The following is a 57,671-nucleotide window of genomic DNA, read 5'->3' as shown; positions in this document are numbered from 1 at the left end:
CATGAAGCAAACTACACTCATGATTGATGCTGACCAGTTGCGTGAGATTGTTGTTCGTCTGGCAAATGATGTGGTGCGCGAACTAACCCGGAACCGGAAAGAAAAGATGGGGAATAAGCTTGAATTTCATGGTGCGCTGCAAAACAAGCTTCTAGAACTGGCACCGGATTTCTGCTGCTATAGGGAGAAAGAGTATCCTATTCCTAATGTACAATCCAACGGTCGAAGTGGACGAATTGATATCGCCTGGTGGACGCTAGCTGATAGGGATTTGTTGCCCGTGTTTGAATTTGATTCAACAGTTCGCACAGTTTCATGCTCCAATCGTGGTGTTGCCCCCTAGGACGGAAGACGATCCGATCTTGAATTTCGGCAACCGGGTGGCTCTAGAGTTATAGGAGATGGACTGGGAAACATTCACACGTACGCCATCGAGGCTTACGGGAGAACCGATGGTGCGAGAGGATCGGGCTAAATTCATGAAGTCCGTTAGTGAAAATGGCTACGTCGGTAATTACACGGGAATTCGGATTTCCAGTACTGGTCGAAGATTTTACATCATACAGGCGACAGTGTGGAATCTTACGGACGAGAACGGTACGATTCGGGGACAGGCCGCTGCATTCCAGAAGCATCGCTTTATTTGACAGTCTATCGGTTCCGGAACGTAAGTCCCAAGCGCTCGTTTGGTTACACCATCATCTTCAGCGTGCAAAAGTTCGGTTATAGAGAAGAAGCGAATATTCGTGATAACATGAGGTGAATTTTATGTTTATTTTTAAAAAAAAGGCAGTAATCTCAGAAGAGGATTTGCGAAATTTTATTCAGCTTTTAGAGCAAACTTATGTAGGAAAAGATGAACTTGGATTAAGTAAACTTTTCCATCCCGAAAATAGAAATGTATCATTCTTAAATCATTTTCAAATGCAAATGCTTTTTCAAATTTATAATATAAAATCCGAAATCTTACATTTTAAAACACTTGATGTTTCGGAAAATGAAGCTACTTTAACTTACACTCGTAAACATATTTATACGTGCATAAATAGTGAAGATGAAAGAGAAGAATCACCAAATAACATAACAAGTTACTATGTTAAATTAGTTCCAAGAAAAAAATCTTTTTTGATTACTAAGTTTTCCCCATTTAGTGTATTTTATTTAGACAATAACGGAGAGATATTGGCTCAAGAAAAGGCTGTGGTTCCTAAAGATGCGCAATTTTTCGGAAACATCAAACGATTCATTAAATGCTTTCAGTTGGAAAAATATAAGCCTGCTACTTATAAAATTTATAGCGATAGTGAATTTATTGGCTATTATCCAAAAGATGAAGTTTATGACTTTGAAACCTCTGAGAAATTTACTATTGATTACTTTGAAGAAATGGATGCCTCAACTATTGAAGAACATACAAAAGCTTATCTCGACCAAGAACTATTATTGGGTGAAGTTATAGAGCAAAAGGAAACTTACTCAATTATTGAGACTCAATTTGCGGATAATTCTGGTTTAAATCATGAATTAGTTCTAAGTATGTTAGCACCAGACGGATTCTTTATGGTACGTTATCAAAAAAGCTGCAACCAGATCATTAATAATGAAATTCGCGAATTTTGGATTCAGCAAATGAAAGAAGCAATAGCGGAAATTAACAATGTTCCAAAAAAGTAGCTAGTTTTTTAGTATTTTAGCAGCTTAACTAACGGGAGCGATATATAGCAGCATTCCAGAATGTGACCATCTAACATGATGGTGAAGGAACTTCCAATGCCAAAGTAATCTTTTAATCAGGAAACAACGAATCATGACACGGCGAGGAATCCCAGGTCTTCCGACAACACTATAGAGAATATCGATTGTATCTGTTAGTTGAAATAGCCAGCGCAAATTTTGGTCTTCAATTTGATTCCATGCATCTTTTTTAATCATTTGGGCAATCATTGAGAGTATCCACCTCATTTGAATAGTTTGGTAGCACTCTCCATTCTGCCCAACGAGATGGTTTTTTTATGACCAATTTATGCATAAATTATACATTTTGCACCCCTCTCAAATACAATATAAATAAAATATGTATACTTTAAAACAATCTCAGTAAACCCAATTCAAAAAGCTACCCGGTTACTTACCTGGTAGCTTTTCATATACTTATTTCAGATTTTGCATCTCTTCCTGGCAATTTTGACAAATCATTTGTATCAAATTCATTTTCCTTTAACCCATGTTTGGAGAAACTAAACCAATATAAATAATTTATATTAACCTTTCTCAACTTGTTCGATTTTTAGACCGAAAATCTGAGGTGGTTCTATTCCATTCATCTGAAGGTATGTTGATAATTGACCACGATGATGCATTTCATGTTCCGCCAATGCCATCATGATCCTCCAGGAGCTTACCTCATGTCCATGTAGGGTTGGAACCTTTTTTGCCAATAGATCATTTCCTAAAGTTAATAAACCCTCCGTTAACCTTGCATGACACACTTCTAGGTAATGAACAATTTCCTCTATATTTTCCCCTTCACTACTTTCATGACCTGGATAGATCCACTTTCCATGCTCAAATACATTTAAGAACATGAGTTGAGAGGAACCTAGATGTCGAAGTAAATCTCCCGTTGAAAATTTATCTTCAGCTGGTTTCCATTCTAAAATAGAATTCGGTACAACTTTAACATACTGCATGGTACGCTTTCGTAATCCATCTAAAAACTTTACAAATTCCTCCACATCACGAATCATAAATACCACCCTTTTTTAAAATTTTTGCTTACAAGTACATCCATATTTCATGATTCATGTTGTGAAATCCTTTTTTTAAAACGGTTTTGTTAAAGATAACTGCACGTTAGTTCAACAAAAGGAATAAGCTTCCCAAAGCCTACTCCCTTTTCTCACGAAATCATTACAAAAAATTCAACCTGGACGTTATCTTTCGCAATTGAGATACCGCTAATTTTAGGGATACAAAAAAGGGGAGACTCCTTGAAATCCACCCTTTTTATTACCGAAACACTACAACAGGCTCCGCAAGCATTGTTTTTGCTCCGCAGAAACCTTTCTATTCCTACTCTGGTTTACGATTTACTCATTATTTTTTTCTATCCACTCTTCCACGATTTCATACGTTCCGTCTTTTGTCGCTTTCTGCTTCAAATACTTCATGTCGATCCGCTCTCTATGGGCATAATACAAACGGAATGCCCACTCGCAATCACTCTGGGAACGCCAAAACTTACAAGCACGCAACCGATCACTAATAATATCTTCAATCCCGATTACTTTAACATAGCGTCCATTCCCGATATTGAGCTTTATAACCCGGCTGTAATCACCGTCTAACCGGTTATCCGGTATCTCTACAATCAACCCAACTTCCTTGTGATACCAGTCTTTTCCCTGCTTTTCAAATCCAAGATCTAATAATACCTGGTTCGCTTTATCTCGACCGTTCAATACAAAATCAATGTCCTCTGTTAAATTCAATCGACAAAATAATCCATCTCCCTGTCATTAATATAGCGAACCTTTCCTTCTTCAACAGCTCGCATCCATTTTTCCCGGCATATTATATCCAAACAGCGCTTTTCATCTTCGTCTCGTGGTCGAACTCGTGCCTTACGCCCCTTCCCGCGAAATAATTTATAGGCCCGTTCATTTACTTCTTGTTGTTTTTCATCGATTTCTTTAAAGAACTCGTCTATGTTGAATTCACGCATACTCTTCCTCTTATTCTGTTCCTGTACCCCCCTGGTTTCATTGTACCTTTCTCTAAAAAAATTTACCCTCCTTCTATTTCAATGTAACGACAATGTCTTCTGCAAAAGAGTACGTCTGGGCCAACTTCTCCATAATCGCCTCTTTAATTTCCTCCTCCATATCCTTATGGAACATGCGAGGAATCGGGGCGATCAGCTGCGTCATTTCCTCGGAATAGTTGACTTCAATCCCAACATAACAAAGCTCGTCTTTTTCATCCATATCCAGTACAACACTGGCCAGCATCACTTCCTGTAACACCTGCTTCTTGTACGTAATATCCGCCTCCAGCTTAAACAGAAAATCGTTTTCCCTCTCCTCTACTTCTTTTACCTCGAAACTAAATGTAAATGGCTCGTAGATGAACAGTTCCCCTGGTGACACTTTGAGGAATTCACACAGGGTATTAAACGTATCGTACTGAATTCCCTTCGCATTGTGGTTCACTAGGGAGCTGATTGTTGTCCGTGACATCCCCGTTCCACTGGCAATATCGGCGATTTTTAGTCCTCTCTCTGCCATTAAAACAGCTAAATTACACTTTATCATACACAACACCTCATATTTAAAATATCATATCGACTTCATAATAAACAATATATTGTTTACTTAGATATTGACCGAATTTTTATCATTATGTACAATATAAAACAAAAGTAAACAGACTATTGTTTATTAATATGATATTTTGTTTATTGAGGTGATTCAAGTGATTACATCGAACTTACCAGTTCTGATGGCGAAACATGGGGTGAGAACGTTAGCTGAAGTTGTGAGACAAACAGGTTTGTCCAGGACAACGTTGACCACGGTCTACTACAGCAGGGGAAAAGGGATTCAGTTCGATACGATGGATGCCCTGTGTGAGATGTTCGGGGTTGGCGTTGGGGAACTGCTGGTATATACGAAAGAGGAAACATCAGAAGAAATTTATAGAAACGATACTCACCGCTGTTGAAGTGGTCAACAGCGAAATGATAAATGTGTTGACTCCTTCTTTAAAACAGGTTGATGATATTGACCTGTTTTATAAGCAAAGGTAATTGTAATCCAGATATTGTTATCCATAAAAAAGATGTCCATTTATGGTTACTTTCTATTATTCAATACGATTCGGAGGAAAAAGAGTTTTTTAAACACTTCAAAGGTATTAGCGTTATAATAACACCCGGTGGTTTTCGGGAACTCCTTTACCTGTCCTGTGAAGGTATAGAATTTTAACTTTTCAGCCAAGAAGTCTCCCGCTTCTAAACGTGAAGGTGCGACAGCACCAGTGAAAGTGGGAGATGAATTGGCTTCGGACAAGGACAGGCTTTGCCTGTTCAATTGTCCGACATTTTGATAAAATCAACCTATGATGTTCTTTGATAACTGGATATATAGGGTTGCATGGAGAAATAAAAATGCGAAAACCAAGCTAATCCTTCCATGCGTAAAATATCCAAGGTAAGAAAGAACCCCGAATCGTCGGACATCTAGGGCAGGAACTGTCCGAAGTAACGCTCAAGGAGACGAAAGAGTACTTTCGTCGAGGAGTTGAGAAGCTCCCACTTCAAGCGTTAGCTAAGTGGCGAGTAGTTCACTTAAAAATCAGAGTTAATTCTCTCCATGGTTATCATAACCATGGATACCCTAATCAGAAAAGGGGAGGTCATTACGCCCCCACCTTTTTATTACTCCCTGTCTCATACCTCATTTCCAGTGTGACCACTTCAGATGTTTACTCATGAAACTTGGTCGTTGTGTCACATCTTACATGCAGAAAGAGACAACGCTCTTTTTCCCCATTATTCATCTTACGGATCTTGTATGATAACGAAAAAGGAAGATTAAAAAAGCCTGAACTCCTTGATATAACAAGGCTTTCAGGCTCGTGTTTTCGATATTCAATTACACTTCCATAATAATCGGAAGGATCATCGGTCGGCGGCGCGTCTGCTCATACAGGAAACGTCCAAGCGCATCACGCACATTCGTCTTCAGCGATGACCATTCGTTTACATTCTCTTCCATGCAGCGATTCAGTGTCTGGCTTACAATGCGGTTCGCTTCTTCAAGCAGCGCTTCCGATTCACGTACATACACAAAACCGCGGGAAATAATGTCCGGTCCTGACAAGATTGTTCCGTTTTGTTTGCTCAATGTAACTACAACAACTAAAATACCATCCTGCGATAATAGCTTTCTGTCGCGCAATACGATGTTTCCGACATCGCCTACGCCAAGTCCGTCGATGAGCACAATGCCTGCATGCACTTTCGGACCGTATCGGGCTTTGCCCCCGCTAATCTCAACGGTATCTCCGTTGTCAATCAAGAAAATGTTTTCCGGCTGAACGCCGCATTGTTCAGCCAGCAGGGCGTGTTGGCGAAGCATTCTAAATTCCCCGTGGATAGGAATGAAGTACTTCGGTTTCATTAGATTCAGCATTAACTTCAGTTCTTCCGCACTGCCATGTCCAGATACGTGAATGTGGTTGCCGTATACGACGTCTGCGCCGATGCGGAACAGCTGGTCAACCGTACGCGCCACATACTTCTCATTTCCCGGAATTGGCGTAGCCGCAATCAGAACGGTATCACCCGGCAGGATGTCAGCCTTGCGGTGTGCGGAGCGTGCCATGCGCGTCAGCGCCGACATCGGCTCTCCCTGACTTCCGGTAGACAAGATTACAACCCGTTCAGCGGGAAGCTTGTTAATCTCTTCCGGCTCCACCAGCATGCCTTCCGGGACGTTCAAATATCCGAGGTCCATGGCAATATTTACTACATTCACCATCGAACGACCGATGACCGTTACTTTGCGATCATACATTGCAGCCGCGTCAATAACCTGTTGGACACGGTGAATGTTGGAAGCGAACGTGGCAACTACTATCCGTCCCTTACACTTGTGGAACTGTTCTTTGATTGCTTCGCCAACTTCGCGTTCCGATCCGGTGAATCCGGGACGTTCTGCGTTCGTACTGTCTGAGAGCAACGCCAAAACACCGCGCTCACCGATTTGCGCCATCTTCGCCAGGTCAGCCATCTGATTGTTAACCGGCGTCTGATCGAACTTAAAGTCTCCGGTGTGCACCACATAGCCTTCCGGCGTATCAAGGCAGACGCCGACAGAGTCCGGAATACTGTGATTTGTTTTAAAGAACGTTGCTGTGAAGATGCCGAGCCTGACTTCCGACTTGTTGTCGATCAAGTTCAGCTTAGCATCTCCAAGCAGTCCCGCTTCTTTCAACTTGCCCTCGATCAGTCCGAGCGTCAGCTTGGTCGCGTACACCGGAACGTTCAGATGCCGCAGCACGTACGAAAGTCCGCCGATGTGATCTTCATGACCGTGCGTAATGAGGATACCGCGGACTTTGTCCTTGTTCTCCTGCAGGTACGTAATATCAGGGATAACAATATCGATGCCCAGCATCTCTTCCTCGGGGAATTTTAGGCCCGCATCGATTACCACGATGTCATCCGCGTACTGTACTACGTACATGTTTTTGCCAATCTCGCCCACGCCGCCCAAAGCGAAGATCGACAAAGCTTTCTGGTTAAGTTTCGACAAATTCATTCCTCCTAAATATTCAGTTGTAGTTACATTTAATCAAACAAAATATTCATTTTTATAAAAACCGAACCAGTCACTTGTTAATATTATACATGATGCGTCAAAGGAAAAACAAGTGCTATCACTTGTTACTATCTCCGCAAGTAGCCCTTGTTATGTAATCGTACGACAAAAGGGCAGGAAATAATTTCCCTGCCCTTTTCTTACCCAGTACGGCTATGCAAATAAACTATTTACGTATTCATGCTCTTTTTCAGTAAGCTCCACCAGCGGAAGACGCACGCCGCCCACATCGATCCCTTTTAAGGTCAATGCTGCCTTGATCGGCGTCGGGTTCGCGGTAATAAACAATCCCTCAAATATCGGAAGCAGCTTGCGGTGTAACGCACTCGCCTTCCCGATGTCACCCCCGACGAATGCTTCAATCATTTCGGTCATCTCGTTGCCGATAACGTGGCTTGCCACGCTCACGATGCCCTTGCCACCCACGGACATGCACGGCAGCGTCATTTTATCATCGCCGCTATATAACACGAAATCATCCGCCGTCTGCTCGATAATAACAGACATCTGGCTCAAATCATCGCTCGCCTCTTTTATTGCTACAATATTGGTTACATCATTCGCGAGACGAACGGTCGTCTCCGCTTTCATATTGATAACAGAGCGGCCCGGGATGTTGTACAGCATCACCGGCAGTTTCGTGCTTTCGGCAATCGTTTTGAAATGCTGGTATAAGCCTTCTTGAGATGGCTTGTTGTAATACGGCACGACCAGCATAATCGCGTCCACACCGGTTTCTGCCGCTTTTTGCGTAAGTTCAATGGAAGCGGCTGTGTTATTGCTGCCCGTGCCTGCAATAACCGGAATACGACCATCCACAATCTCGGCTACATGGCGGTATAAGTCTACTTTCTCCTGTCCGCTCAGCGCTGGCGATTCTCCGGTCGTTCCCGCGACGACCAGCGCGGTGGAACCTGTGGCAATCAGATGCTCTACCAGGGCTTCCGTCTTCTGCTTATCTACGTTAAGCTGTCCGTCGAACGGCGTCACCATTGCCGTTACCAATCGTCCAAAATCGATCACGGTTATCCTCCTTAAAATTGCACCTTGTCAAGATCAAACGTTTTGTGCAGCGCCCGAACCGCACGAACCATATCAACTTCCCGTACCAACACCCAGATGGTCGTATGCGAGTCGGCAGACTGGAGAATCTGGATATCCTCCCTCGTCAGCGTTTCAACGATACGCGCCATTACACCGGGAACACCGGCCATACCGGCCCCGATGATAGACACTTTGGCGCAGTGGCGGGCCAGCAGCGGTTCATACCCCATTCCATGCAGAATATCGACCGCTTTCTCTACCACCTCATCATGTACGGTATACGCAACCCCAATCGGATTTACGTTGATAAAGTCGACGCTGATTTCATTCTCGGCCATTGCTTTGAACACCTGCATCTGCAAATCGTATTCGCCCTCTTTGGCCATTACTTTAATCTGCGTCAGATTCGATACATGAGCGATACCCGTAATCAGGCGATCATTTACTTCACCCGCTATCCGATTCGCTTCGGCCACGCTCGTCACCAGCGTACCCTCATCGTCTGAGAACGTGGATCGCACACGGATGGGCGTATTTGTCTGCATGGCGATCTCCACCGCACGGGGGTGAAGTACCTTCGCGCCCTGGTAGGCCATATTGCAAATTTCGGTATACGTAATGGTGGACAGCGAACGAGCTTCTTCGACAATGCGCGGATCCGCAGTCATAATACCGTTCACATCGGTAAAAATGTCGACCATTTCTGCTCTTAGCGCAACGCCGAGCGCCGTTGCCGACGTGTCGCTGCCGCCTCTTCCCAGCGTAGTCGTATCCCACTCAGTCGTCCGACCCTGAAAACCGGTTACAATGACCACTTTCCCCTGCTCAAGCTCACGAAGAATCCGTTGCGGATTGATAGTCACAATCTGAGCGTTCGTGTAGTCATCATTTGTCAAGATACCGGCCTGACCCCCCGTTAACACAATGGTATTCAGGCCTTTGGCGTTCAGCATGCTCGCCATTGTCGCGGCGGAAATTACTTCCCCGCATGACATCAGCATATCGGTCTCCCGTTTGCCGAGTGCATTTCCGTTCTCTTTAATTAGGTCAAGCAACGTATCGGTGGCGTACGGATCTCCTTTTCGCCCCATCGCGGATACGACGACGCAAACGCTGTATCCCTGCTCCAGCGCTTTTTGGATATGCTGAGCCGCACGCTCTCTCTTTTCGGCGGTCGTCAGAGACGATCCGCCGAATTTTTGAACAAGTATTCTCATGCTGCTCTCATAGCTCCTTACATTAAGACTCCTTAATCAAGTTGCGTTTTACAAGCTCCTCAGCGATTTGTACCGCGTTCCATGCGGCGCCCTTTAACAGGTTATCGGATACAATCCACATGTGCAAGCCCTTCGGATTGTCGAGATCGCGGCGCAGACGTCCGACGAATGTCTCAATTTTGTCTGCCGCATCGATCGCCATCGGGTACTCCTGCTCTTCCGGATTATCCTGCACCACAATGCCCGGCGCATTTTCAAGCAAAGAGCGAACCTCAGCTAAATCGTACTCATTTTTCAGCTCTACATATACAGACTCCGAGTGACCTTTGACGACTGGAATGCGCACGCACGTTGCCGCCACAGCAATGGTCTCGTCGGAGAAAATTTTCTTCGTTTCACGCACCATCTTCATTTCTTCATTTGTAAAGCCATTTTCTAAGAATACATCAATTTGCGGAATGGCATTGAATGCAATCTGGTGCTTTTTCGGAAGTGAACCGACCGGCAGCACTTCTTTCTTTACTTCGTTGCCACGAATAATGGCTTCTGTCTGATCATGCAGTTCCTGAATCGCTTTGGCACCTGCGCCGGATACCGCCTGATACGTAGAGACGATAATGCGCTCGATTCCGTATTTTTCACGCAGCGGATTAAGCGCCGCTACCATCTGAATCGTAGAGCAGTTCGGATTGGCGATAATGCCGTTATGCTCAGCCATCGCTTCCGGATTGACTTCCGGTACAACCAGCGGTGTATTCGGGTCCATGCGAAATGCACTCGTGTTATCAATACAAATCGCACCGCGTTTCGCCGCTTCAGGCGCCAGTGCTTTGCTTACGCTTCCCCCTGCACTGAACAGAGCAATCTGTACACCTTCAAACGCTTCCGGTGTGGCTTCTTCAATCACAATCTCTTGGCCCCTAAATTGTACGGTCTTACCCGCCGAACGAGCGGACGCCAATACTTTCAACGATTGAAGTGGGAACTGCCTCTCTTCCAACATCTTTAACATTTGCTCCCCTACTGCGCCGGTAGCGCCGACGACTGCTACATGATATCCCTTGTTATTATCCATGTTTCCCACTCCTTTGTGCTCACCGAATCTTACGGTGTGACTATATTTTTTATTATGAAAATAGCAAAAAGCGCTATTGCATATAGCGAAACTTCTCTACCAGCATAGGCTGTAACTGTCTTCCTTCCAGTGCTGCTTCACACGTCTCTTTAATGAGCTCCATACGGGCAACGAGAGAATTCGGCTTCTTATCCGGGGCGTCCTGGCCATACGGTACCATGTAAATGTTCTTGGTCACCATCAATTTTGCTACGTTAGCGGCGTTAAGTCCCAATCCATCATTTGTAGAAATGGCGAGAACAACCGGACGCAAATTACGTAATGTCGCTTTTGTCGCCATCATCACCGCACTGTCAGTGACCGCATTGGCAAGCTTGCTGAGCGATGTGCCCGTGCAGGGCGCAATGACCATTACATCGAAACGCTTGCTCGGACCGAGCGGCTCGGCGTCTACGATCGTTGAGATGATGTCATTTCCGGTAATGGTATGCAGTTGTGCATGCCAGTCGCTTGAGTTGCCGAAGCGGGTGTCTGTTGTCGCGACCGTATGACTGATAACCGGCACCACCTCGGCGCCCGCATCAACCAGTCTCTGAATCTCCGGCATTACTTCTGCAAACGTGCAATGCGACCCTGTCAATCCGAAGCCAATTGTTTTACCCTTGAGATCCATCTCGATCCCTCCTGTTTCCCGTTTGTTCGAAAACAAGACGCGACAGTGTGTTCGCAATAATTTGTCCCGCAGTTTTCGGTGCAACGATTCCGGGTAAACCTGGAGCAAGGATCGCTTTAATCCCCCGCTTCTCCGCATACCGGAAATCGGTGCCGCCCGGTTTGGAGGCAAGATCGATAACCAGGGCATGGTGCTGCATATTTGCAATCACCTTGGCGGTAATAATAGGGTGGGGGATTGTATTAAAAATTAAATCCGCGTCGTCCACATGATCGCTCAGCGTATCGATATGGAACGGGGTCAGTCCCATCTCGAAAATGCGGGCCAGATCAGCCGACTTTCGGGCGCCCACCCGCACATGCGCACCTAATGCATGCAGAGCACGTGCCATGGACACACCAACCCGGCCTAACCCTAAAACCAGGCTGGTTGAGTTATGAATCGTGAAATCGGTATTTTGGATAGCCATCATCAGCGCGCCTTCCACTGTGGGAATCGAGTTATAGATAGCGACATCATCGCGATCCATCAACTCCACAAGACCAAGACCCCGCTTCCCCGCAACTCTCGTTAAGAAATTGCGGGCGATCCCGGTATAAATGCAGCAGTTGTCAGGCAACGCGGCAAGGAGTTCTTCCGTCAGTTGCAGGGGTTTGGAACAGAAAACGCTCTCGACGTACCCCTTATCATCCGATCCTACAATCGGCAGAATTAAGGTGTCCACATCGTGCAAGACATCAGCAGAAAGCGGTCGCTTCACCGCGCCGGTAAAGTTGCTCTCCAAATTATCAAAGCCGATGAGGGTTACTACGGCATCCAATTCAATGAATTTCTTGATGACTTCAAGCTGACGGGCATCCCCGCCGATGAAGGCAGCATGAATTCCTGTTAGCATAAGATAACCCCTTTCAAACCATTTTACTGCAAACCTTCGTTAAGATAAAGCACAAAACGAACGCAGCTACCATGGTTTCCCGGAATTCGTTGCATTTCTATCCTCATCGTATTCGATGTCACCCGGTATGGTGACAGACGCCCATCGCTCATTTTCTCTTATCCTTTTGCCGATTTCTCTTTCATTTCGATGATGATCATTTCGCTTCCGATTTTACGGACCGCTTTCCACGGAATCATAATCTCTTCCTTTTTCCGTCCAAGGCTAAGCAGACTGCCTGTTGGAAGTATGATAGACTCGATTTTTCCTGAAGCCGGATCAATAATAAGATCCGATTGCCCTACTACACCCATTCGTTCGCCGTTATCCAGATCAATGATTTCTTTGCCGCCCAGTTCGCTGTACCGCATTAGATCGCCCCCTTGTATACGATAAATTTACTTTTGTACATTATAGATGTATACGCTTGATAGGCCGTTATCATTAGCGTGCGGACAACAAAAGTCTTTTGAACTTGCCTATTACCTAACCGGGGGAATGATTATGCGCACACTTTGCATTTCCGACATTCATGGACACTACGATGCATTTTGCCGTCTGCTTGAACGTGTCAGTTATAACCCGGCTTCCGATCGGCTCGTACTTATGGGAGATTTCATCGACGGAGGTGCTGGACACAATCGTCAGCTCAACTGCCTTGCCATTACGGAACACGGTTACGAAACGTACAGCGTCTCTATTTCCTCGTAAAAGAAACAAGAAAAAGAGACGGCAACGCTTGCAGGTTCATTTTTCCTAAAAAGTAGTTTATGTCCGCGTGTAATTCGAAGATGGAGACAGTGATAGGTCTCTTTTCCGTTCGGACGAAAACACGCGAAGCGGGAAAAATGAAAGGCAATGCTTATGCCGTCTCTTTTTCTTGTTTTCCTTTTTATACTCCTGTATGCCCAAAGCCCCCGCTGCCCCGCTCCGTATCATCCAATGATTCTACTTGCACGAACTGTACACGTGGCACCCACTGGAATACAAGCTGGGCGATCCGGTCACCTCGCTCGACTATGAAAGGCTCTGTCCCATGGTTAATCAGGATGACACCTACTTCGCCGCGGTAATCCGCATCGATCGTTCCGGGCGCATTCAGTGTGGTGATCCCTTTTTTATAGGCCAGGCCACTGCGCGGACGCACCTGCGCCTCTAAATTATCCGGCATCGCCATGGCAAAGCCCGTTGGAACTAAAACCCGCTCTCCGGGCTGAAGCGTCACCCGCTCCGTAACAGCAGCCCGTAAATCAAAGCCGCTCGCTAAATCCGTCATTTTCTGCGGAATACCAATGTCTTCGTTTCCTGGCAAAATAGTAATCTTTACGCTAGCTTCGTACAAGAATATCGCTCCTCATATAGTCTGGAATCATCTCAAGCGGGCTGACGAGCGCTATCGCCACCGGGTTTGTGAAAATTTCTTCAGCCACCTTTTTTACACTTTCGACGGTGACGGCCTCGACACGCTGGATAATTTCATCTAAATCCAGATGGCGCGAAAGCAGTAACTCGTTCTTGCCCAGGCGGCTCATGCGGCTGCTGGTGCTCTCCAGGCTCAACATCAGGCTGCCTTTAAGCTGCTCTTTGCCTTTTTTTAATTCTTCGGTGCTAATACCGCCATCACGCAGGGCAGCTACTGTATTCATCATAACGTTGTATACTTCCTCAAGCTGCTTGGTCGCCGTGCCGGTATACAGCGTAAATGTACCTGAGTTTTTGAATGCCGAGTGATACGAATACACAGAGTACGCAAGACCACGCTCTTCCCGCACTTCCTGGAACAGACGCGAACTCATGCTGCCACCAAGCACGTTGTTCATTAAAATAAGCGAGTAGATGTCTTCATGTCCTACGTCATAGCCCGGGAAAGAGAGGCAAAGATGCGCTTGCTCCGTATCTTTCTTTCTCCAAATGGAGCCTGCGGTAAAGTTCGGTTTCACATCCGGTGTCAGCTCTTTCGTCGTGCGTTTGTAACCGGAGAAATAACGGGTAATCTCACCGAGCAATTTGTCGGTTACGTTGCCTGCCACCGTAATGACCGTTTGCTCCGGCGTGTAGCGTGCTTCAATATAGCGGTGTATATCCTCCCGTGTGATTTGATTCAGCACATCCTCCGTGCCAAGAATGCTGTAGCCAAGCGGATGCGTTTCGTAGCATGCCTTGGCGACGAGATCGTGCACCAGATCATCCGGTGTATCGTCATACATACGGATTTCCTCAATGACGACATTTTTCTCTTTCTGCAGTTCCTGCTCATCAAATACCGAATTGAAGTACATATCCGATAAAATATCAAGTGCAACCGGCGCATGTTCATCCAGCACCCGCGCATAATAACAGGTGTATTCTTTTGAAGTAAACGCGTTCACATGCCCGCCGATTTGGTCGAACGATTCGGCAATTTGCTTCGCCGAGCGGGCCGTGGTCCCTTTAAACAGCATGTGTTCAATAAAGTGAGAGATGCCGTTCACTTCTGCATTTTCATATTTCGAACCCGTGCCGATCCATATGCCTAAAGCAACAGAACGGACTGTCGGTATTTTCTCGATAATGACGCGCACGCCATTGTCCAGCGTATATTTTTCTATCACTACGCCTGCCTCCTCCAAATGACAAGAATGTCACATATTTTTCTACTATAACAAACTTAAGAAGTGCACTCAATAGGGGGGCACACGACGCGTGGAGAGGGTATCACTGACCGTGCCAAGCGTAAGTTTTTTCTCTTTGACATATCGAATGAGCCTTGGCAGTGCTTCTGCCGTGGGCGCCGTCGGGTGCATAAGCACAAGCACACCGTTATTGATTTTCGGAGCGACCGTACGAAACCATTGGTCCGGAGAAGGTTTACGCCAATCGACGGTATCGGCTGTCCACAGAATCGTCCTCAGATGATAACGGGCGGCCATATCGACAACCCGCTGATCGAAATCACCGGACGGTGGGGCAAATAGTGTCGGTGTAATGCCTGTAGCTTCAGTAATGGCGGTGTTGGTCTTTGTAATTTCCTGTTCCATGCGTGTTAACGAAAGCCGGCTCATGTTCGGATGCGAATAGGCATGACTGCCAATCTCATGACCAGCTTCGGCTATTTTCTTCGCTTCGTCAGGATATTTCTTCGTCCAGCTTCCATCAAGAAAAAAGGTAGCTTTCACTTTTTCTTTCTTCAATGTCTCGAGGATGGCTGGCAAATATTCATTGCCCCAGGCGACATTAATCATGAGGGACACCATAGGTTTATCGGAATTCCCCCGATAAATCGGGGCGGCGGCCAGCTGGTCCAGTCCAATAGTCGGCTTTACTTCCCGATACACGATGAGTGACTCATCCCACCTCCCGGCCTGCTGCATCCGCTGCAGGCTCGCCTCTTCATCAATGGAAAGCCCATTATAGCCGGGAATCGCTTTCCAGATCGGATCGATACGCGCGTTTACCGGGGGAATATTTTTTGTTTTGGCCGCTTCCTTCAATTGCTGCTCCCATTGTGCCACCTGGTTTGTCAGCGCTGCCCGATCCATCTTCTTCGATGCGATATATAAATTCACCGACTCCGATGTCATTACACTATATAAAAAGAACAGAAAGCACAGCAGAGCCAACAATCGATTCATACCTCTTCACCCCTCCCGCACATGGATAAGTTTGTACAATCTTATGCGGAAAGGGATGCAAGCATGCAGCCTGCTTCATTTTTTTGAAAATAGTATATACATACAAAAAATAGCGACTGACTTGAAGTCGTGTGTCGCTATCTTTCTACTTATTGATTCTTATTTTCCGCTGCTTCTTTCTCTTTTTGCTTCTGCTCTTTCAGCACCGCTTTATGAGAAAGGTTCACACGGCCTTGGTTGTCGATTTCAGTAACTTTGACCAGCAGCTTGTCCCCGATGGACACGACGTCTTCGACTTTGCTGACACGCTCTTCCGCCAGCTGGGAAATATGAACAAGTCCGTCTTTGCCCGAGAACAGCTCTACGAAGGCACCGAACTTCTCGATACGCTTAACGGTACCGTTGTAGACCTGCCCCACTTCGACTTCACGCACAATGTCTTCAATAATCTGCTTCGCCCGTTCGTTCGCATCTGCGTCCGGCGAAGCGATATATACGCGGCCATCCTGCTCAATGTCAATCTTTACGCCTGTTTCTTCGATAATCTTGTTAATGACACGGCCGCTTGGTCCGATAACATCACGGATTTTGTCCGGATTAATGCGAAGAATCGTGATCTTCGGCGCAAACCGTGACAATTCCTTACGCGGCTCCCGGATCGTTTCTTCCATTTTATCCAAAATGAATAAACGGCCTTCACGTGCCTGGTTCAGCGCCTGCTCAAGAATTTGGCGATCGATCCCCTCGATTTTGATGTCCATTTGCAGCGCAGTAACCCCTTTACGCGTACCGGCTACTTTGAAGTCCATATCACCAAGATGGTCTTCCATACCTTGAATGTCGGTTAGAATCGTGACATGCTCTCCATCTTTAACAAGACCCATGGCAATACCGGCTACCGGCGCCTTAATCGGTACACCTGCATGCATCATCGCCAGCGTACTCGCACAGATGCTTGCCTGAGAGCTGGATCCGTTTGATTCAAGAACTTCGGATACGAGACGAATGGTGTACGGGAATACGTCTTCGCTCGGGATAACCGGCTCAAGCGCACGCTCACCAAGCGCACCGTGTCCAATTTCACGGCGTCCCGGTGCACGCAGCGGACGGGCTTCCCCTACGCTGTACGGTGGGAAATTATAATGGTGCATAAAACGCTTGGACTCTTCCAGGCCAAGTCCGTCAAGAATCTGTACGTCACCGAGCGCACCAAGCGTACATACACTGAGCACCTGAGTTTGTCCGCGCGTAAACAGGCCGGAGCCGTGCGTGCGCGGCAGCAGATCGATTTCGCAGGAAATCGGGCGAATCTCATCTAATGCACGACCGTCCGGACGCACTTTATCATGTGTAATGAGGCGGCGAACTTCGCTTTTCACGATGTCATGCAGAATTTCGCTAATCTGCTTTTCTTGTTCCGGATACGTTTCCGCAAAATGTTCCAGCGTTTCCTCATTGATGGCATCAATCGCATCATAACGCGCCTGTTTCTCCTCGATGCGTACGGCCTCAATTAAGCGTGCTTCCGCATAGTCCCTTACAGCCGCTTCAATCTCCGAATCGAAGGAAATCAGCTCGACTTCCATTTTTTCTTTGCCGACTTCGGCCGCGATTGTACGGATTTGCTCAACGATTTTGCGAATTTCTTCATGGCCGCGCATAATCGCCTCTAGCATAACTTCTTCCGGCACTTCATCGGCACCCGCTTCAACCATGTTGATCGCGTCATATGTACCGGCTACGGTCAGATTCAAGTCGCTCTTCTCCAACTGCTCTACAGTCGGATTGATGATAAATTGTCCGTCGACCCGTCCTACGATAACGCCGCCGATCGGTCCGTTGAACGGTACATCGGAAATGCTCAGGGCGGCGGACGTTCCGATAATCGCTGCCACTTCCGTTGAACAATCCTGATCCACCGACAGCACCGTGTTTACGATCTGCACTTCATTACGGAAGCCTTCCGGGAATAGCGGACGAATCGGACGGTCAATCAGTCGGCTGGTTAATGTAGCCTTCTCGCTTGGACGTCCCTCGCGTTTAATGAAGCCACCCGGAATTTTACCTACCGCATACAGTTTTTCTTCATAGTTTACTGTCAGCGGAAAAAAATCAAGGGGAGATGGTTTCTTGGACGCGGTTACCGTGCTCAGTACCGCGGAATCGCCGTAGCGTACCAGCACCGCCGCATTGGCCTGCTTGGCGAGCTTGCCGTATTCAATCGACATTTTTCGCCCGGCAAGGTCAAACTCATACACTTTTACATCTACATCCATAAAAAATGATGCCTCCTCTCTTGCCTCAACAAAAGATATTTCGTCATTTTTCTAGTATTTCCTGCATTGACAGGAAATAAAAAAGATAAGTTGGAGTCGGAAAACGATCATGGCCGATAAGCCACAAGCCCCGACATGAAAATGAAGGGAAGGGTGACTGCCTTTTATGGTAGGAGGGCTACAGGCATGAAAAAAGCGGGGAATCCCCGCTTTCGCTTATCGACGTAAGCCTAATTTGTTGATTAACTCACGGTAACGAGTTACATCTTTGTCCTTCAAGTAAGCCAGCAGATTGCGGCGTTGACCAACCATTTTCAGCAGTCCACGGCGGGAGTGGTGGTCTTTCTTGTGCGTACGAAGATGATCGTTCAGGTAGTTAATTTTTTCAGTAAGGATAGCGATTTGTACCTCCGGAGAGCCTGTATCAGACTCGTGTGTACGGTACTCTTCAATCAGCTGTTGCTTGCGTTCTTGTGTCAAAGCCATCCTATTCACCTCCTCATTGATATCCCCAATGCCCTAGAAAACCGTTGGTGACTCGGCTTTCCAAGCCATGGTTATTAAACTAACAAAATACATTATATCATAATCGGAAAACAGAGTAAAGCCCTGTCCTTATACAATTGAATGTTTGGCGAACTGTTCTTTTGCAGTCACCACATCAGCGTTAATCTGAGCAATGAGCGCATCCACTCCGGCAAACTTTTGTTCTTCACGGATAAAGAACAAGAATTCTACTTCTAGGGTCTTATCATAAATATCGCCCGCAAAATCGAACAAATGGACTTCCAGCGATTTTTCTTTATGCTCATTTTCGAACGTTGGCTTAATGCCTACGTTCATTACACCGTAGTAGGAGCGGCCTTCCAATCCTGCTCGTACGCCGTATACGCCATTCTTCGGAACAATATAAGGGGCGTAAAGACGGAGATTGGCTGTTGGAAATCCAATTGTGCGTCCGCGCTTCTCTCCATGCACAACTTTTCCGCGCACACGATATGGCCGACCAAGAAACTGTGTAGCTTCTTTGATTTTGCCGCTGTACAAATATTCACGAATCAGGGTACTGCTGACTTTCTCACCGAATCGGTTGACCGGAGCTACCACATCCACGTCATATCGTCTATTTGCATGTTCTTTAAGTGTGAATACTGTTCCCTTTCCTCTGTGCCCGAATGTATAGTCAAATCCAGCCACCACATGTTTCGGACATAACTGCATGAGGAATTCATCGATGAAGTCTTCTGGATAAATGGCGGCAAATGAGATATCGAAATGGACAACGTAAGCGATGTCCACTCCCATCTTTTTCAGCTGTTCCAGTTTTTCGTCTGTGGGCGTTAAATACTGAGTATATCCGCTTTGACCAAGCACCTCGCGCGGATGCGGGTCAAATGTCATCACGGCGGATTTTACGCCTAACGATTTCGCCACGTCTATCGCTTTCTGGATAACCCGGCGGTGACCGACGTGAACGCCGTCAAAATAGCCCAGCGCAAGCACGCACGATTCGCCTTCAAAATCAGGCGACAGCGGATAATGCAAACGTTGAATTTCCATTTATGTCTCTCCCTCCGGAAACACTCTTACCGGTTTGGATTCCACACCGTTCTCTTTATCTATATATACCACTTCATGCAGTGCAAGAAAAGCGCCGTCCGGACTGTACAGACGAATCTTGTCCCCAACTCTCCAATTGCCCGGTTTACGATGACGCTGGCTAAGTCCGTTGCGCATTGCCTGGATACGGCCGGCCGGAACGATGACAGCCGGATATTGAAGAAGCCCTCTATCGAGCGGATACAGCAGTTCCTGCAGCCGCTCTTCTGCGGCTGCTTCTTCTAGCTGGTCAAATGTCACACACTGTTCGAGTGTAAACGGGCCGCTTTTAATCCGCTGCAAGTACGACATATGAGCCGGATAGCCAAGAGCCTGTCCGATATCCACACACAACGTCCGGACGTAAGTGCCTTTCGAGCAGGTAACGGTAAACGTAACGGTTGGATGCTCTGTATCCAGATCCATTTGTTCGATGTTCATTTCATAAATCGTAATCCGGCGGGCTTTCCGTTCTGCTGTTTTTCCCTGCCGCGCCAGCTCATGCAGCCGCTTGCCATCCACTTTTACCGCCGAGTACATCGGAGGCAGCTGTTCAATATCGCCAACAAAACGATCGAAAGCCTCGCGCACCTGCGTATCGGTAAGCGGCGGTTTGACTATTTTCTCTTCAAGAATCTTGCCGCTTGCATCCTGCGTATCGGTGGATGTGCCGATCGTCATGGTGGCCCGATATACTTTCGGCGTTTCATGCAGATAATCGGCCACTTTAGTCGCCGGACCGATGCAGATTGGCAGCACACCGGTTACATCCGGATCCAGTGTACCGGTGTGCCCCACCTTTTTTGTGCGGGCAATGCGCCGCACTTTCATTACACAATCATGCGAAGTCATGCCCTCTGGCTTGTACAGCGGGACGATGCCGGATAGTCCGCTCATCATTCATTGCCACACTCCCGTAACGCGGCGCTGACTTTTTGCGAAACCGCCTTCTTCACTTCAACAATCGTTCCCGATACCGTACAACCTGCGGCACGTACGTGGCCACCACCACCAAACGATTTGGCAATCGCCGCCACGTCGACTTCACTGCGTGAACGGAAACTGACTTTCACTTTGCCATCCGCCACCTCTTTGAACAAAACGCCGACTTCGACACCTTCGATATTGCGGCCATAATTAACAAGCCCTTCCGTATCTTCATTATTCGCGCCCGTCTCTATCAGATCCGTCAGCGTAACGGTCAGATACGCAGCTTTATCATTATCGGTAAGCTCCAGTGTCTGCAGCGAACGCTGCAAAAGGCTGACATGCGCCTTTGTAATCGATTCAAGCACCCGTTCGGCGATCGCGGCAGGCTCTACCCTGTGGGCAAGCAACTCGGACGCGGCCTCCATAACATACGGAGTCGTATTGGAATAACGAAATCCACCGGTGTCCGTCAGCAGCCCGGTATACAGACAGGTAGCAAGCTCTTTTCCCAGCGGAAGGCCCATATGTTTCACCAGATCGAAAATAATTTCTGCCGTAGCTGCCGCATCGGTCCGCACAAGATTTACCGTTCCGAACAAATCATTTGTCGGATGGTGGTCAATATTGAGCAGTTCGCGCTCCTGCGTAAACCATGCCGCCACTTCCCCGACGCGGGCAAAATCAGCGCAGTCGCATGTAATTATCGTCCCGTATGTAGGATGCTCCGCCCGTTCGGAAGCGTTCAAAATATCATCCGCTCCGGGCAGGAACATGAATTTGGCCGGGGTTTTCCCTTCGTTGACAAGCGTCACCTGCTTGTCGAGCTGGCGTAGAAGCCATCCCATCGCCAGCAAGGAGCCGGTAGCATCCCCGTCAGGATTGACGTGATTCACAACAAGAAAGTGCTGATGCTGCTTTAGAAAACGCGCAGCGGCTTCCAGGGATGCTTTGTACGAGCTCATTGTTTGTCTTCCCCTTTTTCTTCATTAATCTTGTTCAGCAGCGATTCAATGCGACTGCCGTATTCGACGGATTCGTCGAATTTGAACAGTAAATCCGGGGTATGGCGCAGGCGGACGCGACGTCCGATCTCCGAGCGCATAAAGCCCTTCGCTTTTTCCAGCGCTTTTAGCGTATCGGCCTTCTGGTCTTCACCGCCAAGTACGCTAATGAATACTTTTGCCTGGGACAGGTCACCGGACACTTCAACGCCGGTTACCGTTACGAAGCCAATGCGGGGATCTTTAATCTCCCGCTGGATGATTTGGCTCAGCTCTTTTTTAATCTGCTCACCTACACGATTGGTACGAATGTTGCCCATCGTCGTTTCACCTCATTCTGGTTGAACGTGCGTGTTTTAAAATTACTGGGCGACTTCCTCCATGATGAACGCTTCAAGGATGTCCCCTTCTTTAATGTCGTTATATTTCTCGATTGTAATACCGCACTCGTATCCTTGAGCCACTTCCCTTGCGTCATCTTTAAAACGTTTGAGCGCGTCAATTTTACCTTCGTATATGACAATACCGTCGCGAATCACGCGGATACCGGCATCACGCTGAATCTTGCCGTCGGTAACATAACAACCTGCAATCGTGCCGACGCGGGATACTTTGAATGTCTGGCGTACTTCCGCCTGGCCGATAATCTTTTCTTCGTACACCGGCTCAAGCATTCCTTTCATCGCCGCCTCGATTTCTTCTATTACTTTGTAAATGATGCGGTGCAGACGAATGTCCACTTTTTCCGCTTCCGCCGTCGTGCGGGCATTTGGCTCAGGACGAACATTGAAACCGATGATAATCGCGTTAGATGCAGACGCAAGAATAACATCGGATTCAGTAATGGCACCTACCCCGGTATGAATAATATTCACGCGCACGCCTTCGACATCAATCTTCTCAAGCGAACCCCGCAGCGCTTCAACCGAGCCCTGTACGTCCCCTTTGATGATAACATTGATGTCTTTCATTTCGCCTTCCTTGATTTGATTGAATAAATCGTCCAGCGATACGCGTGCCGATGCGCGGAGTTCTTTCTCGCGTCGGCTCGTCGAACGGCGTTCCCCAATCTGGCGCGCCATTTTCTCATCTTCAAATACCATAAATTGATCGCCGGCCTGCGGCACATCGTTCAAACCGGTAATCTCGACTGGCGTGGACGGCGGTGCTTCCTTGATGCGACGGCCTTTGTCGTTGACCATGGCGCGAACGCGACCAAAAGCTGTACCGACAACGATCGGATCTCCAACCTTCAAGGTTCCAGATTGCACAAGAATCGTCGCCACCGGTCCGCGGCCGCGGTCAAGCTCAGCCTCGATAACCGTACCGCGGGCCCGTTTATTCGGGTTGGCTTTCAGTTCCTGCACTTCAGCCACAAGCAGGATCATTTCGAGGATGTCGTCGAGACCTTCCCGTTTCAACGCCGAGACATGGACGAAGATTGTATCGCCGCCCCAGTCTTCCGGTACAAGACCGTGCTCTGTAAGCTCTTGCTTCACCCGATCCGGGTTGGCCGAAGGTTTATCCATTTTATTCACCGCAACGATAATCGGCACGTTCGCCGCTTTCGCGTGGCTAATGGCTTCCACCGTTTGTGGCATCACTCCGTCATCGGCTGCTACTACGATGATAGCGATATCGGTTACTTTGGCTCCGCGCGCGCGCATGGTGGTAAATGCGGCATGGCCTGGCGTATCCAGGAAAGTAATCTTCTTCCCGTGCTTGACTACTTGATAGGCTCCGATATGCTGTGTAATACCACCCGCTTCCGTTGACGTAACATTTGTTTCACGGATTGCATCAAGAAGCGTTGTCTTTCCGTGGTCAACGTGACCCATAATGGTAACGACCGGCGGACGCTCTTCCAGCGTATCCGGCTCATCGATTTCTTCAATATTTTCAAAATCGCTGTAGTCGAGTTCAATCTTCTCTTCCACTTCGATTTCATAGTCAGCGGCGATCAGGTGAATGGTGTCCAGATCTAATTCCTGGTTAATGGTCGCCATTACACCGAGTCCGAAAAGTTTCTTGATGATTTCAGACGGCTGCTTCTTCATTTTTTTAGCAAGCTCGGCTACCGTCATCGAGCCTGAAACCGTAATTTTCTCCACTTTCACTTCCTGCTTCGGTGCTTGCTGCTGCCGGCTGTTCGGGCGTTTCATCGTTTTATTCGGCTCAGACGACTTTTTGTTATCGTCGAAACGCTTCGGACGTGCGTTTAATTTCTGCGTAGTTTTGCCGCGGCTTTGATTGGTGCGGTCTTCACGCGGCGGTTTGCCAGCGGCCGCCTTCGGCTTATTGCCGCCCTGACCCTGCGGTCTGCCGCCTTGACCTTGTGCTCTTCCACCGCCCTGGCCCTGCGGTCTGCTGCTCTGACCTTGCTTTCTTCCGCCACCCTGGCCCTGAGAGTTGCCTCTTCCGGCCTGGTTGCCATTTCTTTGCTCTTGACCAGTACTACTTTGTGCTTTACTGTTCACGTTTCGATTATTTTGTTGTTGGTTTTTTTCCATCTTCCCACTCTTTTCCGTATCACGCTTTTGTTGTTCTTGACCGTTTGCGCGTTGTTTTACCTGCTTCAGGTGCTCTTCTACCTTTTGAATCGTGCTGTCTTCCAATGTGCTCATGTGGTTGTTTACTGATAAATTGAGTTTAGTAAGCAAATTAATCATTTGCTTACTGCTAATCCCAAGCTCTTTAGCATATTCATAGACTCTCAATTTACTCATCTATCCACCCCCGACAGTTATTGGTTAATCAGCTGCGTCAATCGTGCTGCGAAGCCGGCATCGGTCACGCCAATGACAACTCGTTGCTCCTTTCCAAGCGCGGCGCCAAGTGTCAGGCGATCACCATACGTTGTACAAGAAACCTCGTAGCTGCCGCACTTATCTATTACTTTTTTGCGAGTGTTGGGGGATGCATCGCCCGCCAGGATGACCAGATGCACCTGTCCCTGACGAACGGCCTTGATGACCAATTCTTCTCCCGTAATAAGCTTGCGGGCCCGCTGCGCCAGGCCAAGCATCTGCTCCACCTGGTTCATTTGCGTACATACCTCGCAAACTCTCGTTCCAGCTCCTCGTACTTTTCATCCGTTACTTCCGTTTTTAAGGCACGGTTCAGGAGCTTTTTCTTTTTTACAATATCAAATGCCTCCCGGGAGCGGGACACATACGCACCGCGTCCCGACGCTTTGCCGGTAGGATCGATTTTGATCTCACCTTCCGGCGTACGCACGATGCGCAGCAAATCGCGTTTTTCAAACATCTCCCGGGTAGCCAGACATTTGCGCTGCGGAGTTTTTCTCAGTTTCACGAAAACCTACTCCTTTTCATCCGCTGCGTCTACAGCAGCTGCATCGGTTTCAGCTTCGTACGCTTCATCCTGTACAAATGTGTCCTGCTGCTCTTCAGATGCACCATCGGCCGGAATAACAGAAACCGGTTCGCTGTATACGAATCCTTCCTCGGCAGCCTGTGTTTCGCTCTTGATGTCAATTTTCCAACCCGTCAGCTTGGCGGCCAGGCGGGCGTTTTGTCCACGCTTGCCAATCGCAAGTGACAGTTGATAATCAGGTACAATGACGCGCGTTACCTTTTCCCCTTCATATACGGTTACATGCACCACTTTGGAAGGGCTAAGCGCATTTGCGACATATTCAGCCGGATCTTCCGACCACTTCATGATGTCGATCTTTTCTCCTCTTAGCTCCTGTACAATCGTCTGTACACGCATCCCCTTAGGACCTACGCAGGCACCTACAGGATCTACGTTCGGATCTGCAGAGTAGACGGCAATTTTGGAACGGTCACCCGCTTCGCGCGCCACAGATTTAATCTCCACGACACCATCGAAAATCTCCGGCACTTCCAGCTCAAACAAGCGTTTCAACAGTCCCGGATGCGTACGGGACACAAAGATTTGCGGTCCCTTCGTCGTTTTCTCCACTTTGGTGATGAACGCTTTGACCCGATCACCCTGCTTAAATGATTCGTTCGGCATTTTCTCGTTCAGCGGCATCAGCGCTTCGACTTTGCCGAGATCAATATAATAAAATCGGCTGTCTTGACGCTGCACGATGCCGGTTACGATGTCCTGCTCACGATCGATAAACTCGCTGTAAATAATGCCGCGCTCCGCTTCACGGATGCGCTGTGTAACGACCTGCTTAGCGGTCTGCGCCGCGATGCGTCCGAAATCGCGCGGCGTGACTTCCATGTCGATAATGTCATCAACCATGTAGTTCGGGTCGATTTCCTGCGCTTCATCAATTGAAATCTGCGAACGAGGGTCCGTTACCTCTTCTACCACGGTTTTGCGGGCGAATACGCGTACGTTGCCCAGTTCGCGGTTAATATCTACGCGCACGTTCTGCGCGGAATTGAAATTACGCTTATAGCCGGAAACAAGCGCCGCTTCGATCGCTTCAATCAGCACTTCCTTGCTGATGCCTTTCTCTCTCTCTATCTCATTTAATGCTTCAATAAACTCGGCATTCATGATTATCCCTAATCCTCCTTTCAAGTCCTAAAAAACAATCGCGAGACGGGCGCTGGCCACTTTATCGCGCGGAATGACAGCAGTCGTTCTCGCTTCTTTAATCTCCAAATTTTGTCCGTCATAAGAAACGAGTTCGCCTTCAAACACTTTAGCGCCGTTAATCGGCTCATATGTCGTCACGTGTACGTGCTTGCCGACGGCGCGCTCGAAATCTCGCTCTTTTTTCAACGGACGTTCGGCGCCAGGCGAAGATACTTCGAGAAAGTATGCGCCCGGAATCGGATCGATCTCGTCCAGCTTCTTGCTCAGCTTCTCACTGACACGTCCGCAATCTTCAATATCTACGCCGTCTTCTTTATCGATATACACGCGAAGGAACCAGTTGCTTCCTTCTTTCTTGTATTCGATTTCGACGAGCTCCAAATTTTCTTCTTCCAGAATCGGTGCGACCAGTTCTTCGGTCACGGCGATTACATGTTGATTCAAGAACATAGACCCCCTAAGCAAAGTTCAATAGAATCGGCAAGCAAATAAGACGCTTATTTGGCTAAAAGGAAAGAGTGGGTTTCCCCACTCTTTGCGTCATAGCATTACGTATACTTAGTATTACCAAAAAGTATTATAGCATAATCACGAAACCGAGGCAACAACGGCCAAGACTGGAATGAACCCGGTAAATCGGATGTAAGAATCTTCCTTGCTATCCTTTATCTCTCCTGACTCTAAAACAGCGATAGCTGGTTCGTCTCAGGCAGGCTGCTCAGACACCCCTGCTGCTGGAGAAGCTCGATTACGGAACGGGAACAGCGCGCACGCTGCTGCAGGTCTTCGACGGACAGGAATTCCCCTGCCTCACGCGCTTTAACAATGTTGAGCGCGGCGCTCGTACCGACCCCTGCCATTGCATTGAACGGAGGAATAAGGCTGTTCCCGTCGATAACGAACTGTGTAGCATCAGAGCGGTAAAGATCGACATTTTGGAATCGGAAGCCCCGTTCGCACATTTCAAGACACATCTCAAGCACCGTAAGCAGCGCTTTTTCTTTCGGCTGCGCGTCGTTGCCTTTCTCTACAATTTCTTTAATCCGGGCGCGAATCGCGCTCGCTCCCTGTACCGCAAGCTCCACATCGAAGTCGTCCGCCCGCACCGTAAAGTAGGTAGCATAGAAATGGATCGGATAATACACCTTAAAGTACGCAATCCGTACGGCCATCAATACGTAGGCTGTAGCGTGCGCCTTCGGGAACATATACTTAATTTGCTTACACGACCAGATATACCAATCCGGTACGTTGTTTTTCTTCATTTCCTCTTCCATTTCGGGCGTGAGGCCTTTTCCTTTCCGCACCGACTCCATAATCTTAAATGCAAAAGACGGTTCAAGCCCTTTGTGCATCAGATAGACCATGATGTCATCGCGGCAACCAATTACGTCTTTTAACTCGCATGTGCCGTTGCGCACGAGTTCCTGCGCATTGTTCAGCCACACGTCCGTACCGTGTGAAAGCCCGGAAATCTGAACCAGCTCGGCAAAAGTGGACGGACGGGTATCCTCAAGCATCTGACGAACGAATTTTGTACCAAACTCCGGTACGCCAAGCGTTCCAACATTACTGTCAATCTGTTCCGGCGTTACACCCAGCACCTCTGTACCGCTAAAAATCTTCATGACTTCCGGGTCGCCAACCGGGATCTTCTTCGGATCGATCCCGGTCAAATCCTGCAGCATCCGAATGACCGTCGGATCGTCGTGCCCCAGAATATCAAGCTTCAGCAAATTGTCATGAATGGAATGGAAATCATAATGAGTCGTGCGCCATTCCGCTTCCTTATCGTCCGCGGGATACTGAATGGGGCAGAAATCATAAATTTCCATATAATCAGGCACAACGATAATGCCACCCGGATGCTGCCCCGTCGTTCGCTTAACGCCTGAACATCCGGCGGCGAGGCGGCTCATTTCCGCACTGCGCCAAACTTTTCCTTTTTCTTCGGCGTACTTGCGAACGAAACCATAAGCCGTTTTCTCTGCCACCGTACCGATGGTACCGGCACGGTAAACATAATCTTCTCCGAACAGCACTTTCGTATAGTTATGTGCGTGCGGCTGGTACTCCCCGGAGAAGTTCAGATCGATGTCGGGAACCTTGTCCCCTTTGAAGCCAAGGAATGTTTCGAAGGGGATATCATGCCCATCGCCCGTCATCGGAATGTTGCAGGTCGGACAGTCTTTCGGAGGCAGGTCGAATCCGGACCCGTATTCCCCTTTCGTAAACCATTCACTGTGTTTGCATTTCGGACAGCGGTAATGCGGCGGCAGCGGATTCACCTCAGTAATCTCTGTCATCGTGGCAACGAACGATGAACCGACCGAGCCCCGGCTCCCGACCAGATAACCGTCATCGATTGATTTCTTTACCAGCTTGTGTGAAATCAGATAAATAACCGCAAAACCGTGTGTAATGATGCTGTTTAATTCTTTCTCCAGACGCTTCTCAACAATTTCCGGAAGCGGTTCTCCATACAATTCTTTCGCTTTGTTGTAGCTCATCGAACGAATTTCTTCGTCCGCGCCTTCAATTTTCGGCGTATACAAATCTTTCGGAATAATTTCAAGCTCTTCGAACCGGTCCGCAAGCATATTCGGATTTATTACGACGACTTCTTTCGCTTTTTCCTCGCCCAAGTATTTAAACTCTTCAAGCATCTCCTCCGTCGTGCGGAAGTGGGCATCCGGCTTATATTGGTCTTTAAGCGGACTAAAGCCGGTGATGCCATGGATGAGGATTGTGCGGTAATCCTTCTCGTACGGATGCACATAATGTACGTTGCCTGTCGCAATGACCGGAATATTCAGCTTCTCACCGATTTCGACAATCTTGCGGTTGGCCTCCATCAGTGCGGCTTCGTTTGGCACAAGCTGCTTTTCAATGAGATGGCGATTAATCTCAATCGGCTGAATCTCCAGCACATCATAGAAACGGGCCACCTCTTCCGCTTCTTCTGGACTTTTATTGAGCACTGTTTCGAAGAGCTCGCCCTTTTCGCACCCGGAACTAATCAACAGGCCTTCCCGGTGTTTTTGAATCTGCGCCCGCGGAATACGCGGCGTCTTGTATAAGTACTCCGTATGGGACAGAGAAATAATTTTGTATAAGTTTTTCTTGCCGACCTCATTCAAAGCATAAATATTGCAGTGAAACGGACGCGAATTCTGCAAATCCAGACCGACATGGTTGTTCAACTCATTTAGATTGGTAATCTCCCGCTCCAGCACATCTTTTAACATATAGAAAAAGACATGGCCGGTCGCTTCTGAGTCGTCAACGGCCCGGTGGTGGTTTTCCAGGCTAACGTTAAACTTGCCCGCCAATGTATTAAGTCGGTGGTTACGCATGCCCGGATAGAGAAAACGGGCCAATTCGAGCGTATCGAGGAACGGGTTCTCCATCAGCGGCAGTCCGACCTGTTTGCAGCTTGCATGGAGAAAGCCCATATCGAACTTGGCGTTGTGCGCTACAAGTACCGCGTCGCCGACGAAGTCGACAAATTCGCGGATAACCTGTTCAAGCTCCGGCGCGTCTTTAACCATGTCGTCTGTAATATTAGTCAACTGTTGAATGTTGAGCGGAATCGGTTCATGTGGGTTGATGAACGATTCATAGCGCCCGATGATTTCACCGTTCTTCATCTTGACGCCGGCCAGCTCGATAATTGTGTTATTGACGACAGACAAACCGGTTGTCTCCACGTCAAAAATAACGTACGTATCGTCAGCCAGCAGTCGATCCTGCGGCTGATGAACGATGACGGCCGAGTCAGGCACGACGTTCGCTTCCATACCGTACAAAACTTTGATCCCGTGTTTTTTCGCAGCTGAAAATGCCTCGGGAAATGCCTGGGCAACTGCATGGTCAGTGATGGCAATCGCTTTGTGTCCCCATTCGGCCGCCTGTTTAATCAAGCGCTCAGCTGATGCGATGCCGTCCATCGCGCTCATGTTCGTATGGCAGTGGAACTCAACCCGCTTTTCTTCCGCATTGTCCATCCGGGATGCCGATGGTTTGATTTGAATTAAATCTTTCGCCATCATAACCAGTTCACGTGCGAATGTGTCTTCCTGAATCGGGCCCCGCACACGGAGCCAGATGCCGTTTTTAATTGCCGAAAGCTTCGGCACATCGTCTTTATCACGGGCAAATATCTTCACCTGCAACGAATCCGTATAATCGGTAATGTTGAACGTGCACAGCGTACGGCCGCTGCGTAGTTCGCGTATTTCCGCACCAAAGACCAGTCCTTCGATGCAGGTACGGCCCATTTCTTCTTGAATCTCGCAAATAGAAATGGACGGTTCTTTGATGTCGTATCCGATTTGCAGCACGTCCACCGCTGCTGCCGCTTCTTTGCTAGCTTCGACTTTTTCCTTTTCTTTCTGCTTCTCCAGCAGCGCTTCCATCGCGCGGCTACGATCTTCCTCTTCCCGCTGCTCAACAAACTGCTGGTAGGTTTCTTCGTTTTGCGCTACATGATAGGTGACCGGAAGCGACTCCCCGCATAGCTGTTTCATTGCACGAACGATCCACTCGTCTACCTGACGCTGTTTCATTTTCTCAATGGCAAATGTATCAAGCACGCCCAATTTTATTTTATTGTCCGTAACTTCATAAGTCGCCTTTTTTAAATACGTAGATGTCGAATTGATATGCGGTGAGACCCTTTCAACAATCAACGGCCAATATTCTTTTATGAATTCCGGCATCGACACAGGGCGAACGTACCGCATGTCGCAATCGACCGCAGCGATGTTTTGAAATGCCTGTACCAGTTTGGCATAAAAAGCCTGGTATATGTTCAACGGAAGCAGTTCGGGAAGCTGCAGGAAGAAATGCCAGCGTTTCTCCTGGCGGTATACTTCCACTTTCTCAATAAGACCGCCGGAAAAATATTTTTCGACAAACTCAGGCGGAATGGCCAATTGCTGAAGCAAAAGCCCGAAGCGTTCTTGCTTCACCGCGTCGTTTTCCATACAAACAAGCACCTTCCTCCCGAAAAAAATAATGCGGAGAAGAAGGAAAAGAAAGAAGAGAACGAAAGGATGATTTCAATGAAAAAAAGGCGAACGCCTTTTTCTTCTCTGAATCCTCTTCTCTTCTTTCTTTCCTCCTGATTTCCCACTCTATTACTCTATTACCTGCCTAGCATCTATTTTTATTGCAGAGAAGCGGCCAATTCTTTAACATAAGTCAAAAGCTCGTCCACATGTACGTCTTTGCTTTCGCCCGTTTTCCGGACTTTACACTCAACAAGACCTTCGCCTGCTTTGCCGCCGACAGTAACGCGAATGGGCAGGCCAATGAGGTCTGCATCTTTGAATTTCACGCCGGCACGCTCCGGACGGTCATCAAGCAGTACTTCGTACCCTTCTTTTTGAAGCTGCTCATAGATTGAATCAGCCAGTTGTTTTTGTTCTTCGTTCTTCACATTCACTGGCACAACGTGTATCTGGTATGGCGCCAGCGACCACGGCCAGATGATTCCGTTCTCGTCATTGTTCTGCTCGACACAGGCAGCCACCGTACGCGAAATACCGATGCCGTAGCAGCCCATAATCATCGGCTGCTCTTTTCCGTTCTCGTCGAGGAACTTGGCACCCATCTTTTCGCTATAGCGCGTACCGAGTTTGAAGACGTGTCCCACTTCAATTCCTCGCGCAAATGCGATATGGCCGCCACAGCGCGGACATTCGTCTCCTTCGATAATATTGCGCAGGTCAGTATATGTTTTGACGGTAAAATCGCGACCCGGCACAACGTTTTTATAATGATAGTCTTTCTCATTTGCTCCAGCCACCGCTCCGTTCATATCTTGGATGGCGAAATCAGCATAAACTTCAATGTCTTCCGGCAAATTGAACGGACCGACAAAGCCAAGCGGAATTCCGAGCTTGTTCAACTCTTCTTCCGTTGCCATGGTCAGCACATTCGCATCCACGATATTTTTCAGTTTTACGTCATTAAGCTCGTGGTCCCCACGCACAAGCGCCACGACAAAGCGCTCATCCGCTTTAAATACAAGCGCTTTGATAAACTGGCGGGCTTCCATATCAAAATGGTTCATCAATTGTTCAATTGTTTTTACATCAGGTGTTGCCACTTTTTCCATCTCAGCCTGAGATGCGGTGCGCTTTTCTGCAGACTTATAGACGACTTCCGCTTTTTCGAGATTCGCCGCATAGTCGCAGGATGTACAATAGGCAATCGTATCTTCACCAATCTCAGACAACGCCATGAATTCGTGCGTGCCTTTACCGCCGATCGCGCCGGCATCCGCTTCGACCGCACGGAATGTCAGACCTGCCCTTGTAAAAATGCGGGTATAAGCGTCGTACATGTCCTGATAGCTTTTGTCCAGACCTTCACGGGTCGTATCAAAGCTATAGGCGTCTTTCATGATAAATTCACGTGAACGAATGACTCCAAAGCGCGGACGTACTTCATCACGGTATTTTGTTTGAATTTGATATAAATTAATCGGTAGTTTTTTGTAGGTGTTCAAGTTATCACGCACGAGACCGGTGACAACTTCTTCGTGTGTCGGCCCAAGCACGAAATCACGATTGTGGCGATCTTTCAGACGCATTAATTCGGGACCGTATGCATCCCAACGACCCGTCTCCTGCCATAGTTCCGCCGGTTGAATGGCCGGCATGGAAATCTCCTGGGCGCCGGCGCGATCCATTTCCTCCCGCACAATTTGCTGTACTTTGCGCAGAACACGGTAGCCCAACGGTAAATATGTATAAACGCCGGATACCAATTGGCGCATTAAGCCAGCCCGTACCATAAGCTGGTGACTTACAATCTCCGCTTCCGCAGGCACCTCCCGCAATGTAGGCAGAAATAGCTTGGACTGTTTCACAACACTGTACCTCCTGTATATGCTTATTATATCTATATACTTTCATGGACGGAAAAAAGAAGGAGAGAAAGAGAAAAGTAAGAAAACACAACACCTTCCTTTTCTTCTCCTTCTTTATCCTTTTTCCCGCACCACGCAAAATATCAAAGTGCTACATGTGATTTTTTAGAAAAAACGCTGAATGTCGTTCCAGGTTACGACCAGAATTAATACCATCAAGAACGCAAAGCCAAGGAAATGCACCATGCCTTCTTTCTGCGGATCAATCGGGCGACCACGCAATGCTTCAAGGCCGATAAAGACCAGACGTCCCCCGTCGAGCGCCGGCAGCGGAAGCAGGTTCATAATTCCCAGGTTCACGCTCAACGCCGCCGCCCACTGAATGAGTACAACCAGGCCGTTTTCCGCAGCTTTATACGTATAGTTAAAGATGCCGACCGGTCCCGACAGTTCCTGCACAGGGACTTGGCCAGTAAACAGTTTACCCAGCATTTCATATATCAGTTTTGAGAACTCATACGTAGTGACCGCGCCATACTGAGCAGCTCCGACGAATGATTTAGATGTCGGCGAGTAGACGCCGATTTTGCCGATCTGGACTTCTTTGTCCCCCTGCTTCTGCACTTCTTTTGCAGGAACTACCGGGAGAGAGAATTGTTCACCGCCTCTCTCGATAATAAACATCAGCTCCTTGCCCGGCGACGTACTCACTACCTGTACAATATCTTTCCAGGTGTCCATCTGCTTACCGTTAATGGATAACACCTTATCTCCCTGCTGTAGACCGGCTTTGGCCGCTGCCTGGTTTGGAATAATCTGCCCGATAACCGGCTTGTCAGATGGCACACCGTACGCCAGCCCCATTACTGTCAGCAGCACAAATGCAAGCAAAAAGTTGGCGAGCGGTCCCGCAAAGATAGCGGCGGCCCGCTGTCCGACCGTCTTGCTGCCAAACTGACGATCATACGGCGCAATCTGCGTCTCTTGATTATGGTGAAGCATCATTGCCTGCGGGTGGACCGGGTAACGAACTTCCTCGCCGTCTTCGATGCCACGAATAAACAGCTTATGTTCCAAATCCGTCTCTTCTACCGTAACGACAGTCGCTTCCGGGTGGTTGCGAATGTTCGTTAAAATCATACGCGTCACTTTGCCGTCTTCATCAAAGATAAGGCCCACATCCTGCCCGCGCTGTATCTCAATGACTTCCGGGTCCTCTCCTGCCATGCGGACGAATCCTCCAATCGGCAGCAAACGAAGCGTATAACGCGTTTCCCCTTTGACGAAAGAGAACAGCTTCGGCCCCATGCCGATAGCAAATTCGCGGCATAAAATTCCGGCACGTTTGGCCAGCAAAAGATGCCCTAATTCATGGATAAAGACTAACAATCCAAACACAAGAACAATGGCTAAAACCTTTACCAACGGGGTTCCACCTTTCCTGATTGTTTGGCCCTTTCATCAGGCCGGTTAATACTCTTCTGCAACTTGACGCGCCCACCGGTCCGCTTCCAAAATGTCTTCAAGCCCTGGATCTACAACGACCCGGTGCTTCCCCATCGTGTATGCGATCGTATCTTCAATCGCCAGAAATGGAATGTCTCCGCGAAGGAACCGCGCCACCGCCACTTCATTGGCCCCATTCAGCACCGCAGGCATCGTGCCCCCCTTTTGCCCCGCCTCATACGCAAGTGCAAGACACGGGTAACGCTCAAAATCGGGCGCCGCAAAGTGAAGCTTTGCAATCTTCACCAGGTCAAGTGGTTCAGTTTCCAATTCCACTCTCTCCGGATAACTCAATGCATACTGAATCGGAATACGCATGTCCGGTGTTCCCAGTTGAGCCATCACCGCACGGTCCGTAAACTCCACCATAGAGTGGATGATGCTTTCCTTATGGAGAATTGTGTCAATTTTGGCATACGGCAAATCGAACAACCAATGAGCTTCAATGATTTCCAATCCTTTATTCATCATTGTAGCCGAATCGATTGTAATTTTAGCCCCCATACTCCAATTCGGATGAGAAAGGGCTGCTTCTACCGTCACGTCTGCCAGCTGCTCCCGTGTTAAATCACGGAACGAGCCGCCTGAAGCAGTCAGAATGATTCGGCGTACAGCCGCTCTGTCTTCCCCCTGTAAGCACTGGTAAATAGCCGAGTGTTCGCTATCTATCGGTATGACGGAAACGTCATGTTCTTTCGCTTTTCGCATTACGATATGGCCCGCTGTGACGAGTGTTTCCTTATTAGCCAGGCCAATCGTTTTTCCCGCTTCAATGGCCGCAAGCGTCGGTGCAAGCCCGGCACTTCCCACCATGGCCGAGATAACAAAATCAGTGTCAGGATGGGTCGCTGTTGCGAATATCCCTTCTTCTCCCCACATTACTTTCGTATGCGGGGGCAGTTCATGTTTTATTTTTTCGGCCAACTCTTTTGTCTGTACCGAAATGAGGTGAGGCCGAAACTCCCGAGCCTGTTCGGCCAGCAATTGAATGTTTCTTCCGGCTGCGAGCGACACGACCGAAAATCGGTCGGGATGCTGCCGCACAATATCAAGCGCCTGTGTTCCTATTGATCCGGTAGAGCCTAGAATGGCTATTTTTTTCATACTTCCTCCTAAAGGACGGTCAACCTATGCCTTTTCTTCTCATTTTATAACAATTGAAGCAAATGCAGAACGGGAAAAACAATGATTAAACTGTCAAATCGGTCAAGCATGCCCCCGTGTCCCGGCAAAATCGCCCCCGAATCTTTTACGTTTAACGTACGTTTGATGGCTGACTCCATCAAGTCTCCAATTTGTCCGCTTACCGAGATAACAAGCCCGATAAGCAGCGCATGCGGAATCGTAAAGGTCCCGGTGACCAGCGAAAATATAAGCATTGTGACCATTGTCAAGATAATACCGCCCAGCGATCCTTCAATCGTCTTATTTGGGCTGATAGACGGCCATAATTTTGTTCTGCCGCGATATTTCCCAACAAAATACGCTCCCGTATCGGTTGCCCACGTACCAAACAAAATGGAGAGCATTACGGCAAGGCCGTTCGCCATTCGGGTTTCGTTCATAAAGTGAAACCCGATGCCAAGATAAAACGCGCTAAAAAAAAGATAGGCGATATGCTGATATTCTACCCGGTTCTTCGAAGCTACGGTAATGAACAAAAGCAGCAGAATAAATAAAAATATGACATCGCCCCGCAGCGTATTTCCGCTCCACACCAGGTCAGGAAAGAGCAAAAGCCAAAGCAAAACAAGGCCGGTCAGCCCGTGCCAATCCATTAACCGGATATGATTCATTCGGATTAATTCATAATAAGCAAGCGTAGCAAGAAAAAAAACAAGGGCAGTAAACCAGATGCCTCCTTGATAGACGACAAGAAGAAAACCGGCTCCCCCCAATACCCCTGTAATTACCCGTGTTTTCAAGCGTTCCACCTCTTACCTGGCGCGCCTTCCATTACGTTAGCGCCCCGTATCGTCTGTTCCGCTGTTGATATGCTTTGACTGCTTCGTAGAAATGTTTTCGGGAAAAGTCCGGCCAGTACACCTCACTGAACCAGAATTCGCTGTAGGCCAGCTGCCAGAGCATAAAATTGCTTAGACGAAGCTCGCCGCTCGTGCGAATTAGTAAATCGGGATCAGGCAGTCCGCGGGTAGTCAAATGCGAGCTAAACGTCTCTTCATCAATTTGATCAATGGTAAGCGTTCCGTCTTTAACTTCTTGCGCCATTTGTTTAACTGCGCTAATCATCTCCGCCCTGCTTCCGTAATTCAGCGCAAAATTGAGGATTAACCCGGTATTCTCACGGGTCTTATCCCGTGCTTCCACCACGGCTTTCAGCGTATAATCGGGCAAATCTTCTTCATAGCCCACCATACGCACCTGCACGTTACGCTCGATTAACTCTTCTAATTCGGTCGCCAGGTATTCCTGAGGCAAACGCATTAAATATTCTACTTCTTCGGCAGGACGCTTCCAGTTCTCTGTCGAAAAAGCATACAGGGTCAATACTTCTACACCGATTTCATCTGCCGCCTTCGTAATCTCTTTTACCGTTTTCATGCCGGCACGGTGTCCGGCCACGCGCGGTAGCGCTCGTCTCTTTGCCCATCTTCCGTTTCCATCCATGATAATGGCAATGTGTCTTGGAACATTAGCAAGATCCAATTCATATTCATTCAGCAGCGGATCATTTTCCGATTTTTGCATCCACCTGGTTAGTTTATCAAGCATACGTACGTTCCCCCGTACTATCAAATATATCATAAACCCCCTCACCTACGAGGGGGTTATTTGTTACACTTCCATGATTTCTTTTTCTTTATCGGCGATGATTTGGTCTACAAGCCCTACATGCTTGTCCGTCGCTTTCTGTACCAAATCCTGATTATGCTTCATGTCATCTTCCGTAATATCGCCGTTTTTCTCCATTTTCTTAATGGCATCGTTAGCGTCACGACGAATGTTACGAATAGCAACTTTTGCTTCTTCGCCTTCTTTTTTCGCCAGTTTTACAAGTTCCATACGGCGCTGTTCCGTAAGCGCCGGGATCGAAATACGAATAACATTCCCGTCATTGGTCGGCGTCAAGCCCAGGTCGGATTTAAGAATCGCCTTCTCAATCGGACCCAGCATTGTTTTCTCCCAGGGCTGAATCACAAGCAACCGCGGCTCCGGTGTGCTTATGTTCGCCGCCTGGTTTACCGGCACCGGCGATCCGTAGTAATCGACTGTAATTTTGTCCAGGAGAGAAGGTGTGGCTCTGCCGACGCGCAGGGTAGCCAGACCCCGCTTTAAAGAAGCGATGGCTTTATCCATTCTCTCTTCGGCTTCTTTTAGTACTTGCTGTGGCATCGTTATTATTCTCCTTTCACGATCGTACCAATTTTTTCGCCCATAATGGCTCGTTTAATATTTCCCTCTTCCATAATGGAGAAAACAAGGAGCGGAAGATGGTTATCCATACACAGGCTAGAAGCGGTAGAGTCCATTACACCTAACCCTTTATTCAACACTTCTAGATACGTGAGGTTTTCGTATTTCTCAGCGTTCGGATCAAGCGCCGGATCGGCAGAGTAGATGCCGTCCACTTTGTTCTTCGCCATCAGTATCACTTCGGCTTCGATTTCAGCCGCGCGAAGCGCTGCCGTCGTATCGGTGGAGAAATATGGATTGCCTGTGCCGGCTGCAAAAATAACGACACGGTTTTTCTCTAAATGGCGGACAGCTTTTCTTCTTATGTAAGGTTCGGCAACTTGCCGCATTTCAATTGAGGTTTGCACGCGCGTAGGAACGCCGACTCTTTCCAGGCCGTCTTGCAGTGCCAGGCTATTCATCACGGTAGCCAGCATGCCCATGTAGTCGGCCGTCGTACGGTCGATTCCTTTTGCGCTTCCGGCCAGGCCGCGCCAAATATTACCACCACCAACAACGATGGCGACCTGTACGCCCAATTCTACAATTTCTTTAATCTGGTGAGAAATCGACGTAATCACATCGGAATCGATCCCATATCCAACATTTCCGGCGAGAGCCTCTCCGCTTAATTTTAATACAACACGTTTATACGCGGGAAGTGGCATTGAAAAACAACTCCAATCCTCTTTAAAATTCTTCGCTGCTCGCAAGAAGATTTCCTGCTTTTTCCGCAGTTTACAAAATAGGGAACACCGCGTGTTCCCTACTTCATTCGCTTTTAGGCGTTATTTTTTTTAGTTTGCGCCATTACTTCTTCTACGAAGTTGTCGGCTTTCTTTTCAATGCCTTCGCCTACTTCATAACGAACGAAACGCACAACGTCCGTGTTGTTCGCTTTCAGAAGGTCTTTTACTTTCTTATCGGAATCTTTTACGAAAGTTTGTTCAACCAAGCAAACTTCTTCGTAGTATTTGTTCAGACGGCCTTGCACCATCTTTTCAACAATATTTTCTGGTTTACCTTCGTTCAACGCTTGTGCTTTCAGAACTTCGCGCTCCCTTTCAAGCTCGCTTGCATCCACATCTTCGCGCTTGACATACGTTGGTTTTGCAGCAGCAATTTGCATGGCAAGGTCTTTTGCCAGTTCTTCGTTCGCAGTGTTAGTCATTTCGATCAGCACGCCAATGCGACCGCCCATGTGAAGATAATGGCCGAACAGGTTTCCTTCCGGTTTTTCCAGAATTTCAAAACGACGAAGGTTCATATTTTCGCCAATGGTTGCGATTTTCTCATTCAGCACTTCTTGCAGCGTTGCACCCTGCCCTTTAAACGCTTGCCCCAGCGCTTCTTCTACGCTTGACGGACGCTGGCTCAGCAGGTGTTCCGTAATTTCTTTTACGAATGTTTGGAAATTCTCGTTTTTGGCTACGAAATCGGTCTCGGAGTTTACTTCCACGATGCAGCCCAGGTTTCCTTCCACAGCAACAGCAGTAAGGCCTTCAGCAGCAATCCGGTCTGATTTCTTTGCAGCTTTTGCAATTCCCTTCTCACGGAGAAGGTCAATTGCTTTTTCCATGTCTCCGTCCGTTTCTTGCAACGCTTTTTTACAATCCATCATGCCTGCGCCTGTTCTCTCGCGCAGTTCTTTTACCATGCTTGCACTAATTGCCATGAGAAAATCCTCCTACACATTTGTTAAGTTTAAAATATAGGGTTTACGTAACTTTGCTTTATTGTAACAAAAGGGCGGAAAAAGGTTACACCCTTCGCCACCCTTACATTGCTCGCGGAACTTATACAGTAGCTGCAACCTCTTCACCAGATCCCTGGTTTGCTTCGAGAACCGCATCCGCCATTTTTGCTGTTAACAATTTTACGGCGCGGATGGCATCATCGTTGCCCGGGATAACATAATCGATTTCATCCGGATCGCAGTTCGTGTCAACAATACCTACGAGCGGGATGCCAAGTTTACGGGCCTCCGCAACCGCGATACGCTCTTTGCGGGGATCGATTACGAAAATTGCATCCGGAAGTTCTTTCATGCCCTTAATACCGCCAAGGAACTTCTCCAGGCGTTCTTTTTCTTTGCGAAGCAAGATAACTTCTTTCTTCGGAAGAAGTTCGAAAGTGCCGTCGTTCTCCATTTCCTCCAATTGGTGCAGGCGAGCCACACGTTTTTGGATTGTGCTGAAGTTCGTCAGCGTACCACCCAACCAGCGTTGGTTAATGTAATACATGCCGCAGCGCTGCGCTTCTTCAGCTACAGACTCCTGCGCCTGTTTTTTCGTTCCAACAAACAGAATTTTACCGCCATTCGCTGCAATTTCACGAACGAAGTTGTACGCTTCTTCTACTTTCTTTACGGTTTTTTGCAGATCAATAATATAAATTCCGTTACGTTCGGTGAAGATATAGCGGGACATCTTCGGGTTCCAGCGACGAGTCTGGTGACCAAAGTGCACACCGGCTTCCAGTAATTGTTTCATAGAAATTACTGCCATCTCCACGACACCTCCTCTAAAATGGTTTTTTGTAATGCCTCCGCTCTTCGCATCTCCGAATGAGACTCACACGTTACCGTGCAAGCACCTTCACCCGGATTGAAGAACGTGTGTATTTTCACACCGTTTGTAAATATACCATAGGTGTTAAAAAAATGCAACAAGCTGGTATGAAAATTTCATCGTCTACCAGGAGAGATTAGTTTGCAGCTAAAAAACCCTGCTTTTTCAACATTTGGATCACCATTTCTACCTCTCCGTCACCTATCCCCAGCTTACGGGCAATATCGTGCGGAGACATCCCCCCGAAGTACAGCCGGGGGATATCTTTATAGTCGTCTTTTAGAAAATGCGGAAAGAGAAGGGACGAAGCGGCTTTTTCGTGCAGCAAGTCACCTGCAACATGCTGTGCAGCCGTTACCTTTTGTGCTAATTCTTCGTTTTGTTTTTCCAGTTCAGATACTTTTTGTCTAAGAGAAGCTAACTCTTCCTTCACGCCGGCCAATTCCATATCCGTCATGCGTTTAACCTGTGCAATGGAACGCACCAGTTCTTTGTTCTCCTGCTCAAATTCAGTTATCAGCGTATGAAGTTTTTCTTCAGCCGCCGCTCCCTGTGTCGTTCGCTCACCATTGCCTTTCAAAAAACGAAGCAATAGCAGAAGGACAATAACAGTAAGAGCGGAAAGCCAGATTTCTATCATGTATTTTCACCAACTATCCGTGGGTTATGAAAAGGTATTAAAATGTAATGTCCAGGCTATGCCCTTTGTACGGATGAAGATTTGGTTTTTCCGATTCGCTAAAGGCGTAGTTTTTCTTTTTCTGTTTTCTAGAACTCATTCCCTGTTCGCCCGAACTCCCTTTGTCTCCCTGGTTAATATGGTTTTTGGTCGCTTCTTCTGTTTTGGCTATGCGCGTTCGGTTCACTTCGTCTTTTTGCTCTTGCTCAAGCGCCAGGCCTGCCTGTTCCTGCTGCGGCCTTTCCTGCAGATGCTCTTGTATTTTTCCTACATCCTGCATACGCGGAATGGCGATTTGCAATTCAAGTGCGCGCAGTGTCATCCGGACCACCTCTTTTCTTTGAAAATCATGAGGAAAGAAGGAGAGAAAGAGAAAATAAGATCCAAGGAAGAAAAAGGCCTTCGCCTTTTTCTACATTAAAATCCTCTCCTCATTCCTTCCTCTCTTTTCATTCGTACCGCAAAAGTCAGCCGTCCTTCCCGTGATTTTCATGTCGGAGTTGCAGTTGAAACACCATGGGTAGTTTATTAAAGCGGTGTCGTAGTTATATGACCGTCTTCCCCAAGAATGAACGCGGTTCGATTATGATTTTCTTTTATAAAGCGCACCGCGTTACCGAATACAAGCTTAGTCCCGCTGTACATAACGCTTAGAACTTCGACACGGGCTTTTTCCATGCCGCCTACCTTCTCTTCAATTTCTTCTATCTTTTCTTTTGCATGTGAATATTTTTTTTCAGCCAGCAGCTTAGCATTCGTAAATTTAATCTGCAGTGCACGCTTATCCGGAGTGAGTTTGCCCTGGAGCGCTAACTGATCAAGAAAGCGCAGTCCTTGATCGGATTTTTTTATGGATTCCGTATATTCTTTGATTTCTTTCTTAAGCGCCTGCAATTCTTCGCGCAAACGCGGGTTTGCGCCAACCTCAATATTGGTAGGAGTGTTTGTCATATTGCCAATTATTTTCGCAACCACTTTTTCTCCTGCCTGTACCGTTCCGCCAACGATAAGTCCCTTAGTAGCTTTACAAATAACGTCACGGCCTGCGCTTACATTGCTGTGCATAATCGTCTGCGAAACAATAATATCATTTTCAGCTTTCACTGTTGCATTTTGAATAAAGCCTGCTTTTACATCCACATCGGCATGGATAGTGCCTTTATGATGTCCAATGATACCGCCTCTAATTTCAATCGTTCCTTTCGCTTCCAGCGTGGCGCTTTCAACACTCCCCGCAATACGAATATCGCCACCCGCTTTAATCGTAAAGCCAGGATGGACATTTCCGTTGACGACGACATTTCCGATAAAATCAATGTTTCCTACACCAAAATCAACGTCGCCTTTTACTTCATACACGGAAAGCACATTAATTTTTCCGTTTGCTGTAATCGAGACTTGACCGTCTACCGCCGCATAAGCATTATTTTTTTCTTGATCCAGCAATACGTTTTTTCCGATTTGAAATCGCGCCTCTTTGCCGTCTTTGGCCTGTATAACCTCTCCGCTTACACCGGTACCCGGCTGTCCCTTCGTAGGAGGAACTTTTCTGGCAAGCAACTGGCCCTTTGTAACATTCACCAATTGCAGCAGGCTATAATAGTCAACACTACCGTCCTCTCGCTCCTTAGGGCCTTTCTTTTCCGAGGGGCGTACTACAAATTCGATATATCCGTCCTTGCCAGCGGTCGGTGGCACTCCCTGCGCAATGACGAGCACTTCATTTGAATACATATAAGGACTTATTGCCACCTCACGTAGCAAGTTCTCATCAATACCAAATATAACGCGGTTCTGATTTATAATGGCCAGCAAATCCTCATATGTCACACGCACGTCTCCTTCAAGACGCAACTCCATTGTCGCCTGCATTTTATCTTTAGCGATTTGGACCTTTACCATGTCAGCCAGCGTCTTTGTGGAAGCCCCCTGCTCTACTTTATTTTCAGACCCCTCCATATGCAGCAACCTTCTTTCCCCTTTTACTCATTTAAAAGATAATCTTTTGCTCTCGCAAGCGCTCCGCGCATTCTAAAAATTGCCTTGGAATGCAGTTGAGAAATACGCGAAGCGGATAACCCCATGATTTCGGCAATCTCAGTCAACGAACATTCTTCATAATAGAACAAAGAAATAATTGTTCTTTCTTTCGGCGGCAGACGTTCAATCGCTTCAGCCAAAATGCGCTTCTGCTGATCTTTATGCAGCGCTAACTCCGGTCTTTCAGCATGCTCATCCATAATGACCGATTGCCGTGAGTGCTTTTGATCTTCATCGTCCTGGATGGGCTCATCAAGAGAAAAGACGGAGGCAAATGACACGTCCTGCATTGTCTGATTTAACTCTGCAAGTGAAATGTTAAGGTGTCTGCTTACTTCTTCATCCGTAGCCGCCCTGAGGTTCTGCTGTTCAAGCTGCGCATACGCTTCCTCAATCTTTTTTGCTTTGTCACGAATGGAACGAGGAAGCACATCATTCTCACGTAAACCGTCGATCATTGCACCTCTAATCCTCCACATTCCATACGTTTCAAATTGAAGGCCACGTGTATAATCGAATTTTTTCAATGCATCGAGCAAGCCAAGCCGTCCGAAGCTGATTAAATCTTCTTTATCTACTGTATCAGGCAGTCCAATAGACAGCCGGTTTGCCACATAATTGACAAGCGGGAGATATTGTTCAACCAACTCGATTTCCGTCTGTCTGTCTCCCTCTTCCCGCCAGCGTTTCCATTTCTCTATATCAAGCGTTTTTTTTGATTTCCGCGCCATCATACGCCCACTCCCTTCTATTCATTAGAGAATACACGCAGAGCTCGCGCGACTTCCTCCGGATCGATGTCATCTTTGCGGTTGCGTGCGATTTGCGGAAAATCGGCAGGGGTAAACTGTGAAAATTCCTCAAACGCAGGCTTTCCCTGTCTCCTTTCCAATTCTTCGCTCTGCTGTTGTGCGGACTCTTCCGGCGTTACCAAGTCAATATGCTGGCCTTTCTCCTCTCGTGTAAGCAAATGTTTATTTTCTTTACCAATGACCTTGCTAATCAAATACCGAAAAATAAACACAAACAAAAAGAATAGCACAAATGCAAGTAGAGAGCGCAAAAGGCTCTCTAAAAATAAATTATTTAAAATAGAAAATAGAAATGTAAAAGCGCTAATAATCCCTGCAATGATAAAATTCCATTTGATCGAACCTATCCACATATTACAATTCCTTTACCCCTTGGTTTACCGTTCGAATATTCAAGATCCCCGTACAACTATCTAATTCGATAGTTCGACCGCAGTTTCCTCCTGTATCTTCGGCAAGAATTGGAATACCCGCTTCATTTAACGCCTGCTTACAAGCTTCCACATTTCGTGGCCCGATTCGCATCGTGTCACTTGTGGTAGAAAACGCGAACATCTGCGCCCCTCCAGCCAGCTTAGCAACTAGTTTGCGACGGTTAGCACCAGCTTTTTCCATGTTTTCGATTAGCTTAGGGATAGCTGTATCCGCATATTTGGCGACGTTCAACATCCCTTTGCTTAACGAGGAATCCGGCAGCATGACATGCGCCATTCCCCCTATTTTATTTTGATTATCAAACAGTACAACCCCCACGCAGGAGCCCAGGCCTGTCGTGCGAATTCGGTCAGGAGATTTTGCAACATTTAGATCTGCCATGCCTACCTTAATGACATTCATTCCAGCGGAACTCCCAGTGCGTGGAATAATTGCGGTAAAGCGGTTGGATCAGGAATAAGAAAGAAATGTCCTGAAATTTTTTCATTTCCATGGAAAAAAGCAGTATCAATTGTAAGGGCAAAATCTCCGTTATGACCAATTTCTAACAAACCATAAGACAAAATCGCTCCTGCCATGTCAATAGCAACGGCTGGAGGAGATGGCTGCATATTTAACTTTGTAAAATCAGCCAGAGAAGAAAGATACGATCCGGTTAGAATATTGCCGATTTCATTCAACGCGGACAATTCCATTTCATTGAAACTCTCTTCGTCCTGATTTATAATACCCATCAATTCGTGCAGCAAATTTTTTGCCGACTCTACAGATATGATAAAAAACATATTGCCGGGAATGTTGCCAAGTACCCGCAAAAACACGCAAACAACAAGCGATTCCGCTCCTCCTACAAAGTCTGCAATTTCATCGAACGGAATGATCTTGACTTGAGGAACTTTCATATCGATTTCTTTGGAAATTAATTTGGAAAGAGCGGTGGCTGCGTTCCCCGCTCCGATATTCCCTACTTCTCGTAGAACATCAAGCTGAAAATCACCAAATTGTTCAAATTTCATCGCCTATGCCTCGATATTCTCCAATTGTTTTAATTCTTCTGTATTTAATACTTTGTCAAGGTTAAGAAGAATAAGCAGGCGGCGATCCAGCTTGGCAACTCCACGAAGATAGACCGCTTCGATTCCTCCCACCACTTCCGGAGGCGGCTCAATCGCATTGATCGGAATATCAATGACGTCATTGGCGGAATCGACAATCAATCCTACTTCAATCTCGCCTACGGCCACGATAATAACGCGTGTTGTTTCATTGTATGCGGTCTCTTCGATACCGAAACGGCGACGCAAATCTACAATAGGCGTAACAACGCCGCGCAGATTGATGACCCCTTTAACAAAGTTCGGAGTTCGCGGTACGCGGGTAATATGCTCAAGGCGTTCAATCGATTTTACCTGGTTAACTTCCACACCGTACTCTTCATCTTTTAGGCGAAATACAATGACTTTAATCTCTTCTACAATATCCTTGCGATCCAACACGGATGCTGCCTCCTTTATTTAATTAACGCGTTGCAATCGATAATAAGTGCAACCTGTCCGTCGCCAAGAATTGTGGCACCGGAAATCGCAAACACGTTAACAAGATATTTACCAAGTGATTTCAATACAATTTCCTGCTGGCCAATAAAGGAATCCACAACAAGTCCCGCCATTTTATCTCCTTTTCGTACGATTACAACAGAGATGTCGCTCTCTTTCTGTTTTTCACTATCAGGGATGCTGAAAATCGATTTCAAAGAGACAAGCGGGACAATCCGACCACGGAAATCAATGACATCCTGCTGATGCGCATGCATAATTTCATCCGGTGAAAAAACGGCCGTTTCGATAATGGAGCTAAGCGGCACTGCGAATTTTTCGTCCTCTACCTGTACGAGCATAGCGGAAATGATAGATAGCGTCAGCGGGAGCTGAATTAAGAATGTGGTACCGGCACCCGGAGTCGAATCAACGCTGCATGCGCCACCGAGCGATTCGATTTTCGTTTTTACTACATCGAGACCTACCCCGCGTCCAGATACGTCCGAAATTTTATCGGCAGTACTCAATCCAGAAGCAAATAGCAGTTCGTCGATTTGCTTATTTGAAAGTGCGCTTGCTGCCTGCTCCGTTATAATTCCACGCTCAATTGCTTTTTTGAGAACTTTCTCGCGGTTAATGCCTTTTCCGTCGTCACGTACTTCAATAAATACATGGTTACCGCTGTGATACGCTTTTAGCTGCACCAGGCCTTCTTCCGGCTTGCCTGCCGCCAGGCGCTCCTCCGCAGACTCGATACCATGATCAATCGAGTTGCGCAGCAGATGAACAAGCGGGTCGCCAATCTCATCAATAACCGTGCGATCCAGCTCCGTTTCCGCACCAATGATTTCAAGATTAATCTTCTTATTTAAATCTTTTGCCAGATCACGCACCATGCGGGGGAAACGGTTAAATACCTGCTCTACCGGAACCATCCGCATCGTCAGGATGATGTTCTGTAAATCTCCGCTGATACGACTCATATGTTCGACAGTCTCCATGAGCGCGCTTTGCCCGGATTCGCGTGCCAATTGCTCCAGACGTCCCCGGTCAATAACAAGCTCACTAAACAAATTCATCAGGACGTCGAGACGCTCAATATCTACACGGATGGTTTTTCCTGCCGTATTTTTCTTGGCAACTTGCGCCTGTGGAGCGGCTTTTTCTTCTTTTTCTTTTTTTGCTTCGGTCTGTTTAGCCAGAGCGGCTGCGGCGGTCTCTGCCGGATTCTCTTCCAGTTGGTTCATGGAAGCCACACGATGGGCCGCAGGATGAATCTCTTCTACCTCTACCGATTCAATCTCAGAAACGTTCATAACCGCCGTTTCTACTTTTGTGCTCGATTCTTTGCTGATAAGCACAATCTCAAACGATTTTTCAAACTTTTCTTCTTCTAATTCTTCTACGGAAGGAGTTGTTTTGATAATCTCCCCCAGTCCTTCCAGGCTATCGTACACCATGTAGGCCCGTGCGGCTTTCAATACGCAATCGTCTTTTACAGATGTCTTAACCCAGTAGGCCTTATAGCCGGATTGAATGGACTGTTCAATTACCGTAAGTTCATATTCATCCAACTGATACGCTTTTGCGTTCTGAGGGACTTCCGCTATTGCCGCTGCCGCCTCATCTCCCGATCCGGACAATGCCTGGCCCCCCTGATGCGCAGTGGGAATTTCACCACGAAGAATGGCCTTCAATGCTGAAACAATATGCGAGACATCTTCTTTGCCGTCTCCGCCTCCAGCGATCGAATACAGCATCGTTTCAAGCAAATCCACACACTTGAAAATCACATCCATAATGTCCGTATTAATGACCAGCTTATGATTGCGCGCCTGATCAAGAACATTTTCCATTTCATGGGTCAGCGCTGCCATGTCTTCAAAGCCCATCGTGGCAGCCATCCCTTTTAAAGTGTGAGCAGACCGAAAAATTTCATTGATTAAATCCACGTTTGCCGGATCGTTTTCAAGCACAAGCAAATTATCGTTAATAGCCTGAATATGTTCTTTTGATTCTTCAATAAACATATCCAAATATTGATTCATTTCCATAAACCATCCACCTCCCTAGCAATGTAAGCAACGCATAAGCTGGGCGGAGATTTCATGAAGTGGCGCTACGATGTCCACCGTTCCAGCTTGAATGGCAGCCCTTGGCATGCCGAATACGACGCATGTAGATTCGTCTTCCGCAATGACGGTGCGAACCCCGGTCTCTTTTAGTTTTTTCAATCCCGCTGTTCCATCACTTCCCATTCCGGTCATAATGATTGCATATTTGGCGGGGTGACGAATATGAGAGAGCGACTCGAACAGCCTATCGACAGAGGGCCGGTGTCCTCCCCGGGGCTGCTCCTGATTCAACGATATGTACAACTCCCCATCTGCTCGCTGTTTGACTTCCATATGATAGTTTCCCGGCGCAATGTATGCGTGACCGCTTTGCAACGTCTGGTTGTCTTCCGCTTCACTTACTTCAATCTGACATAATGAATTCAGGCGCTGGGCCAGTGACTTTGTAAATCCCGGCGGCATATGCTGCACAATAACGAGGCTCCCGTTAAAATCCTGCGGCAAACCTTTTAAAAACACCTGAAGCGCTTTAGGCCCCCCGGTGGAAGTCCCCACTGCTACTACATTCTCAATCTTTCCCTTTCGCATCTCTCCTACCGGCATTTTCCCTCTCCATACTTCATCGGTTGTTTTGTTATTCACTGAAGTGTAAGACAAAGAACGTTTCCCGGCAGCGGACGGAGGTGTGCGAAGCAAACGAGAAATTTTTATACGTGCAGCCGCTTTTACTTTCTCTATAAGTTCCGTCTCCACTCTGTGGAGATCAAGTGAAATGGCGCCAGAGGGCTTTGGTACAAAATCGACAGCTCCCATCTCTAGAGCGCGTATCGTCTCATTCGTCCCCTGCTGCGTCAAGCTGCTCAACATGACAACCGGAAGCGGTGTTTCCTTCATAATTTTCTCTAATGCTTCCAACCCGTTCATCACGGGCATTTCTACATCCAATGTAACGACGTCCGGAGACCATTTTCTTATAAGCTCTATCGCTTCTGAGCCATTTCTGCCTTTTGCCACCACTTGAATAGCGGAGTCCTGTTCCAGCAAATCACCGATCACTTTCCTCATAAATGCCGAATCATCAATGACTATCACTCGAATAGGCTGTGTCACTTTCTCCCCTCCCGCTATCTCCAAAACATCCGTAAACGTGAAAGAAAGCCCTTCACTCCGCCGCCATCCTCCATTTTTCCGTTAGAAAGATAGGCATTAACCAAACTTTTAAAATTGTTTGCCGCTTTGCTCGTCGGGTAAGCGAGACAAAGAGGACATTGCCTTTTCACCGCCTTCGAAACATGTACGTCATCATAGACGAAACCGAGCATATTCATCTCCAACTTCAGAAACTGGCGAGCAACAAGCAGCAGATTTTTGCCGGTAGCTCTTCCTTCTCTTTCATTTGCCGCACGATTGACCACTACGTTAATTTTGATGTCTTCCTTCTGGGTATGTGTCATCTTAACTAGGGCATATGCATCGGTCAACGAAGTGGGCTCAGGGGTTGTGACCAGCATAACCTCATCAGCGGATAGGAGAAAGCGAAGCATGTCTTTGGATATACCTGCTCCGGTGTCTAAGATAATTGTATCAGCATATCCTTGCAATTGGGTCAGCTGTTCGAAAAAATAATGTAATTTAATTTCATCAAGTTCAAATATCTGTGACAGACCGGACCCCCCAGCCACAAATTCTAGGTCATTAGGCCCCTTTTCAATAATATCCCAGATTGAAAGCCTCTTGTCTATGAGATCGATAATATTTTTTTTCGCGGAAACTCCCATTAAAACATCAATATTCGCAAAACCTACATCCAGATCAAATAAAACGACGCGTTGACCTTTCTGCTGCAAACAAAGCGCAAAGTTAAGCGAAAAGTTTGATTTTCCTACCCCGCCTTTTCCGCTCGTCACGGCAATCACTTTTGTCTTATATACATTTTGCCCTACTCCATTCGTTTGCCTTGAAAGTTTCCCAAGCTTCTCTCTTAACTGCTGTGCCTGATCACTCATTCGTATCCATCTCCTAGAAGCAGCGCGGCCACTTTTTCAGGCGTAGCTACTTCAATATCATCCGGCACATTTTGCCCTATCGTAAAATACGAAAGCGCAAGCTTATATTTAATGACCAAATTTAAAATAGAGCCGTACGTACCTGTCTCATCCGTTTTAGTAAAAATCACTTTGTCTACTTTAACGTTCGCAAAACTTTGCACAACCGCTTCCAAATCCCCCTGTTTGGCGGTTATGCTCAATACAAGAAACGTTTCGCTTGGCAGCGGAGATTGCAGCAGTTTATTAATCTCATCCACATATTCTTTGTTGCGATAGTTTCGTCCGGCCGTATCCATAAAAATCACATCGCAGCCATCCAACCGCTCAATCGTGGAGCTAAGCTCTTCGGCCGAATAAACAACCTTTAAAGGAACGTTTAAAATATTAGCGTATGTTTTCAACTGCTCTACGGCGGCTATCCGATAAGTATCTGATGTCATCATCCCTATCTTTTTCTTTCTCGATAGCGTGCTTTCCGCCGCCAGCTTGGCCAGCGTAGTCGTCTTCCCGACACCTGTCGGACCGATAAAATTTACAAATGCCGTTGTTTCCCGCAGCGGGCCATGGGCGTTACTGGCTTCTTCTATCATTTTGATGATGGTTTCTTTCGCATGTCTTTTCACCTTGTTTTCATCCTGCAACGCTTCCGCCGGAAGTTCTCTCAGTACTCTCTCAAAAATAGACGCAAGAACATCCTCCGCCACTTCCTGGCTTTGCAAACGCCGACGAAGCGAATGAAATGAAGCAGGAAGCGAGCTTTGCTTCTCATCGGCCATCATAATCTTCCAAAGCATTTCCCGCATTTCTTCCAATTCTTCTGAAACCGTGCTATCTTTCCGTTCATTTTGCTTTTCAGAGACACGAGCACTCATCGCCGGGTTGGGTGCGGATGGCTGCGTCTGGAGCGTAGCTGCCTGCAAAGCTTGGGCAAAAGACTGAGCATCTTCTTTCACGGGGGCAGGCTGCACTGGAGCGGAGGGCAATACTGCCGTAAAACGCTGCGTTTTTTTTGTGTGTTCAAGTTCATCCCCACCATTTGGATCGATAGCCGCAATAACCTCTATTTGTTTTTTGCGGAACATACCTAAAAAACCACCAGTTTTGATGGGTTTTGTATTTAGGATAATCGCGTTTTTCCCTAAATCGGTACGAATCTGCTGCAGGGCATCCGACATGGAATCGACCACATATTTTTTCACACGCATTAGATGCTCACCACTCCTACGCTTTGAATTTCGATTTCAGGCTCCAATTCGTTATAAGACAGTACCGGAATTTCCGGCATCATTCGCTCAACAAGCTGCCGCATATACATGCGGATGGCAGGCGATGTTAGAATAATCGGTTGTTGTCCCATTTGCAGCATGCGGTTTACCTGCTCGGACAGCGCCGCAAAGATTCGTTGTGACGTGTCCGGATCAATTGCCATATATTTTCCCTGTTCCGTCTGCTGTATGGAGTCGGCAATCGTTTTTTCCAAACTCGGTCCTGCCGTGATGACCTGAAGCGGCTCTCCCGGTGCGGTGAACTGCAGCGTAATCTGGCGCGACAGCGACTGGCGTACATATTCAGCCAGCAAATCCGTATCTTTTGTATAAGGGCCATAATCGGCCAACGTTTCTAGTATTGCAGCCAGATTGCGAATCGAGATTTTCTCCCGCAAAAGCTTCTGCAATACTTTCTGCACGTCGCCTATACTCAATATGTTTGGAATTAATTCTTCCACCAGCGCAGGTGCAGTCTCACGAATGTTGTCGACTAATGATTTCGTCTCTTGACGATTCAACAGTTCATGTGCGTATCGCTTAATAATTTCAGTGAGATGCGTAGCTACCACGGACGGAGGATCAACTACTGTATAACCGGCCATCTCCGCCCGCTCTTTCACTTCTTCCGTCACCCAAAGGGCCGGCAAGCCAAAGGCCGGCTCCACCGTGTCAATACCGACGACGGATTCGTCCTCAATACCCGGACTCATCGCCAGGTAGTGATCCAGCATGATTTCGCCCTGGGCTACTTGATTTCCTTTTATCTTAATAACATACTCATTTGGCCTCAGTTGAATATTATCCCGGATCCGAATCACCGGCACGACAATCCCCAGCTCAATGGCACATTGGCGTCGGATCATAATCACACGATCGAGCAAATCGCCGCCCTGGTTCGCATCCGCCAGCGGAATTAATCCATATCCGAATTCGAACTCTATCGGATCGATATGAAGCAGACTGACCACACTTTCCGGACTGCGAACTTCTTCGATCTCTGCTTCTTCCGTCGATACTTCGAGTTCTTCGCCTTTTGTTCCTATGCTTTTTTGTAGACGAAATCCACCAAAAGCAAGCACTCCTGCTACCGGGAGAGTAGAGAGAGGCCCAATCGGTGTTAAAATCCCCATCATGGCAATGGTTCCTGCTACCACATACAACAAACGCGGATAGGCCAACATTTGCTTAACCAGATCGTCTCCGATATTATCTTCGGAAGCGGCACGGGTAACGATAAGCCCGGTTGCCGTCGATAACAGGATGGCCGGCAGCTGGCTTACGAGTCCGTCACCGACAGAGAGAAGCGTAAACGTTTTGGCCGCTTCGCTAAAACTCATGCCATGGATAACCATACCGATAATGAGACCACCAATAATATTAACAATAAAAATGACAATTCCGGCAATCGCGTCTCCTTTTACGAATTTGGTAGCACCGTCCATCGCTCCAAAGAATTCGGATTCCTGACTAATCTTCTTCCGCCGCTGCTGGGCTTCCGCATCGGAAATCGCACCGGCATTCAAATCAGCGTCAATTGCCATCTGTTTCCCCGGCATTGCATCAAGCGTAAAGCGGGCTGCTACTTCCGCCACGCGCTCTGAACCTTTGGTAATAACCATGAAATTAATTAACGTTAAAATCAAAAAGACGACAAATCCGACAATTGCATTTCCTCCGATAACAAACGAACCAAATGCCTCGATAACTTTTCCTGCTTCTCCGAGCGACAAAATATTGCGTGTCGACGATACGTTTAATGCCAGACGGAATATGGTTGTGACTAAAAGCAGCGATGGAAAAACTGAAAACTGTGATGGATCATTTGTATTCATCGCCACCAACAAAATCGTAAGTGATAGTGAAATATTAATAATCAAAAGGAAGTCGAGGAGAGGATTGGGCATGGGAATGACAAGCATAATAACAATGCAAATGACAAATCCCATAATAGCAAAATCTCTACGGTTCATTTATTCTCCCCCCTTCACTACAATCCATTAGATTTTTCCTTTTAGCTTGTATACATATGCCAGCACTTCAGCCACAGCCTGGAACAGATCCTCCGGAATTTGCTGATTTACCTCAACCTGCGCAAATAGCATACGTGCAAGCGGCTTGTTTTCTACCATAACAATTTCATGATTTTGAGCAATCTCTTTAATTTTCAGCGCGACAAAATCCTGACCTTTAGCAATCACCGTAGGTGCCTGCATGGATGTGCCATCGTATTTAATGGCAACCGCAAAGTGCGTCGGGTTGGTAATAACCACATCTGCGTTTGGAACTTCCTGCATCATGCGGCGCATCGCCATTTCCCGCTGCTTCTGTTTGATTTTCCCTTTGATTTGCGGGTCGCCTTCTATCATTTTGTATTCATCTTTAATGTCCTGCTTGGACATTCGCAGTTGCTTCTCATGCTGAAACTTCTGATACATATAATCGAAGATTGCAAGGATAAGAAGCAGGACAGCTACGGTAAAACCCATTTGGAGAGTCAGCTTTCCTACAACAGTAAGCATATCCCCGACCGATTTCGTAGCCAAGGTCAAAAGCTCATCTTTTCCGCCCCATAATATAAACCATACTGCTGTACCGATAAACAAAACTTTCAGAATAGATTTGACAAGGTTAACAAGTGCCTGCAAAGAAAAAAGTTTTTTTGCTCCCTTAACCGGATCCAGCCTCTCTAATTTAAAAACGAGTGGCTTCGTTGTAAACAAAAGTCCAAATTGAATGTAATTCGCAAAAAAACCGATAACGACGGCAATCAAAAAAAACGGCCATACGATGATCGCTGCCTGATATACCATCTCGAGCATCAATTGTTCCGTTGTTTCTTCAGACACATCCATCAATAAATAATTAGTAAAAAACGATTGGAAATAACGGTATAAACGTTCTCCCATTCCTTTTCCCATAAACAATAAAAACAAAAAAATCGCTAAAAGAATAAGCGCAGCTGATACTTCCTGGCTTTTAGCGACCTGGCCTTCCTCCCTCGCTTTCTGCCTTTTGCGCGGGGTTGCCTTTTCCGTTTTTTCGCCAGAGAAAAACTGCAAATCTACTTGAAAACGGATTTGGGTCATGGCACGGCCCCCATAATTTCTATCATGCGTTCCATTGAGGCAAACAGCATTTCAAACAGGCGCGTCATCACAAAGAAATAACCGGGAAATACAATCATCAGGATAAGAAAACCGCCCAGAAGCTTAGCCGGCATTCCAACGACAAAAATATTCATCTGGGGCACGGTTTTAGCCACAATGCCAAGCGCAACATCGATAACGAATAACGAGCTTACCATGGGAGCCGCAAGCAGCATCCCCGACATGAACATATAAGAGAACTTCTCTACAAGAAATGCAGTAAGTGAGCCATTTTCCAATCCATTAAACCAGCGATCGATCGGTACCGCCTGATAACTTGCCAATATGCCTTTAATCAACAAATGATGACCGTTTGCCGTTAAAAGAAATAGCATCGTAAGCATATATTTAAAATTTCCCATCAACGGCGTCTGCGCGCCTGTCATCGGGTCGAATATCATGGCCATCGCAAGACCCATCATCATATCGATGAGCGAACCGGCTACCTGGATTGCCGCCAGAAATAATGTAGCCAGAAATCCTAGCAGAAGACCGATGAGCACTTCCTTTATAGCTAAATATACATAAGTCCAGTCAAGCGGAATGACACCGGACGCTTTTAGAAGCGGAAACGCAATCAAGGCCAAGAAAAAGGAAAGACCTACTTTAAAAGGAGCCGGTATACTTCTCGTCGAAAAGATCGGCGCTGCTACGAAAAATGCGGTAATCCGGATAAATACAAGCAAAAATGCCGGCAGCAACTCTAGTAATTGCATATTTTTACTATCCTATGAATTTATAAAGATTGCCAAGAATATTGGAGGTAAACTCTAGTAAATGGCTAAGCATCCAGGGTCCAAAGACGATTAAAGCGACTAAAGTTGCCACAATCTTTGGCACAAAGGCCAATGTCGCTTCCTGAATGGATGTCGTAGCCTGAAAAACACTTACAATTAGCCCGGCAATTAACGCAATCCCTACCAAAGGCGCACTTGTCAGCAATACGACAAAAACAGCCTGTTGGGCAAGCGAGATAATAAATTCTTGCGACATGCCTCTTCACCTCATTGAAAACTTAGTAACAGCGATTTAACGACAAGATACCAGCCGTCTACCAGTATAAACAGCAAAATTTTAAACGGAAGTGAAATCATAACGGGCGGAAGCATCATCATCCCCATTGCCATCAATACACTGGCCACTATCATATCGATTACAAGAAACGGGATAAATATCATAAAGCCGATTTGCAAGGCCGTTTTCAATTCGCTAATCGCGTAGGCAGGAACCAGAGCCGTCAGCGGAATATCTTTCACTGTCTTAGGTTTCGGTGCTTTTGTGTACTCAAGAAACAGGTTGAGATCTTTTCCTCTCGTATGCTTGACCATAAACTCTTTAAATGGCATCACCGCTCGTTCCACGGCCTGCTCCTGGGTAATTTGCTTCTTAAAATAAGGTTGAAGAGCTTGATTATTTACCTGGGAAAACGTCGGTGCCATAATGAAAAAAGTTAAGAATAAAGCCAGACCGATTAATACTTGAGTCGGCGGAGCCTGCTGTGTAGACAGCGCCGTTCGCGTAAATGACAGGACAATTACGATCCGCGTAAAGCACGTCATCATGATAAGAATGGAAGGCGCCAGCGACAATACGGTAAACAGCAGCAAAATTTGCAGCGTAAGGGAAACATCTTCGGGCTTATTTGAAGCTCCGATATTAATATCCAATCCCGGTATCGGCACCTGGGCGGCATACGTATACTGGGGTAGGAAAAACAATAATCCTATGGCGAAACCGGTTAGTATAGTAAGCCGTTTCATCTATCCTCTTCCTTCTCCCTATCCATAAACAATTCTTGCTGCATACTCTCCCGCCGCCTGCGTGCCTCTTCCATTTTCATCTGAAAGGATGCCGCAAGCTCTTCCTCTCTTTGCTTCCCTTCTCTTTTAAGCAGGCGTCCCATCCATACCTTCACTGGCATTGTGCCTGATATAGCGGAGGAAGCGGAACGTGACTCCAATGTTTCCAGCAGCCCTTCCACTTCTTCCTGCTCCTCAATACAGCGCAGCAACGTCACATTCTCGCCGACGCCGACGATATATAATGCTGAACCGATTTGCACAATCTGCAGCGACTTCTGCGGACCTAACGAACAACCACCGAGCGTCCGAATGCCTGCTCTTCCGAAAAAGGACTGCGAACGCCTTCCCACAAAACGAAGCAAGAAGTAAATAACGGCAACGACAACGGCCAGGATAAACACTGTCTGTAAAAGCAGCATTGGCATTGAAGTTGTCTCCTGTGTTACTGTTTCAACCTCATCTAGAGGAGTCTTTGTGGGAAGAGAAGTGCTTGCGCTCACATTTGCATGCCAACAGAACAAAGGTAACAAGGCTATAGCACCAATGATCTGGATGCTGTTTTTTTTCATTGCAAAATATCCTTTCTCTATTAGACCGCCCTCTTATCCAAGCGTCTTTTTAATGGCTTCTATTACGCGATCCGCCTGAAATGGTTTCACAATGAAATCTTTTGCACCGGCCTGAATGGCATCAATAACCATAGCCTGCTGCCCCATAGCTGAACACATAATAACCTTGGCTCCAGGACTGATTTTTTTAATCTCTTTTAAAGCGGTAATCCCATCCATCTCAGGCATGGTAATATCCATTGTGACCAAATCCGGAGATAGTTCTTTAAACTTTTCTACGGCCTGCACGCCGTCACTCGCTTCCCCTACTACGTTATATCCGTTTTTTGTAAGGATTTCTTTAATCATCATCCTCATAAATGCTGCATCATCTACAATAAGAACTCTGTTGCTCATATGATCTCCTCCTTAACGTATACGTTACATTATTGTAATTTCTGGATACGGTCCCACTGGCTAAGAATATCAGTAACACGGACGCCGAAATTCTCATCGATAACGACTACTTCACCTTTAGCGATGAGCTTGTTATTCACGAGAATATCGACCGGCTCGCCCGCAAGCTTATCCAGTTCGATAATGGAACCAGGAGATAAATCTAT

General features: G+C 47.1%; 61 protein-coding genes. 5 read left to right on the top strand and 56 right to left on the bottom strand.

Annotation, left to right across the window (positions count from 1 at the left end):
- Nucleotide 1 precedes the first annotated feature (1 nt).
- The 3 genes from ADA01nite_RS05670 (at nt 2) to ADA01nite_RS05660 (ending at nt 1,674) form a co-directional block, all read left to right on the top strand.
- Nucleotides 2-343, top strand: a complete 342-nt coding sequence (locus ADA01nite_RS05670; RefSeq protein ID WP_146808984.1) for a hypothetical protein — start codon at nt 2-4, stop codon at nt 341-343.
- 58 nt (nt 344-401) lie between these two features.
- Nucleotides 402-647, top strand: coding sequence for an MEKHLA domain-containing protein (locus ADA01nite_RS05665; RefSeq protein ID WP_146808983.1), 246 nt, complete (start codon nt 402-404; stop codon nt 645-647).
- A gap of 121 nt (nt 648-768) precedes the next feature.
- Nucleotides 769-1,674, top strand: a complete 906-nt coding sequence (locus ADA01nite_RS05660; protein WP_146808982.1) for a hypothetical protein — start codon at nt 769-771, stop codon at nt 1,672-1,674.
- Nucleotides 1,675-1,698: 24 nt separating this feature from the next.
- On the opposite strand, the gene ADA01nite_RS05655 is transcribed toward ADA01nite_RS05660, so the two are convergent.
- The 5 genes from ADA01nite_RS05655 to ADA01nite_RS05635 all read right to left on the bottom strand — a co-directional run bounded on the left by ADA01nite_RS05655 (nt 1,699) and on the right by ADA01nite_RS05635 (nt 4,313).
- Nucleotides 1,699-1,944, bottom strand: coding sequence for a hypothetical protein (locus ADA01nite_RS05655; protein ID WP_146808981.1), 246 nt, complete (start codon nt 1,942-1,944; stop codon nt 1,699-1,701).
- A gap of 317 nt (nt 1,945-2,261) precedes the next feature.
- A complete protein-coding gene (locus tag ADA01nite_RS05650; protein ID WP_146808980.1) occupies nt 2,262-2,747 on the bottom strand; it encodes a DinB family protein in 486 nt (161 codons plus the stop codon).
- Between the two features lie 342 nt (nt 2,748-3,089).
- Nucleotides 3,090-3,491, bottom strand: coding sequence for a hypothetical protein (locus ADA01nite_RS05645; protein ID WP_146808979.1), 402 nt, complete (start codon nt 3,489-3,491; stop codon nt 3,090-3,092).
- Nucleotides 3,488-3,724 (bottom strand): hypothetical protein, encoded by a 237-nt coding sequence (locus tag ADA01nite_RS05640; protein ID WP_057899067.1) that lies wholly within the window; start codon nt 3,722-3,724, stop codon nt 3,488-3,490. Before ADA01nite_RS05640 ends, ADA01nite_RS05645 begins: the two co-directional genes overlap by 4 nt.
- A 73-nt stretch (nt 3,725-3,797) precedes the next feature.
- Nucleotides 3,798-4,313: a helix-turn-helix domain-containing protein gene (locus tag ADA01nite_RS05635; RefSeq protein WP_146808978.1), complete on the bottom strand. Its 516-nt coding sequence runs from the start codon at nt 4,311-4,313 to the stop codon at nt 3,798-3,800.
- Between the two features lie 160 nt (nt 4,314-4,473).
- Here ADA01nite_RS05635 and ADA01nite_RS05630 point away from each other — a divergent pair, with 160 nt between their 5' ends.
- Entirely contained in the window at nt 4,474-4,722 is a 249-nt protein-coding gene (locus tag ADA01nite_RS05630; protein WP_146808977.1) for a helix-turn-helix domain-containing protein, read from the top strand.
- A gap of 932 nt (nt 4,723-5,654) precedes the next feature.
- On the opposite strand, the gene ADA01nite_RS05625 is transcribed toward ADA01nite_RS05630, so the two are convergent.
- The 7 genes from ADA01nite_RS05625 to ADA01nite_RS05595 all read right to left on the bottom strand — a co-directional run bounded on the left by ADA01nite_RS05625 (nt 5,655) and on the right by ADA01nite_RS05595 (nt 12,699).
- Nucleotides 5,655-7,325 carry a ribonuclease J gene (locus ADA01nite_RS05625; RefSeq protein ID WP_218029536.1) on the bottom strand — a complete coding sequence of 557 codons (1,671 nt, stop codon included), beginning with the start codon at nt 7,323-7,325 and terminating at the stop codon, nt 5,655-5,657.
- Between the two features lie 213 nt (nt 7,326-7,538).
- Nucleotides 7,539-8,408 carry a 4-hydroxy-tetrahydrodipicolinate synthase gene (gene dapA, locus ADA01nite_RS05620; RefSeq protein ID WP_146808975.1) on the bottom strand — a complete coding sequence of 290 codons (870 nt, stop codon included), beginning with the start codon at nt 8,406-8,408 and terminating at the stop codon, nt 7,539-7,541.
- A gap of 11 nt (nt 8,409-8,419) precedes the next feature.
- The gene (gene dapG / locus ADA01nite_RS05615; RefSeq protein WP_146808974.1) at nt 8,420-9,646 is read right to left on the bottom strand and encodes an aspartate kinase; all 1,227 of its coding nucleotides are present in this window, start codon (nt 9,644-9,646) and stop codon (nt 8,420-8,422) included.
- Nucleotides 9,647-9,668: 22 nt separating this feature from the next.
- On the bottom strand, nt 9,669-10,721 hold the full coding sequence (locus ADA01nite_RS05610) for an aspartate-semialdehyde dehydrogenase (RefSeq protein ID WP_146808973.1): 1,053 nt from the start codon (nt 10,719-10,721) through the stop codon (nt 9,669-9,671).
- A 73-nt stretch (nt 10,722-10,794) separates the two neighbouring features.
- Nucleotides 10,795-11,394, bottom strand: a complete 600-nt coding sequence (locus ADA01nite_RS05605) for a dipicolinate synthase subunit B (protein ID WP_146808972.1) — start codon at nt 11,392-11,394, stop codon at nt 10,795-10,797.
- Nucleotides 11,378-12,289, bottom strand: coding sequence for a dipicolinate synthase subunit DpsA (dpsA, locus tag ADA01nite_RS05600; RefSeq protein WP_146808971.1), 912 nt, complete (start codon nt 12,287-12,289; stop codon nt 11,378-11,380). The genes ADA01nite_RS05605 and dpsA overlap by 17 nt, the downstream gene beginning before the upstream one ends.
- Before the next feature lie 158 nt (nt 12,290-12,447).
- Nucleotides 12,448-12,699: a YlmC/YmxH family sporulation protein gene (locus ADA01nite_RS05595; protein WP_146808970.1), complete on the bottom strand. Its 252-nt coding sequence runs from the start codon at nt 12,697-12,699 to the stop codon at nt 12,448-12,450.
- Between the two features lie 133 nt (nt 12,700-12,832).
- Between ADA01nite_RS05595 and ADA01nite_RS05590 the strand changes: the two genes are divergently transcribed.
- Entirely contained in the window at nt 12,833-13,039 is a 207-nt protein-coding gene (locus ADA01nite_RS05590; protein WP_174760594.1) for a metallophosphoesterase, read from the top strand.
- A gap of 181 nt (nt 13,040-13,220) precedes the next feature.
- Here the strand turns inward: ADA01nite_RS05590 and dut are convergent, their stop codons facing one another.
- From dut to ADA01nite_RS05370, 44 genes are all read right to left on the bottom strand, one after another.
- Entirely contained in the window at nt 13,221-13,670 is a 450-nt protein-coding gene (gene dut / locus ADA01nite_RS05585; protein WP_146808969.1) for a dUTP diphosphatase, read from the bottom strand.
- A complete protein-coding gene (locus ADA01nite_RS05580; RefSeq protein ID WP_146808968.1) occupies nt 13,657-14,919 on the bottom strand; it encodes a M16 family metallopeptidase in 1,263 nt (420 codons plus the stop codon). The genes dut and ADA01nite_RS05580 overlap by 14 nt, the downstream gene beginning before the upstream one ends.
- Nucleotides 14,920-14,988: 69 nt before the next feature.
- Nucleotides 14,989-15,939, bottom strand: coding sequence for a polysaccharide deacetylase family protein (locus tag ADA01nite_RS05575; protein WP_146808967.1), 951 nt, complete (start codon nt 15,937-15,939; stop codon nt 14,989-14,991).
- A gap of 149 nt (nt 15,940-16,088) precedes the next feature.
- Nucleotides 16,089-18,215 (bottom strand): polyribonucleotide nucleotidyltransferase, encoded by a 2,127-nt coding sequence (gene pnp, locus ADA01nite_RS05570; RefSeq protein ID WP_146808966.1) that lies wholly within the window; start codon nt 18,213-18,215, stop codon nt 16,089-16,091.
- A 216-nt stretch (nt 18,216-18,431) separates the two neighbouring features.
- On the bottom strand, nt 18,432-18,701 hold the full coding sequence (gene rpsO, locus ADA01nite_RS05565; RefSeq protein WP_146808965.1) for a 30S ribosomal protein S15: 270 nt from the start codon (nt 18,699-18,701) through the stop codon (nt 18,432-18,434).
- Between the two features lie 129 nt (nt 18,702-18,830).
- Nucleotides 18,831-19,775 (bottom strand): bifunctional riboflavin kinase/FAD synthetase, encoded by a 945-nt coding sequence (locus ADA01nite_RS05560; RefSeq protein WP_146808964.1) that lies wholly within the window; start codon nt 19,773-19,775, stop codon nt 18,831-18,833.
- Nucleotides 19,776-20,714 carry a tRNA pseudouridine(55) synthase TruB gene (gene truB, locus ADA01nite_RS05555; RefSeq protein ID WP_246147233.1) on the bottom strand — a complete coding sequence of 313 codons (939 nt, stop codon included), beginning with the start codon at nt 20,712-20,714 and terminating at the stop codon, nt 19,776-19,778. It abuts the gene before it with no gap.
- Nucleotides 20,711-21,706, bottom strand: a complete 996-nt coding sequence (locus tag ADA01nite_RS05550) for a DHH family phosphoesterase (RefSeq protein WP_146808963.1) — start codon at nt 21,704-21,706, stop codon at nt 20,711-20,713. Before ADA01nite_RS05550 ends, truB begins: the two co-directional genes overlap by 4 nt.
- Nucleotides 21,703-22,065 (bottom strand): 30S ribosome-binding factor RbfA, encoded by a 363-nt coding sequence (gene rbfA, locus ADA01nite_RS05545; protein ID WP_146808962.1) that lies wholly within the window; start codon nt 22,063-22,065, stop codon nt 21,703-21,705. The genes ADA01nite_RS05550 and rbfA overlap by 4 nt, the downstream gene beginning before the upstream one ends.
- A gap of 42 nt (nt 22,066-22,107) precedes the next feature.
- Nucleotides 22,108-24,471 carry a translation initiation factor IF-2 gene (gene infB, locus ADA01nite_RS05540; protein ID WP_146808961.1) on the bottom strand — a complete coding sequence of 788 codons (2,364 nt, stop codon included), beginning with the start codon at nt 24,469-24,471 and terminating at the stop codon, nt 22,108-22,110.
- Nucleotides 24,472-24,488: 17 nt separating this feature from the next.
- Complete coding sequence (locus ADA01nite_RS05535; protein ID WP_146808960.1) at nt 24,489-24,788, bottom strand: YlxQ family RNA-binding protein; 300 nt, start codon at nt 24,786-24,788, stop codon at nt 24,489-24,491.
- Nucleotides 24,785-25,060, bottom strand: coding sequence for an RNase P modulator RnpM (gene rnpM / locus ADA01nite_RS05530; protein WP_218029535.1), 276 nt, complete (start codon nt 25,058-25,060; stop codon nt 24,785-24,787). The genes ADA01nite_RS05535 and rnpM overlap by 4 nt, the downstream gene beginning before the upstream one ends.
- Nucleotides 25,061-25,066: 6 nt before the next feature.
- Nucleotides 25,067-26,245: a transcription termination factor NusA gene (gene nusA, locus ADA01nite_RS05525; protein ID WP_146808959.1), complete on the bottom strand. Its 1,179-nt coding sequence runs from the start codon at nt 26,243-26,245 to the stop codon at nt 25,067-25,069.
- Nucleotides 26,246-26,272: 27 nt separating this feature from the next.
- Nucleotides 26,273-26,737, bottom strand: coding sequence for a ribosome maturation factor RimP (rimP, locus tag ADA01nite_RS05520; RefSeq protein ID WP_146808958.1), 465 nt, complete (start codon nt 26,735-26,737; stop codon nt 26,273-26,275).
- Nucleotides 26,738-26,967: 230 nt separating this feature from the next.
- A complete protein-coding gene (locus tag ADA01nite_RS05515) occupies nt 26,968-31,275 on the bottom strand; it encodes a PolC-type DNA polymerase III (protein WP_146808957.1) in 4,308 nt (1,435 codons plus the stop codon).
- A 182-nt stretch (nt 31,276-31,457) separates the two neighbouring features.
- Nucleotides 31,458-33,167, bottom strand: coding sequence for a proline--tRNA ligase (locus tag ADA01nite_RS05510; protein WP_146808956.1), 1,710 nt, complete (start codon nt 33,165-33,167; stop codon nt 31,458-31,460).
- Between the two features lie 165 nt (nt 33,168-33,332).
- On the bottom strand, nt 33,333-34,592 hold the full coding sequence (rseP, locus tag ADA01nite_RS05505; RefSeq protein WP_146808955.1) for an RIP metalloprotease RseP: 1,260 nt from the start codon (nt 34,590-34,592) through the stop codon (nt 33,333-33,335).
- Nucleotides 34,593-34,637: 45 nt separating this feature from the next.
- A complete protein-coding gene (locus ADA01nite_RS05500) occupies nt 34,638-35,777 on the bottom strand; it encodes a 1-deoxy-D-xylulose-5-phosphate reductoisomerase (protein WP_146808954.1) in 1,140 nt (379 codons plus the stop codon).
- Nucleotides 35,778-35,821: 44 nt separating this feature from the next.
- Nucleotides 35,822-36,607 (bottom strand): phosphatidate cytidylyltransferase, encoded by a 786-nt coding sequence (locus ADA01nite_RS05495; RefSeq protein ID WP_246147232.1) that lies wholly within the window; start codon nt 36,605-36,607, stop codon nt 35,822-35,824.
- 22 nt (nt 36,608-36,629) lie between these two features.
- Nucleotides 36,630-37,406 (bottom strand): undecaprenyl pyrophosphate synthase, encoded by a 777-nt coding sequence (gene uppS, locus ADA01nite_RS05490; protein WP_146808990.1) that lies wholly within the window; start codon nt 37,404-37,406, stop codon nt 36,630-36,632.
- Between the two features lie 63 nt (nt 37,407-37,469).
- Nucleotides 37,470-38,027, bottom strand: a complete 558-nt coding sequence (gene frr / locus ADA01nite_RS05485) for a ribosome recycling factor (RefSeq protein ID WP_146808952.1) — start codon at nt 38,025-38,027, stop codon at nt 37,470-37,472.
- Between the two features lie 5 nt (nt 38,028-38,032).
- Nucleotides 38,033-38,755 carry a UMP kinase gene (gene pyrH, locus ADA01nite_RS05480; RefSeq protein ID WP_146808951.1) on the bottom strand — a complete coding sequence of 241 codons (723 nt, stop codon included), beginning with the start codon at nt 38,753-38,755 and terminating at the stop codon, nt 38,033-38,035.
- Nucleotides 38,756-38,868: 113 nt separating this feature from the next.
- On the bottom strand, nt 38,869-39,762 hold the full coding sequence (tsf, locus tag ADA01nite_RS05475) for a translation elongation factor Ts (RefSeq protein ID WP_146808950.1): 894 nt from the start codon (nt 39,760-39,762) through the stop codon (nt 38,869-38,871).
- A gap of 121 nt (nt 39,763-39,883) precedes the next feature.
- A complete protein-coding gene (rpsB, locus tag ADA01nite_RS05470; protein ID WP_146808949.1) occupies nt 39,884-40,594 on the bottom strand; it encodes a 30S ribosomal protein S2 in 711 nt (236 codons plus the stop codon).
- A 199-nt stretch (nt 40,595-40,793) separates the two neighbouring features.
- Nucleotides 40,794-41,297 (bottom strand): DUF6115 domain-containing protein, encoded by a 504-nt coding sequence (locus tag ADA01nite_RS05465; protein WP_146808948.1) that lies wholly within the window; start codon nt 41,295-41,297, stop codon nt 40,794-40,796.
- Between the two features lie 37 nt (nt 41,298-41,334).
- Nucleotides 41,335-41,658 carry a hypothetical protein gene (locus tag ADA01nite_RS05460; RefSeq protein WP_146808947.1) on the bottom strand — a complete coding sequence of 108 codons (324 nt, stop codon included), beginning with the start codon at nt 41,656-41,658 and terminating at the stop codon, nt 41,335-41,337.
- 206 nt (nt 41,659-41,864) lie between these two features.
- Nucleotides 41,865-43,295, bottom strand: coding sequence for a flagellar assembly protein A (locus tag ADA01nite_RS05455; RefSeq protein WP_146808946.1), 1,431 nt, complete (start codon nt 43,293-43,295; stop codon nt 41,865-41,867).
- Between the two features lie 23 nt (nt 43,296-43,318).
- A complete protein-coding gene (locus ADA01nite_RS05450) occupies nt 43,319-44,107 on the bottom strand; it encodes a FliA/WhiG family RNA polymerase sigma factor (RefSeq protein WP_146808989.1) in 789 nt (262 codons plus the stop codon).
- 17 nt (nt 44,108-44,124) lie between these two features.
- Nucleotides 44,125-44,541 carry a hypothetical protein gene (locus ADA01nite_RS05445; protein ID WP_146808945.1) on the bottom strand — a complete coding sequence of 139 codons (417 nt, stop codon included), beginning with the start codon at nt 44,539-44,541 and terminating at the stop codon, nt 44,125-44,127.
- A gap of 1 nt (nt 44,542) precedes the next feature.
- Nucleotides 44,543-45,025 (bottom strand): chemotaxis protein CheD, encoded by a 483-nt coding sequence (locus ADA01nite_RS05440; RefSeq protein WP_146808944.1) that lies wholly within the window; start codon nt 45,023-45,025, stop codon nt 44,543-44,545.
- Nucleotides 45,022-45,639, bottom strand: coding sequence for a chemotaxis protein CheC (locus tag ADA01nite_RS05435; protein WP_146808943.1), 618 nt, complete (start codon nt 45,637-45,639; stop codon nt 45,022-45,024). The genes ADA01nite_RS05440 and ADA01nite_RS05435 overlap by 4 nt, the downstream gene beginning before the upstream one ends.
- A gap of 3 nt (nt 45,640-45,642) precedes the next feature.
- The gene (locus tag ADA01nite_RS05430) at nt 45,643-46,119 is read right to left on the bottom strand and encodes a chemotaxis protein CheW (RefSeq protein ID WP_146808942.1); all 477 of its coding nucleotides are present in this window, start codon (nt 46,117-46,119) and stop codon (nt 45,643-45,645) included.
- Between the two features lie 14 nt (nt 46,120-46,133).
- Nucleotides 46,134-48,215 (bottom strand): chemotaxis protein CheA, encoded by a 2,082-nt coding sequence (locus tag ADA01nite_RS05425; RefSeq protein ID WP_146808941.1) that lies wholly within the window; start codon nt 48,213-48,215, stop codon nt 46,134-46,136.
- A gap of 15 nt (nt 48,216-48,230) precedes the next feature.
- Entirely contained in the window at nt 48,231-49,346 is a 1,116-nt protein-coding gene (locus ADA01nite_RS05420; RefSeq protein WP_281285986.1) for a protein-glutamate methylesterase/protein-glutamine glutaminase, read from the bottom strand.
- A 14-nt stretch (nt 49,347-49,360) separates the two neighbouring features.
- Entirely contained in the window at nt 49,361-50,242 is an 882-nt protein-coding gene (locus ADA01nite_RS05415; protein ID WP_146808940.1) for a MinD/ParA family protein, read from the bottom strand.
- Nucleotides 50,239-51,489 carry a flagellar biosynthesis GTPase FlhF gene (gene flhF / locus ADA01nite_RS05410; RefSeq protein ID WP_146808939.1) on the bottom strand — a complete coding sequence of 417 codons (1,251 nt, stop codon included), beginning with the start codon at nt 51,487-51,489 and terminating at the stop codon, nt 50,239-50,241. Before flhF ends, ADA01nite_RS05415 begins: the two co-directional genes overlap by 4 nt.
- A complete protein-coding gene (flhA, locus tag ADA01nite_RS05405) occupies nt 51,489-53,522 on the bottom strand; it encodes a flagellar biosynthesis protein FlhA (RefSeq protein WP_146808938.1) in 2,034 nt (677 codons plus the stop codon). Before flhA ends, flhF begins: the two co-directional genes overlap by 1 nt.
- Before the next feature lie 27 nt (nt 53,523-53,549).
- Complete coding sequence (flhB, locus tag ADA01nite_RS05400; protein ID WP_146808937.1) at nt 53,550-54,638, bottom strand: flagellar biosynthesis protein FlhB; 1,089 nt, start codon at nt 54,636-54,638, stop codon at nt 53,550-53,552.
- Complete coding sequence (gene fliR / locus ADA01nite_RS05395) at nt 54,635-55,414, bottom strand: flagellar biosynthetic protein FliR (RefSeq protein WP_146808936.1); 780 nt, start codon at nt 55,412-55,414, stop codon at nt 54,635-54,637. The genes flhB and fliR overlap by 4 nt, the downstream gene beginning before the upstream one ends.
- A 7-nt stretch (nt 55,415-55,421) precedes the next feature.
- Complete coding sequence (gene fliQ, locus ADA01nite_RS05390) at nt 55,422-55,691, bottom strand: flagellar biosynthesis protein FliQ (protein WP_146808935.1); 270 nt, start codon at nt 55,689-55,691, stop codon at nt 55,422-55,424.
- 11 nt (nt 55,692-55,702) lie between these two features.
- Nucleotides 55,703-56,458 carry a flagellar type III secretion system pore protein FliP gene (gene fliP, locus ADA01nite_RS05385; RefSeq protein WP_146808934.1) on the bottom strand — a complete coding sequence of 252 codons (756 nt, stop codon included), beginning with the start codon at nt 56,456-56,458 and terminating at the stop codon, nt 55,703-55,705.
- Nucleotides 56,455-56,925: a flagellar biosynthetic protein FliO gene (locus ADA01nite_RS05380; RefSeq protein WP_170230154.1), complete on the bottom strand. Its 471-nt coding sequence runs from the start codon at nt 56,923-56,925 to the stop codon at nt 56,455-56,457. The genes fliP and ADA01nite_RS05380 overlap by 4 nt, the downstream gene beginning before the upstream one ends.
- Nucleotides 56,926-57,102: 177 nt before the next feature.
- Nucleotides 57,103-57,465 (bottom strand): response regulator, encoded by a 363-nt coding sequence (locus ADA01nite_RS05375; protein ID WP_146808932.1) that lies wholly within the window; start codon nt 57,463-57,465, stop codon nt 57,103-57,105.
- Nucleotides 57,466-57,494: 29 nt separating this feature from the next.
- The coding region (locus tag ADA01nite_RS05370) for a FliM/FliN family flagellar motor switch protein (RefSeq protein WP_174760593.1) at nt 57,495-57,671 on the bottom strand (177 nt) is incomplete at its 5' end.

The sequence above is a fragment of the Aneurinibacillus danicus genome (assembly GCF_007991215.1).
GTDB lineage: Bacteria > Bacillota > Bacilli > Aneurinibacillales > Aneurinibacillaceae > Aneurinibacillus > Aneurinibacillus danicus.
The sequence above is the reverse complement of the archived record's forward strand: the minus strand, read 5'-3'. Positions and strand labels throughout refer to the sequence as shown.

What these genes read in the sequence shown, in the direction of transcription:
- ADA01nite_RS05670 (WP_146808984.1), top strand. Translation starts at nt 2, where the DNA reads ATGAAGCAAACTACACTCATGATTGATGCTGACCAGTTGCGTGAGATT.
- ADA01nite_RS05665 (WP_146808983.1), top strand. Translation starts at nt 402, where the DNA reads ATGGACTGGGAAACATTCACACGTACGCCATCGAGGCTTACGGGAGAA.
- ADA01nite_RS05660 (WP_146808982.1), top strand. Translation starts at nt 769, where the DNA reads ATGTTTATTTTTAAAAAAAAGGCAGTAATCTCAGAAGAGGATTTGCGA.
- ADA01nite_RS05655 (WP_146808981.1), bottom strand. Translation starts at nt 1,944, where the DNA reads ATGATTGCCCAAATGATTAAAAAAGATGCATGGAATCAAATTGAAGAC.
- ADA01nite_RS05650 (WP_146808980.1), bottom strand. Translation starts at nt 2,747, where the DNA reads ATGATTCGTGATGTGGAGGAATTTGTAAAGTTTTTAGATGGATTACGA.
- ADA01nite_RS05640 (WP_057899067.1), bottom strand. Translation starts at nt 3,724, where the DNA reads ATGCGTGAATTCAACATAGACGAGTTCTTTAAAGAAATCGATGAAAAA.
- ADA01nite_RS05635 (WP_146808978.1), bottom strand. Translation starts at nt 4,313, where the DNA reads ATGATAAAGTGTAATTTAGCTGTTTTAATGGCAGAGAGAGGACTAAAA.
- ADA01nite_RS05625 (WP_218029536.1), bottom strand. Translation starts at nt 7,325, where the DNA reads ATGAATTTGTCGAAACTTAACCAGAAAGCTTTGTCGATCTTCGCTTTG.
- dapG (WP_146808974.1), bottom strand. Translation starts at nt 9,646, where the DNA reads ATGAGAATACTTGTTCAAAAATTCGGCGGATCGTCTCTGACGACCGCC.
- ADA01nite_RS05610 (WP_146808973.1), bottom strand. Translation starts at nt 10,721, where the DNA reads ATGGATAATAACAAGGGATATCATGTAGCAGTCGTCGGCGCTACCGGC.
- ADA01nite_RS05605 (WP_146808972.1), bottom strand. Translation starts at nt 11,394, where the DNA reads ATGGATCTCAAGGGTAAAACAATTGGCTTCGGATTGACAGGGTCGCAT.
- dpsA (WP_146808971.1), bottom strand. Translation starts at nt 12,289, where the DNA reads ATGCTAACAGGAATTCATGCTGCCTTCATCGGCGGGGATGCCCGTCAG.
- ADA01nite_RS05595 (WP_146808970.1), bottom strand. Translation starts at nt 12,699, where the DNA reads ATGCGGTACAGCGAACTGGGCGGCAAAGAAATCATTGATCTGGATAAC.
- ADA01nite_RS05590 (WP_174760594.1), top strand. Translation starts at nt 12,833, where the DNA reads ATGCGCACACTTTGCATTTCCGACATTCATGGACACTACGATGCATTT.
- ADA01nite_RS05575 (WP_146808967.1), bottom strand. Translation starts at nt 15,939, where the DNA reads ATGAATCGATTGTTGGCTCTGCTGTGCTTTCTGTTCTTTTTATATAGT.
- pnp (WP_146808966.1), bottom strand. Translation starts at nt 18,215, where the DNA reads ATGGATGTAGATGTAAAAGTGTATGAGTTTGACCTTGCCGGGCGAAAA.
- rpsO (WP_146808965.1), bottom strand. Translation starts at nt 18,701, where the DNA reads ATGGCTTTGACACAAGAACGCAAGCAACAGCTGATTGAAGAGTACCGT.
- ADA01nite_RS05560 (WP_146808964.1), bottom strand. Translation starts at nt 19,775, where the DNA reads ATGGAAATTCAACGTTTGCATTATCCGCTGTCGCCTGATTTTGAAGGC.
- truB (WP_246147233.1), bottom strand. Translation starts at nt 20,714, where the DNA reads ATGATGAGCGGACTATCCGGCATCGTCCCGCTGTACAAGCCAGAGGGC.
- ADA01nite_RS05550 (WP_146808963.1), bottom strand. Translation starts at nt 21,706, where the DNA reads ATGAGCTCGTACAAAGCATCCCTGGAAGCCGCTGCGCGTTTTCTAAAG.
- rbfA (WP_146808962.1), bottom strand. Translation starts at nt 22,065, where the DNA reads ATGGGCAACATTCGTACCAATCGTGTAGGTGAGCAGATTAAAAAAGAG.
- infB (WP_146808961.1), bottom strand. Translation starts at nt 24,471, where the DNA reads ATGAGTAAATTGAGAGTCTATGAATATGCTAAAGAGCTTGGGATTAGC.
- ADA01nite_RS05535 (WP_146808960.1), bottom strand. Translation starts at nt 24,788, where the DNA reads ATGAACCAGGTGGAGCAGATGCTTGGCCTGGCGCAGCGGGCCCGCAAG.
- nusA (WP_146808959.1), bottom strand. Translation starts at nt 26,245, where the DNA reads ATGAATGCCGAGTTTATTGAAGCATTAAATGAGATAGAGAGAGAGAAA.
- rimP (WP_146808958.1), bottom strand. Translation starts at nt 26,737, where the DNA reads ATGTTCTTGAATCAACATGTAATCGCCGTGACCGAAGAACTGGTCGCA.
- ADA01nite_RS05515 (WP_146808957.1), bottom strand. Translation starts at nt 31,275, where the DNA reads ATGGAAAACGACGCGGTGAAGCAAGAACGCTTCGGGCTTTTGCTTCAG.
- ADA01nite_RS05500 (WP_146808954.1), bottom strand. Translation starts at nt 35,777, where the DNA reads ATGAAAAAAATAGCCATTCTAGGCTCTACCGGATCAATAGGAACACAG.
- uppS (WP_146808990.1), bottom strand. Translation starts at nt 37,406, where the DNA reads ATGCTTGATAAACTAACCAGGTGGATGCAAAAATCGGAAAATGATCCG.
- frr (WP_146808952.1), bottom strand. Translation starts at nt 38,027, where the DNA reads ATGCCACAGCAAGTACTAAAAGAAGCCGAAGAGAGAATGGATAAAGCC.
- pyrH (WP_146808951.1), bottom strand. Translation starts at nt 38,755, where the DNA reads ATGCCACTTCCCGCGTATAAACGTGTTGTATTAAAATTAAGCGGAGAG.
- tsf (WP_146808950.1), bottom strand. Translation starts at nt 39,762, where the DNA reads ATGGCAATTAGTGCAAGCATGGTAAAAGAACTGCGCGAGAGAACAGGC.
- rpsB (WP_146808949.1), bottom strand. Translation starts at nt 40,594, where the DNA reads ATGGCAGTAATTTCTATGAAACAATTACTGGAAGCCGGTGTGCACTTT.
- ADA01nite_RS05465 (WP_146808948.1), bottom strand. Translation starts at nt 41,297, where the DNA reads ATGATAGAAATCTGGCTTTCCGCTCTTACTGTTATTGTCCTTCTGCTA.
- ADA01nite_RS05460 (WP_146808947.1), bottom strand. Translation starts at nt 41,658, where the DNA reads ATGACACTGCGCGCACTTGAATTGCAAATCGCCATTCCGCGTATGCAG.
- ADA01nite_RS05455 (WP_146808946.1), bottom strand. Translation starts at nt 43,295, where the DNA reads ATGGAGGGGTCTGAAAATAAAGTAGAGCAGGGGGCTTCCACAAAGACG.
- ADA01nite_RS05450 (WP_146808989.1), bottom strand. Translation starts at nt 44,107, where the DNA reads ATGGCGCGGAAATCAAAAAAAACGCTTGATATAGAGAAATGGAAACGC.
- ADA01nite_RS05445 (WP_146808945.1), bottom strand. Translation starts at nt 44,541, where the DNA reads ATGTGGATAGGTTCGATCAAATGGAATTTTATCATTGCAGGGATTATT.
- ADA01nite_RS05440 (WP_146808944.1), bottom strand. Translation starts at nt 45,025, where the DNA reads ATGAATGTCATTAAGGTAGGCATGGCAGATCTAAATGTTGCAAAATCT.
- ADA01nite_RS05435 (WP_146808943.1), bottom strand. Translation starts at nt 45,639, where the DNA reads ATGAAATTTGAACAATTTGGTGATTTTCAGCTTGATGTTCTACGAGAA.
- ADA01nite_RS05425 (WP_146808941.1), bottom strand. Translation starts at nt 48,215, where the DNA reads ATGGAAATGAATCAATATTTGGATATGTTTATTGAAGAATCAAAAGAA.
- ADA01nite_RS05415 (WP_146808940.1), bottom strand. Translation starts at nt 50,242, where the DNA reads ATGAGTGATCAGGCACAGCAGTTAAGAGAGAAGCTTGGGAAACTTTCA.
- flhF (WP_146808939.1), bottom strand. Translation starts at nt 51,489, where the DNA reads ATGCGTGTGAAAAAATATGTGGTCGATTCCATGTCGGATGCCCTGCAG.
- flhA (WP_146808938.1), bottom strand. Translation starts at nt 53,522, where the DNA reads ATGAACCGTAGAGATTTTGCTATTATGGGATTTGTCATTTGCATTGTT.
- flhB (WP_146808937.1), bottom strand. Translation starts at nt 54,638, where the DNA reads ATGACCCAAATCCGTTTTCAAGTAGATTTGCAGTTTTTCTCTGGCGAA.
- fliR (WP_146808936.1), bottom strand. Translation starts at nt 55,414, where the DNA reads ATGCAATTACTAGAGTTGCTGCCGGCATTTTTGCTTGTATTTATCCGG.
- fliQ (WP_146808935.1), bottom strand. Translation starts at nt 55,691, where the DNA reads ATGTCGCAAGAATTTATTATCTCGCTTGCCCAACAGGCTGTTTTTGTC.
- fliP (WP_146808934.1), bottom strand. Translation starts at nt 56,458, where the DNA reads ATGAAACGGCTTACTATACTAACCGGTTTCGCCATAGGATTATTGTTT.
- ADA01nite_RS05380 (WP_170230154.1), bottom strand. Translation starts at nt 56,925, where the DNA reads ATGCCAATGCTGCTTTTACAGACAGTGTTTATCCTGGCCGTTGTCGTT.
- ADA01nite_RS05375 (WP_146808932.1), bottom strand. Translation starts at nt 57,465, where the DNA reads ATGAGCAACAGAGTTCTTATTGTAGATGATGCAGCATTTATGAGGATG.